This window comes from Actinopolymorpha sp. B9G3 (assembly GCF_040120725.1).
Lineage (GTDB): Bacteria > Actinomycetota > Actinomycetes > Propionibacteriales > Actinopolymorphaceae > Thermasporomyces.
The window spans coordinates 340,411-398,081 of record NZ_JBEEAB010000003.1 but is presented as its reverse complement, the minus strand read 5'-3'; the positions used below and the strand labels follow the sequence as shown (position 1 = coordinate 398,081).

48 protein-coding genes and 1 pseudogene (1 of these 49 running past the window's edge) are annotated in these 57,671 nt (G+C 69.5%); 26 read left to right on the top strand and 23 right to left on the bottom strand.

The window, feature by feature from the left end; genetic code table 11:
• Positions 1–850 carry the 3' portion of a glycoside hydrolase family 5 protein gene (locus tag ABNF93_RS07995; RefSeq protein WP_349327103.1) on the top strand. The gene continues 335 nt to the left of window position 1, outside the view, so the window shows 850 of its 1,185 coding nt (coding positions 336–1,185); its start codon lies beyond the left edge, outside the window; its stop codon occupies positions 848–850.
• Positions 851–948: 98 nt separating this feature from the next.
• Here ABNF93_RS07995 and ABNF93_RS07990 read toward each other — a convergent pair whose 3' ends face one another.
• The gene (locus tag ABNF93_RS07990) at positions 949–2,601 is read right to left on the bottom strand and encodes a GAF domain-containing sensor histidine kinase (protein ID WP_349327102.1); all 1,653 of its coding nucleotides are present in this window, start codon (positions 2,599–2,601) and stop codon (positions 949–951) included.
• Positions 2,598–3,245: a response regulator gene (locus ABNF93_RS07985; RefSeq protein WP_349327101.1), complete on the bottom strand. Its 648-nt coding sequence runs from the start codon at positions 3,243–3,245 to the stop codon at positions 2,598–2,600. The genes ABNF93_RS07990 and ABNF93_RS07985 overlap by 4 nt, the downstream gene beginning before the upstream one ends.
• 441 nt (positions 3,246–3,686) lie before the next feature.
• On the opposite strand from ABNF93_RS07985, the pseudogene ABNF93_RS34850 reads away from it, so the two are divergent.
• From ABNF93_RS34850 to ABNF93_RS07945, 9 genes and pseudogenes are all read left to right on the top strand, one after another.
• Positions 3,687–4,103, top strand: a pseudogene (locus ABNF93_RS34850) (GtrA family protein); the annotation flags it as partial.
• 25 nt (positions 4,104–4,128) lie between these two features.
• On the top strand, positions 4,129–5,433 hold the full coding sequence (locus ABNF93_RS07980; RefSeq protein ID WP_349327100.1) for a glycosyltransferase: 1,305 nt from the start codon (positions 4,129–4,131) through the stop codon (positions 5,431–5,433).
• Entirely contained in the window at positions 5,423–6,994 is a 1,572-nt protein-coding gene (locus ABNF93_RS07975; protein WP_349327099.1) for an ArnT family glycosyltransferase, read from the top strand. Before ABNF93_RS07980 ends, ABNF93_RS07975 begins: the two co-directional genes overlap by 11 nt.
• 120 nt (positions 6,995–7,114) lie before the next feature.
• Complete coding sequence (locus ABNF93_RS07970; RefSeq protein WP_349327097.1) at positions 7,115–8,455, top strand: hypothetical protein; 1,341 nt, start codon at positions 7,115–7,117, stop codon at positions 8,453–8,455.
• Positions 8,456–8,509: 54 nt separating this feature from the next.
• Positions 8,510–9,022: a hypothetical protein gene (locus tag ABNF93_RS07965; protein ID WP_349327096.1), complete on the top strand. Its 513-nt coding sequence runs from the start codon at positions 8,510–8,512 to the stop codon at positions 9,020–9,022.
• Positions 9,019–10,935, top strand: a complete 1,917-nt coding sequence (locus ABNF93_RS07960) for a PAS domain S-box protein (protein ID WP_349327094.1) — start codon at positions 9,019–9,021, stop codon at positions 10,933–10,935. The genes ABNF93_RS07965 and ABNF93_RS07960 overlap by 4 nt, the downstream gene beginning before the upstream one ends.
• Positions 10,932–11,783 carry a response regulator gene (locus ABNF93_RS07955; protein WP_349327093.1) on the top strand — a complete coding sequence of 284 codons (852 nt, stop codon included), beginning with the start codon at positions 10,932–10,934 and terminating at the stop codon, positions 11,781–11,783. Before ABNF93_RS07960 ends, ABNF93_RS07955 begins: the two co-directional genes overlap by 4 nt.
• Positions 11,780–13,186 (top strand): MFS transporter, encoded by a 1,407-nt coding sequence (locus ABNF93_RS07950; protein ID WP_349327091.1) that lies wholly within the window; start codon positions 11,780–11,782, stop codon positions 13,184–13,186. The genes ABNF93_RS07955 and ABNF93_RS07950 overlap by 4 nt, the downstream gene beginning before the upstream one ends.
• A gap of 114 nt (positions 13,187–13,300) precedes the next feature.
• Entirely contained in the window at positions 13,301–13,837 is a 537-nt protein-coding gene (locus ABNF93_RS07945) for a hypothetical protein (RefSeq protein WP_349327090.1), read from the top strand.
• A gap of 55 nt (positions 13,838–13,892) precedes the next feature.
• Here ABNF93_RS07945 and ABNF93_RS07940 read toward each other — a convergent pair whose 3' ends face one another.
• The 4 genes from ABNF93_RS07940 to ABNF93_RS07925 form a co-directional block, all read right to left on the bottom strand.
• A complete protein-coding gene (locus ABNF93_RS07940; protein WP_349327089.1) occupies positions 13,893–18,353 on the bottom strand; it encodes a glycoside hydrolase family 38 N-terminal domain-containing protein in 4,461 nt (1,486 codons plus the stop codon).
• Between the two features lie 116 nt (positions 18,354–18,469).
• Positions 18,470–18,973, bottom strand: a complete 504-nt coding sequence (locus ABNF93_RS07935; protein ID WP_349327087.1) for a DUF6912 family protein — start codon at positions 18,971–18,973, stop codon at positions 18,470–18,472.
• Between the two features lie 90 nt (positions 18,974–19,063).
• The gene (locus ABNF93_RS07930) at positions 19,064–20,218 is read right to left on the bottom strand and encodes a patatin-like phospholipase family protein (protein ID WP_349327085.1); all 1,155 of its coding nucleotides are present in this window, start codon (positions 20,216–20,218) and stop codon (positions 19,064–19,066) included.
• A 39-nt stretch (positions 20,219–20,257) separates the two neighbouring features.
• A complete protein-coding gene (locus tag ABNF93_RS07925; RefSeq protein WP_349327084.1) occupies positions 20,258–21,712 on the bottom strand; it encodes a WS/DGAT/MGAT family O-acyltransferase in 1,455 nt (484 codons plus the stop codon).
• 99 nt (positions 21,713–21,811) lie between these two features.
• On the opposite strand from ABNF93_RS07925, the gene ABNF93_RS07920 reads away from it, so the two are divergent.
• The gene (locus ABNF93_RS07920; RefSeq protein ID WP_349327082.1) at positions 21,812–22,198 is read left to right on the top strand and encodes a cupredoxin domain-containing protein; all 387 of its coding nucleotides are present in this window, start codon (positions 21,812–21,814) and stop codon (positions 22,196–22,198) included.
• A complete protein-coding gene (locus ABNF93_RS07915) occupies positions 22,195–23,628 on the top strand; it encodes a hypothetical protein (RefSeq protein ID WP_349327081.1) in 1,434 nt (477 codons plus the stop codon). Before ABNF93_RS07920 ends, ABNF93_RS07915 begins: the two co-directional genes overlap by 4 nt.
• 11 nt (positions 23,629–23,639) lie before the next feature.
• Here ABNF93_RS07915 and ABNF93_RS07910 read toward each other — a convergent pair whose 3' ends face one another.
• Both ABNF93_RS07910 and ABNF93_RS07905 read right to left on the bottom strand, forming a co-directional pair.
• Complete coding sequence (locus ABNF93_RS07910; RefSeq protein WP_349327080.1) at positions 23,640–24,944, bottom strand: CpaE/TadZ family protein; 1,305 nt, start codon at positions 24,942–24,944, stop codon at positions 23,640–23,642.
• A gap of 24 nt (positions 24,945–24,968) precedes the next feature.
• The gene (locus ABNF93_RS07905) at positions 24,969–25,577 is read right to left on the bottom strand and encodes a hypothetical protein (protein WP_349327079.1); all 609 of its coding nucleotides are present in this window, start codon (positions 25,575–25,577) and stop codon (positions 24,969–24,971) included.
• A 338-nt stretch (positions 25,578–25,915) separates the two neighbouring features.
• On the opposite strand from ABNF93_RS07905, the gene ABNF93_RS07900 reads away from it, so the two are divergent.
• Positions 25,916–26,149 carry a helix-turn-helix domain-containing protein gene (locus ABNF93_RS07900; RefSeq protein WP_349327078.1) on the top strand — a complete coding sequence of 78 codons (234 nt, stop codon included), beginning with the start codon at positions 25,916–25,918 and terminating at the stop codon, positions 26,147–26,149.
• Between the two features lie 79 nt (positions 26,150–26,228).
• Here the strand turns inward: ABNF93_RS07900 and ABNF93_RS07895 are convergent, their stop codons facing one another.
• A complete protein-coding gene (locus ABNF93_RS07895; protein ID WP_349327077.1) occupies positions 26,229–26,744 on the bottom strand; it encodes a hypothetical protein in 516 nt (171 codons plus the stop codon).
• 400 nt (positions 26,745–27,144) lie between these two features.
• On the opposite strand from ABNF93_RS07895, the gene ABNF93_RS07890 reads away from it, so the two are divergent.
• Entirely contained in the window at positions 27,145–27,984 is an 840-nt protein-coding gene (locus tag ABNF93_RS07890) for a LysM peptidoglycan-binding domain-containing protein (protein WP_349327076.1), read from the top strand.
• Between the two features lie 85 nt (positions 27,985–28,069).
• Positions 28,070–28,699 carry an Rv3235 family protein gene (locus ABNF93_RS07885; RefSeq protein ID WP_349327075.1) on the top strand — a complete coding sequence of 210 codons (630 nt, stop codon included), beginning with the start codon at positions 28,070–28,072 and terminating at the stop codon, positions 28,697–28,699.
• Positions 28,700–28,789: 90 nt separating this feature from the next.
• On the opposite strand, the gene secA is transcribed toward ABNF93_RS07885, so the two are convergent.
• Complete coding sequence (secA, locus tag ABNF93_RS07880) at positions 28,790–31,621, bottom strand: preprotein translocase subunit SecA (RefSeq protein WP_349327073.1); 2,832 nt, start codon at positions 31,619–31,621, stop codon at positions 28,790–28,792.
• Between the two features lie 280 nt (positions 31,622–31,901).
• Between secA and ABNF93_RS07875 the strand changes: the two genes are divergently transcribed.
• Positions 31,902–33,035, top strand: a complete 1,134-nt coding sequence (locus ABNF93_RS07875; protein ID WP_349327071.1) for a GNAT family N-acetyltransferase — start codon at positions 31,902–31,904, stop codon at positions 33,033–33,035.
• A gap of 267 nt (positions 33,036–33,302) precedes the next feature.
• On the opposite strand, the gene ABNF93_RS07870 is transcribed toward ABNF93_RS07875, so the two are convergent.
• The 8 genes from ABNF93_RS07870 to mtrA form a co-directional block, all read right to left on the bottom strand.
• Positions 33,303–34,004: an HAD family hydrolase gene (locus ABNF93_RS07870; protein ID WP_349327069.1), complete on the bottom strand. Its 702-nt coding sequence runs from the start codon at positions 34,002–34,004 to the stop codon at positions 33,303–33,305.
• Positions 34,005–34,062: 58 nt separating this feature from the next.
• Positions 34,063–35,268, bottom strand: coding sequence for a winged helix-turn-helix domain-containing protein (locus ABNF93_RS07865; RefSeq protein ID WP_349327068.1), 1,206 nt, complete (start codon positions 35,266–35,268; stop codon positions 34,063–34,065).
• Positions 35,269–35,371: 103 nt separating this feature from the next.
• Complete coding sequence (locus ABNF93_RS07860) at positions 35,372–35,788, bottom strand: response regulator (protein WP_349327066.1); 417 nt, start codon at positions 35,786–35,788, stop codon at positions 35,372–35,374.
• Positions 35,789–35,988: 200 nt separating this feature from the next.
• Entirely contained in the window at positions 35,989–36,909 is a 921-nt protein-coding gene (gene hpf / locus ABNF93_RS07855) for a ribosome hibernation-promoting factor, HPF/YfiA family (RefSeq protein ID WP_502877553.1), read from the bottom strand.
• 395 nt (positions 36,910–37,304) lie between these two features.
• On the bottom strand, positions 37,305–38,057 hold the full coding sequence (locus ABNF93_RS07850) for a ComF family protein (protein WP_349327064.1): 753 nt from the start codon (positions 38,055–38,057) through the stop codon (positions 37,305–37,307).
• A gap of 11 nt (positions 38,058–38,068) precedes the next feature.
• Entirely contained in the window at positions 38,069–39,859 is a 1,791-nt protein-coding gene (locus ABNF93_RS07845) for an LpqB family beta-propeller domain-containing protein (protein WP_349327063.1), read from the bottom strand.
• Positions 39,856–41,499 (bottom strand): MtrAB system histidine kinase MtrB, encoded by a 1,644-nt coding sequence (gene mtrB / locus ABNF93_RS07840; protein ID WP_349327062.1) that lies wholly within the window; start codon positions 41,497–41,499, stop codon positions 39,856–39,858. Before mtrB ends, ABNF93_RS07845 begins: the two co-directional genes overlap by 4 nt.
• A gap of 162 nt (positions 41,500–41,661) precedes the next feature.
• Positions 41,662–42,339, bottom strand: a complete 678-nt coding sequence (gene mtrA, locus ABNF93_RS07835; RefSeq protein WP_349327061.1) for an MtrAB system response regulator MtrA — start codon at positions 42,337–42,339, stop codon at positions 41,662–41,664.
• Between the two features lie 261 nt (positions 42,340–42,600).
• On the opposite strand from mtrA, the gene ABNF93_RS07830 reads away from it, so the two are divergent.
• The 5 genes from ABNF93_RS07830 (at position 42,601) to ABNF93_RS07810 (ending at position 48,241) form a co-directional block, all read left to right on the top strand.
• On the top strand, positions 42,601–43,869 hold the full coding sequence (locus tag ABNF93_RS07830) for a hypothetical protein (RefSeq protein WP_349327060.1): 1,269 nt from the start codon (positions 42,601–42,603) through the stop codon (positions 43,867–43,869).
• Positions 43,869–44,555: a DUF4129 domain-containing protein gene (locus tag ABNF93_RS07825; protein ID WP_349327059.1), complete on the top strand. Its 687-nt coding sequence runs from the start codon at positions 43,869–43,871 to the stop codon at positions 44,553–44,555. The genes ABNF93_RS07830 and ABNF93_RS07825 overlap by 1 nt, the downstream gene beginning before the upstream one ends.
• Positions 44,552–45,856: a DUF4350 domain-containing protein gene (locus ABNF93_RS07820; protein ID WP_349327057.1), complete on the top strand. Its 1,305-nt coding sequence runs from the start codon at positions 44,552–44,554 to the stop codon at positions 45,854–45,856. The genes ABNF93_RS07825 and ABNF93_RS07820 overlap by 4 nt, the downstream gene beginning before the upstream one ends.
• An 86-nt stretch (positions 45,857–45,942) precedes the next feature.
• Complete coding sequence (locus ABNF93_RS07815; protein ID WP_349327056.1) at positions 45,943–46,935, top strand: AAA family ATPase; 993 nt, start codon at positions 45,943–45,945, stop codon at positions 46,933–46,935.
• A 10-nt stretch (positions 46,936–46,945) separates the two neighbouring features.
• The gene (locus tag ABNF93_RS07810; protein ID WP_349327055.1) at positions 46,946–48,241 is read left to right on the top strand and encodes a DUF58 domain-containing protein; all 1,296 of its coding nucleotides are present in this window, start codon (positions 46,946–46,948) and stop codon (positions 48,239–48,241) included.
• 19 nt (positions 48,242–48,260) lie between these two features.
• On the opposite strand, the gene ABNF93_RS07805 is transcribed toward ABNF93_RS07810, so the two are convergent.
• Positions 48,261–49,055: an LLM class flavin-dependent oxidoreductase gene (locus ABNF93_RS07805; RefSeq protein ID WP_349327053.1), complete on the bottom strand. Its 795-nt coding sequence runs from the start codon at positions 49,053–49,055 to the stop codon at positions 48,261–48,263.
• Between the two features lie 122 nt (positions 49,056–49,177).
• On the opposite strand from ABNF93_RS07805, the gene ABNF93_RS07800 reads away from it, so the two are divergent.
• Together ABNF93_RS07800 and ABNF93_RS07795 are read left to right on the top strand one after the other, a co-directional pair.
• Positions 49,178–49,933 carry a DeoR/GlpR family DNA-binding transcription regulator gene (locus tag ABNF93_RS07800; RefSeq protein WP_349327052.1) on the top strand — a complete coding sequence of 252 codons (756 nt, stop codon included), beginning with the start codon at positions 49,178–49,180 and terminating at the stop codon, positions 49,931–49,933.
• Positions 49,926–51,149: an MFS transporter gene (locus ABNF93_RS07795; protein ID WP_349327051.1), complete on the top strand. Its 1,224-nt coding sequence runs from the start codon at positions 49,926–49,928 to the stop codon at positions 51,147–51,149. The genes ABNF93_RS07800 and ABNF93_RS07795 overlap by 8 nt, the downstream gene beginning before the upstream one ends.
• A 27-nt stretch (positions 51,150–51,176) precedes the next feature.
• Here the strand turns inward: ABNF93_RS07795 and ABNF93_RS07790 are convergent, their stop codons facing one another.
• Positions 51,177–52,178: a stage II sporulation protein M gene (locus ABNF93_RS07790; protein WP_349327049.1), complete on the bottom strand. Its 1,002-nt coding sequence runs from the start codon at positions 52,176–52,178 to the stop codon at positions 51,177–51,179.
• A gap of 109 nt (positions 52,179–52,287) precedes the next feature.
• On the opposite strand from ABNF93_RS07790, the gene ABNF93_RS07785 reads away from it, so the two are divergent.
• Positions 52,288–53,229 (top strand): RDD family protein, encoded by a 942-nt coding sequence (locus ABNF93_RS07785; protein WP_349327048.1) that lies wholly within the window; start codon positions 52,288–52,290, stop codon positions 53,227–53,229.
• Between the two features lie 101 nt (positions 53,230–53,330).
• On the opposite strand, the gene ahcY is transcribed toward ABNF93_RS07785, so the two are convergent.
• Entirely contained in the window at positions 53,331–54,767 is a 1,437-nt protein-coding gene (gene ahcY / locus ABNF93_RS07780; protein ID WP_349327046.1) for an adenosylhomocysteinase, read from the bottom strand.
• Positions 54,768–54,930: 163 nt separating this feature from the next.
• Between ahcY and ABNF93_RS07775 the strand changes: the two genes are divergently transcribed.
• Positions 54,931–55,335: a MerR family transcriptional regulator gene (locus ABNF93_RS07775; RefSeq protein ID WP_349327044.1), complete on the top strand. Its 405-nt coding sequence runs from the start codon at positions 54,931–54,933 to the stop codon at positions 55,333–55,335.
• Here ABNF93_RS07775 and lspA read toward each other — a convergent pair.
• Both lspA and ABNF93_RS07765 read right to left on the bottom strand, forming a co-directional pair.
• Entirely contained in the window at positions 55,322–55,912 is a 591-nt protein-coding gene (lspA, locus tag ABNF93_RS07770; RefSeq protein ID WP_349327042.1) for a signal peptidase II, read from the bottom strand. The two genes, ABNF93_RS07775 and lspA, sit on opposite strands and share 14 nt — an antisense overlap.
• Positions 55,902–56,837: a cation diffusion facilitator family transporter gene (locus ABNF93_RS07765; RefSeq protein WP_349327041.1), complete on the bottom strand. Its 936-nt coding sequence runs from the start codon at positions 56,835–56,837 to the stop codon at positions 55,902–55,904. Before ABNF93_RS07765 ends, lspA begins: the two co-directional genes overlap by 11 nt.
• Positions 56,838–56,959: 122 nt before the next feature.
• Between ABNF93_RS07765 and ABNF93_RS07760 the strand changes: the two genes are divergently transcribed.
• Positions 56,960–57,586 (top strand): nucleotidyltransferase family protein, encoded by a 627-nt coding sequence (locus ABNF93_RS07760; protein WP_349327039.1) that lies wholly within the window; start codon positions 56,960–56,962, stop codon positions 57,584–57,586.
• The last annotated feature ends 85 nt before the right edge of the window (positions 57,587–57,671 follow it).

Genomic DNA, 57,671 nt, shown 5'->3' with positions numbered 1-57,671 from the left:
CCGCAAGAACCCCGACCTCAAGGGGCTCCACGGCCTGGAGTTGATGGACCGCATCGTCGACGCCGCGACCGACCGTGGCCTGATGGTTCTGCTCGACCGGCACCGTCCGACGGCGCAGGCGCAGAGCGACCTGTGGTACACCGAGCAGGTCAGCGAGCAGAAGTGGATCGAGGACTGGACCATGCTGGCCCGCCACTTCGCCGACAACCCACTGGTCATCGGTGCCGACCTGCACAACGAGCCGAAGATCACCGCGACCTGGGGAAGCGGCGACGCCAAGACCGACTGGCAGCAGGCCGCCGAGCGGGCCGGAAACGCCGTGCTGGACGCCAACCCCAACTGGCTGATCGTGGTCGAGGGCATCGAGTCCTACAACAAGGACTACTACTGGTGGGGCGGCAACCTGCAGGGCGCCAAGGACCACCCGGTACGCCTGAAGGACCAGAGCAAGCTCGTCTACTCCGCGCATGACTACGGTCCGGGCGTGTGGAAGCAGAAGTGGTTCGACGCGCCGAACTTCCCCGACAACCTGCCGGCGATCTGGAAGAAGCAGTGGGCATACCTCCCGATGGAGGGCAAGGCGCCGGTTCTGGTCGGTGAGTTCGGTGGCCGGTCCGTGAGCCCGAAGACGACAGAAGGTGTCTGGCAGCGCAACCTGGTCGCCTTCATGAAGGAGAACGGGATCAGCTACACCTACTGGACCTGGAACCCGAACTCCGGTGACACAGGTGGTGTTCTGAAGGACAACTGGAAGTCCGTCCACAAGGACAAGCTGGACCTGTTGAAGACCTACCAGGCGCCGCAGGTCCAGGCGCCGGAAGATCCGGAGGACCTGGCCGACAAGAGCTAGGACCGCCGCAGCTCGGCGACGGAGCGGCTGTTCCGTTGCGAGAGGGGACCCCTCATCCAAAGGCCTGTTGGATGAGGGGTCCCCTCATGCGTGCGACGTCAGCGCCAGATGCCCGTGGGCGCGCGCGCCCGGACCTGAGTCCCCTGCCCAGGGGAACTCGTGAGATCGAGGACGCCACCGATCTCCGTGATCCGTTCCCGCATCGATCGCAGGCCCAGGTGCCCGGGGAACGACGCGTTCGGGTCGAAGCCGATCCCGTCGTCACCGATCTCCAGGGCCAGCGCCGCCGGCGTCTCGGTCAGCCGGATGGTGACCCGGTTGGCCTGCGCATGGCGGGCGATGTTCTGCATGGCTTCCTGGGCGATGCGGTACAAGGTCTGCTTGACCTTCAGGGCACCTGACGGTTCTGCGCCGAGCTCGGCGTGTGTCGCGACGCCGTGCCGCGCCTGGAGGGCGGCGAGCTGCTTGCGGAGGGCGGCTACCAGTCCCTCCTCGGCCAGCGCCTGCGGCCGGAGCTCGAAGATCAGTGCCCGCATGTCAGCCAGCCCGGCCTCGGCCAGCGCCAGGATGTAGCCGATCGGCGCCTCGACCTGGCGAGGGTCGCCGTCGAGCGTCCGCAAAGCTGTGCGCGCGCCAAGGGCGATGCCGTACAACGCCTGCGACACCGAGTCGTGCAGCTCCCTCGCGAGGCGCTGCCGCTCCTCGAGCGCGGCCTTCTCCTGCGCCGCCGCCACCAGCTGGGAACTGTCGACCGCCGTTGCCGCCTTGCCCGCCACCACCGTGAGGTAGGCGAGCTCGAGCTTGCTCGGAGGCGAACCCGCCGGACAGTGGCAGCACAGGACGCCGAGCACCAGCCCCCGGGACAACAGCGGTACGCAGACCAGCGCGGTCGCACGTGGCGGGTCGCCGGCGGCTGGGCCATTCCGCTGGCGCGGCCCACCAGGTTCGTCCGCCAGCACGCGTTCGTGCACGATCGCGGTACGCGCCGCGATCGCGGCCTGCGCCACACTCGGGCCCGCGGCACACATGCCGGCGTCCACGACGTGATCGGGGTCGAAGGAGGATGCCCGCCGCAGCGACAAGTCGTCGTCGATGACGTGCACAGCACACGCGAGCGCACCGGTCGCCGCGACGACACCGCTGGTCAAGGTGTCAAGTGTCTGTTGCAGCGACATCGTGCCCGGGGTGGTCGTGATCGCCAACCGTTCGAGGTCGGTGCGGGCACGGTCATGCTCGATCTCCATGCCGACACTCGCCGCGAACAGACCGACCGTCCGCGCGTCCTCCGGGGTGAACCGGCGGCCTGCACCGTCGGCGACCTCGATGAGACCACCCGGCCGCTCGTATCCAGGTACGGGGACGGCGAGTACGGCGGGCAATCCGACCTTGCCGTGCGTGCTGTCCGTCGCGTCCGGGACGATCACCGACTGCTGCCGTCGGACGACCTCACCTTCCACCGTGTCTGCGGTCCGGACCCACGTGCCGGCCAGGTCCCGTACCGCCTCACCATCGGTCGAGCGGATCAGCAGGACATCGCCGTCCTCCAGCGTCATGATGGTGCAGGCCGCGGCACCGAGAAGGCTGCGGACCTTACGGGCCACCAGACCCAGCACGGCGTCGCGGTCGAGGCCGCCGCGTACGGCATCGTTGACGTCGGCGACCGCGCGCAGCGGATCCCCCGGCAGGCGGGCGTCGCCACCACGCTGGGTGGGGACGCGCCGCGCCGACACGTGTCGACTGGTATCGGTCATGGCTGTGCGAGCTCGTACGTCGAGACCAGGCCACTCTGCACGGCATACAACGCCGCCTGAGTCCGGCTGGACACGTTGAGCTTCTTGAGAATGCTGCTGACGTAGGTCTTGACGGTCTGCTGGCCGATCGACAGCTCGCGGGCGACCTCCTTGTTCGAACGCCCACGGGCCAGCAGGATCAGCACCTCCACCTCCCGCCGGGTCAGCGGATCGGGTGTGCTCGGCACCCGCATCTCCCGGACCAGTCGGGCCGCGGCAGCCGGCGACAGGTGCACCTGACCGGCAGCGGCAGACCGGATGGCACGACGCAGGCCTTCGGCGTCGGTGTCCTTGAGCAGATAGCCGATCGCGCCGGCCCGCAGCGCGTCGGTCACCAGGTGGTCCTCGAGGAAGCTGGTGAGCGCCACGACCTCCACATCCGGAAGTTCCCGGCGAATCGCCGCGGTGGCACTGATGCCGTCCATGACGGGCATCAACAGATCCATCAGGATGACCGCGGGCCGTAGCTCATGTGCGAGCTCGACAGCCTCGCGGCCGTTGCGGGCCTCGCCGACGACCTCGACATCGTTGTCGAGCTTGAGAAACATCATCAAACCCTGCCGAACCACCGCGTGATCTTCGGCAATCAACAGGCGGACAGTCATGTCGGACCCCTCCCCCCGCGCTGCCGTCTCGACAAATCCCCAGCCACGGCCCAATTCGGATACAACTTCCCGTGGGGTGGTCCACTCGCTCGACAGCCTACTTCGCAGTGTCCGACACATTCGGCGAGTTCGGCAGCAGAACCAGAAACCGCAGCGGCCGCGGCACTCCGCGGGTCCGAATCGTCATATCCGCAGAGCCTCGGCCCGGACAAGTACGGCTTGTCCGCCACCGCCTGGGTGTGGAGCGGCTCCCCCGCCGGTAGGGGGGCCCGGCCCCCCCGAACGCACGCATTCATCCGTGATGAGTGAGGGAGTCTGCGCTACCCCGCCGGAACAGAGGATGGGGAGTGCAGGGAGGGAAATCGAACCGGTCCGGTCCGCCGACATCGTGGAGCTGGTCGACACGACCGCGCGGGGTGGGTCATTGGGGGGCGGCGCCTCATGTGCGCCCAGATACACAAGGTAACTCGGTTGTATCCGCACTGGTACAGCCGTCCGCTCGGACTGCTGCGGGACGGGCGCGTGTGGCGATTCTCCGTTGTGGGGGTCACCGGCGTCGCGATCAACAGCCTGGCGCTGTACGTCCTGCACGGCCGCTTCGGGGTGCCGCTGGTGCTCGCCTCGGCGTTGGCGGTCGAGTTCGCCATCGTCAACAACTACATGCTCAACGAGATATGGACATTCAGTTCTCGACGCCCGTCACTCGGCCGCTTCGCGAAGTTCAATCTCACCGCATTGGTCGCGCTCCTGGTCAACGTCGCGGTCGTGTGGGTGATGGCGAGCATGGGAGTGCTCTACCTGGTGGGGAATCTGTTCGGCATCGGTGCGGCGATGGCCATCAATCTCACCGTCAGTACGACATGGATATGGGGGCGCAAGTCCGATGGAATCGCTGGTGTTCGCCGGCCTGGTAGTGGTCTCGATCCTTCTTTCCCTCCAGGCAGGGCACATTCTCTACATGATGATCTACACCTGGGATCAGCCGGAGGCCGAGCGGCTGGCGAAGGGACCAGAAGAGCTGGTCGAACCGCACCTTTCGTTCACAGCGATCCTGCCGGCCCGCCACGAGGAGGCGGTCATCGCCCGGACGATCGATCGCGTCGTCCACTGCAATTACCCCGCAACCCTGCTGCAGGTTCTGGTCGTCTGTTCCGCCGACGACACAGGGACCATCGAGCAGGCGAGTCAGAAAATCGATGAGCTGCGTTACGACGGCATCGTGAACGCGGCCATGGTCGTCTTCGAGGACGAGCCCATCAACAAACCGCACGGGCTGAACTGCGCGCTGCGCGAGGCGACCGGCGACGTCATCACGATCTTCGACGCCGAGGACGAGATGCACCCCGACATCTTCGCCGTCGTCAACACCCTGATGGTGACCGAAGAGGTGAACGTCGTCCAGTCCGGCGTTCAGCTGATGAACTACGAGTCCAACTGGTACTCGACGTTCAACGTCCTCGAGTACTTCTTCTGGTTCAAGTCCAGGCTGCACTACCACGCGCGGCATGGATCGATACCCCTCGGCGGCAACACCGTCTTCTTCAAGCGCGCACTCCTCGAGAGCATCGGCGGCTGGGACGAGTCGAACCTCACCGAGGACGCCGAGATCGGGTTGCGGATGAGCAGCCTCGGTGAGCGGATCCGGGTGATCTACGACGACGAGTACGTCACCAAGGAGGAAACGCCGCCGACGCTGCAACAGTTCATCAAGCAACGGACCCGGTGGAACCAGGGCTTCATGCAGACGTTGAGCCAGGGCGCCTGGCGGGAGATGCCGACCTTCCACCAGCGGGCACTCGCGTTCTACACACTGTCCTTTCCGTACGTGCAGGCCTTTCTCGGCCTCTACATGCCGCTGGCGTTCCTGACGATCTTCATCGTGAACACCCCGGTTCCGGTGGCGTTGCTGACCTTCGTCCCGGTTCTCCTGCTCACGGCACACTTCATCACCGCCGTGGTGGGTCTCTATGAGTTCACCGAGGCGCACGGCCTGAAGGCGACGCCGTGGACGGTCGTGAAGATGGCTTTCACCTGGCTTCCCTATCAGCTGGTACTCGCCTACGCCTCCATCCGTGCACTTCGCCGACACCTCGCCGGACGTCGCGACTGGGAGAAGACCCAGCACATCGGCGCGCACCGCACGCCCATCGACGACGTGGTCGAGAAGGAGGTGAGCAGTGGCGCCTAAGCGGGCCTTCGACCTGCGGCGGCCGAGCACGCTCCTGCTCGTCCTGTCGCTGGTCATGGGGGCAATCTCGCACGGATACCACCTCTTCGAGTATCCGTTGCACATCACCGACGAAGGCATCTATGTCCAACAGGCCTGGTCGGTGCTGCGCCAGGGCGCGCTCTCGCCGTACACCTACTTCTACGACCACGCGCCCGCGGGTTGGTTGACGATGGCGGCGTGGGCGAACGTCCTGCCCGGACAGTTCCAGGCGTTCGGAAACGAGATCGACACGATCCGGGTCCTCATGCTCGTCGCGCACGTCGCCAGCGTGGGTTTCCTGTTCGAGATCGTCCGGCGATTCTCCGGCAGTGCTTCGGGCGCCTTCATGGCGTGCTTCCTGTTCAACGTCTCTCCGCTCGCGGTCTACTACCAGCGGCAGGTGCTGCTGGACAACCTGATGGTCTTCTGGCTGCTGCTGGCGACGTTCCTCCTGGTTCGCGCGAGCGACCGGCTGGTGCCGGCCATGGCGGCGGGTCTGGCGTTCGGGATCGCGATGATCACCAAGGAGAACGCGATCTTCTTCGCACCCGCGATCGGTTATCTCGTCTACCGGCGCGCCAGCGGGCGGCGAAACCGGCGCTTCCTCATGTCGTTCTGGTGGTTCGCCTCGGTAATCCCGGTGACGTGGTACTTCCTGTTCGCCCAACTCAAGAACGAGCTGCTGCCGACCGGTTTCAACTTCGATCTCGAAAGCCAGCCGACCGACCACGTCTCGCTCCTCTACACGATGTGGTGGCAGGTCAACCGGGTGGGCCCGAGCGGCCGGAGCCTGTTCTACGAACTGCTCGAGAACACCTGGCTTCCCCGCGATCCGGTCCTCCCCCTCGTCGGGCTGATCTCGACGTTCATCGTGCTGTGGCTGTGGTCGCGCGACCGCGATCGCCGTCCCGGATATCTGGTCAGCGCCCTGATGACGCTGGGGTACGGCTTCTACATGGCGCGCGGCAGCGTGATCCTGGACTTCTACGTGGTGCCGCTGGTCATGGCCTTCGCCATGAATGCGGGGGTGCTGTACGGCACGTTCATGCGCTCCGTACCACGTGGTTTCCGGATCGGCCTGACGAGCATCATCATCGCGTTCGCACTGGTTGTGCCAGGTGGGTACTTCGTCGTCCGGAACACCGAGGGCAACCTGAAACCACACGACCTCTACGAGCTCTCGGTGACGCCTCTCCAGCAGGCGCAGTACGAATGGGTGCGGGCGAACATCCCACCGAACTCCCGCATCATCATCGACGACGAGATGTGGACGGCGCTGCACGACCGCAAGCCCTACTACAAGTACGCACACTCGCACTTCAAGGCGGCGACCGACCCTGATGTGCGGGGCAAGGTGTTCGGCGGCAAGTGGCAGAACATCGACTACGTGGTGATGTCCAACAAGATGCGCGCGGCGATGGAACGTAACAACGCCGGCGGAGTCGAAGAATACATGCTCGACGCGATCGACAACCACGGCCGGGTGGTTTGGGAGTTGCATCGCGGCGACATCCACCTAGAGGTTTACGAGATTCAGTAGGAAACAACCGGGTGCGTCTTCACGGGCGACCAAACCTGGCAGGGAGTAAACGACATGAAAACGACGACATCGAAGAGGCCGCAGAAATCCAAAGGCCCGCAACGGTCCTGGAAGCGCGCCTTGATCGTGGTAGTCGCAGCGCTGGTCGTCATCTCTCTCGGGCGATCGCTGATCCCGCTCGGCGGTTCTGGTCCCAGCCCGCTGAACATCACTGGGGGTGGCCGCGAGGGGACGACCACGAAGGAGCCTCCGGCCCAACAGCCGACCAAGATCGTCCAGTTCAACGGCAAGAAGGTCCCGATCGGGGAAGGGCCGGTCGCGGTCCTCAATCCCGGACTTGCACGGCCCGGCGGAAAGGTCGGGGTGAACGGCTCCGGGTTCGACCCGGGTGCCCGCGTCAACGTGATGCTGTCCAGCGGTAAGGGCCGGGCGACCATCATGGCCACCAAGAAGGCGAACAAGTACGGCGTCATCGACGCCGAGTTCACCTACCCCGTCGGAGCCGGCAACTCCGGCAAGAAGCAGTCGGTCACGTTGGCCCAGGTCGGCAGCACCAAGAAGGTCGCCAAGGCCGAACTGGTGGCACAGGCCGGCGTCGGCCTGGTGGAGCTCAGCGACCAGGTGGGCAAGCCCGGCACACCGCTCACGGTCGACGCGGACGGTTTCCTGCCCAACGAGAAGATCAACGTCTTCTGGGGACGCCTCACCGGCACGCCGTCCCAGGTGCTGCGCGCCGACCCGGACGGCAAGCTGCAACACGAGTCGCTCCGGGTCGGCGTCGGCGCCGTCGGCGACAACACCGTCATCCTGATGGGTGCGAAGAGCAAGACCACGGCGATGGCGCCGTTCCAACTGCTCAGGCAGTACCCCATGGTGCTGACCAAGCCGTTCAGCGCCCGCGCGACGGAGACGATCCACGTGACCGGCAAGGGCTTCGCCCCGAATGAGCGGGTCCTCGGCTACCTCGGTCAAGCCGGTGGCATGCCGGTCATGACGGTCCGGGCCGACGAGGACGGGTCGATCGGCAACATCGCCTTCAAGGTGCCGTTCGACCTGAAGGGCCGGCAGACGCTGATCTTCACCGGTGAACAGAGCCGGGCCTCGGCGAAGGCGGGCTTCCTGGCCCAGCAGTACATGCCGGTCGTCCGGGGCAGCACGTGGGGTGGCCTGCCTGGCACCGTCATGAACTTCTACGCCAAGGGGTTCGCGCCCAACGAGGCGGTCCACGTCTACGTCGGTGACGAGCTGGTCTCCGCGTTCCGCGTGGACTCGAAGGGCAAGGCGGTCGCCGCCGGCAAGTACATGATCCCGTCCGACGTCGAGAAGTCGGTCGAGTTCCAGATGATCGGCGCCCGCAGCGGCGGCGTCGGGAAGCTTTCGGTCAAGGTCGACAAGTCCGAAGGCATGGTGCAGATCCCGAAGCAGCCGAAGTACAAGCTGCCGAAGGACCTCCGGCGGTGACCTCGCCGCACCTGCGTACGCAAGCTGACTGGCACGGCCGGAGGGAGCGCGGCGATGACCGATGTCTTCGGACCCAACACGCGGGGGGTGATCCACCTGATCTCCCACCTGGGCGAGCTCGGCAGTCGGGAGATCGACAGCGTGGTCGATCTGTGGAAGCGGCGGCCGCGTGAGGATCGGGCCGCGGCCTGGGCGGCGATCGGTGCCGCGACGACGCTCACGGAACGGCGGGCGATCCTCGACGCGGCCGGGCTCGCCCGGAGGGAGGCGATGGCCGTGGCCCGCCGGCACGGCTCGACCGACTGGGCGTTCTGGGCGGCTGTCTGGGACGCCGCGGCCGGTGTGGCCGCCAGCGACCGGGTAGACGAGCACCACTACCAGACCCTGATCGGCCCCGTCGCGAGCGGCCTGCCGTGGCTTGCGTCACGGCAACCGGACCGCATGGAGGTCTCCGGACTGCAGGCAGCCATCACGCGGTACGGCGTTCCCCAGGGCTGGGGCGGATCCGGTGAGGTCGGCGGATCGGCCGAGGTCGGCCGAGCCGAAGACAGCGGAGGGGCCCGATGACCGAACCTTCGACGCGGGTCCTGATCGCCGACGACGACCGCGCCGTCCGCGACGCCCTCGCCGACCTGATCACCGGGCAGCCCGGCCTCGAGCTTGTCGGGGAGGCGGTGAGCCATCCGGATGTCGTCCGGCTGTCGGCGAGGGACCATCCGCGGGTCGTGGTCCTCGACGCGCGGATGCCAGGGGGCGATGCGCCCGCGACGATCCGTTCCATCCAGGACCGTACGCCGACCACGTCGGTTCTCGTGCTTTCCGCGTACGAAGATCCGAGTGCTGCGGTCGAGGTACTGGCGGCCGGAGCGACCGGCTACCTGGTCAAGGGCATCGCAGACGAGGAGATCATCGAGGGGATCGCCCGCGCCGCCCGCGGCCAGGTCAGCATCTCCCTGCCGCTCGCGAAGGAGTGTCTGAACCTGCTCCGCCGCGACCTGGAGACCGAGCGCCGGGCGAGCGCTGCGACCCTGCAGAGCGCGAACGTCCTACGCCAGCTCCTCGACCGGATCCGCGCCGCGTCCGTCCTGGTCGGCGCCAACGGCGCGATCGAGATGATCAACGCGCCGGTCCAGCAGCTGTTCGGTTACCGCCGGGCGGAGCTGATCGGTGAACCGATCACCAACCTGGTGCCGCTGTCCCGGGGCGGCGAGCCCGTCGACGAGCTGATCTACCGGCTGCTGAGCCGTGAACCTCCAGGGGAGTACGGACCGGAGGCGCATTTCACCGCCACCGGGCGTCGCAAGGACGGCGGGACGTTCCCCGTCGAGGTCTCGGCGAGCCTGATGCCCCACGGACAGCGCGGCGTCGCCGTCATCCTCCGCGACCTGAGCGAGCTGAGCCTGGCGGAGGCGAGGTACCAGCAGCTGTTCGAGGCCTCGCCGGATGCCACGGTGATCGTCGACGACTCCGGCACCATCAAGCTGGTCAGCGCAGCCGCGGAACGGCTGTTCGGCTATCCACGCGAGGACCTGCTCGAACGCACCGTCGACACGTTGCTCCCCGACCATCCGGTCACGATCTACCGGAAGGAGAGCGACGAGGTGCCGGCCGAGGACGGTGGCGTGGCGGCCCCGCTGGGATTCGAGCTGGTCGGCCGGCGGCGCGATGGCACCGAGGTCCCGGTCGACGTCAGCATCGGCCGGATCCGTACCGAGGAAGGCGTCCAGGTCGTCCTGTCGATCCGCGACATGACCGAGACCGCGGGGTCGCGAGCCGTCCTCGAACACAGCGTGGAGGTGTTGCGAGCGGCCGGGCAGGACCACCGCAACGTTCTCGTCGACCTGGTGGGCGCGCAGGAACGCGAGCGGCTCCGGATCGCCGCCGGCATCCACGACGACAGCCTGCAGGTCATCACCGCGGCGGCCCTTCGGCTGCAGCAGTTGCGCCGCCGGCTCAGTGACCCGGACGACCTGCGGGTGCTCACGAAGCTGGAGGAGACGATTCGGCTCGCGGCCGACCGTCTCCGCCGGATGATCTTCGACTTCCGCCCTCCAGCGCTGGAGCACGAGGGGCTGGTCGCGGCCCTCCGCGCCTATCTCGAGCAGCTCCGCGCCGAGACCGGGGTGGCGTACGAACTGGACAACCGACTCGAGGAGGAGCCGCCGACCCAGACCCGGGTGCTGATCTACCGGATCGCCCAGGACGCCCTGATGAACGTCCGCCTGCACGCCCAGGCGTCCCATGTGCTGGCGCGGCTGAGCGGCGTGGACGACGGTTGCCTGGTCGAGATCATCGACGACGGCGTCGGCTACGACCCGTTGGAGGCCGAGACCGAGCCCGGTCATCTCGGCCTCACCCTGATGCGCGACCGGGCCGAGATCGTGGGTGGCTGGTGCCGGATCGAGAGCGCACCCGGAGCCGGTACTACGGTGGAGTTCTGGGTCCCACGCGAGTCGGGGCTCGCCGGAGGCGCCACGTGAGCACATCGCCCGAACCTGGGCCGCCACCTGCACCTGGGCCGCCACCTGCACCTGGGCCGCCGCCTGACGCCGGGCCGCCCGACGCCATCATCTCGGTCCTCATCGTCGAGGACCACGCAGTGGTGGCCGAGGGCCTGGTGGCGCTCTTGGCCGAGCATCCCGACCTGCGGGTCCTCGGCTGGGCACCTACTGTCGCCGAGGCCACCCGGCTCGCCGCCGAGTCTCCTGTCGACGTCGCGGTCGTCGACTTCTGGCTTCCGGACGGCACCGGGGTCGACGCGGCGGCGGGCATTCGTACGTCCCGCCCGGATGCGGTCGTGATCTTCGTCAGCGCAGACGACAGCGACCAGGCCATGATGGCGGCGGTCGAGGCCGGCGCGTCCGGCTACCTCATCAAGACCGCCACCGGGCAGGAGATCGTCCAGGCGGTACGCCGGGCCGCCGACGGCGAGATGCTCATCCCCGCGCCCCGGCTCGCCGAACTCCTGGCGCGCAGCCGGGAGTCAGTACGACGGGAAGCCGACCGGGCGCAGCAGCTGGGAAGTCTCACCGCCCGCGAACGCGAGATCCTCGACCTGATGTCGAAGGGCCTGACCAACCGCGAGATCGCGGCCCAGCTGAGCATCGCCTATCCGACGGTACGCAGCCACGTCCGCAGGGTGCTGGAAAAGCTCCACGCCCGGTCCAAACTGGAAGCCGTCGTCAAGGCCGCATCGGCACAGGGCAGCGACCACTCGACCGACCCCGGTGATGACGCCGGACCGGGCCAGGCAGTGCCGCCGCCGGGCCCCTCCGGCACATCTGGCACATCTGGCCCATCTGGCCCATCTGGCCCATCTGGCCCATGATCTCAGTGCAGCTGAATCGCTGGACCCTCTGGTTCGGCGGTCTCGCGTTCTTCAGCTGCTACCTCGGGCAGACGGTGCTCGGCGTCGTTCAGCCGACGATCGCGGCGGAACTACGCCTGTCGTCGGCCGAAGCCCAGTGGGTCGTCAACTCCTTCTTCTTGACCCTGGCGCTGTTCGCGCCCGCTGGGGGGCGGCTCAGTGACTACTACGGGCACCGGAACGTGCTGCTGGTCGCCCTGTCGGTGTTCGCCCTGGGCTCGTTCTCCGCCGCGGTCTCCCAGGGCTTCTTCTGGCTGGTATCCAGCATTGCCGTCGCCGGCATCGGCGCCTCGACGCTCTACCCGGCGAGTGCGGCGATGATCGCCAACCGGGTCCCCCTCCGGAGCCGCGGCGACGCTCTCGGGAAGTACTCGGCGATCGGCGTGTCGGTCTTCGTGGTCGGGCCGCTGCTGGCCGGCGCATTGACCGAGGTGGTCAGCTGGCGGGCCCTGTTCGGCGTCCAGGCCGCGGTCGGCATCGGTCTGGTGCTGATGGGTTGGCAGAAGGTCGAGGACCGACCGGTCGGGGAGCCGGAGCGCTTCGACGTCCGGGGGCTCGTCGTCGTGATGTCAGGGCTCACCGCCCTGCTGGTCGCTCTGATGCAGGCACTCACCTGGGGCTGGGACTCGGCGGCGACGCTCGCCCTCGCCGGGTGCGGCGTCGTGGTGCTCGGCGCGTTCTGCCTTCTCGAGTTGCGTACGCCGCATCCGCAGCTCGACGTCGGTCTGCTGCGGCGCCGCGTGCTGTGCGGGATCGTGCTCGCGATGTTCACCGCCCAGTTCGTCATCACCGGCTACATCATCTACGCCGCCACCTACTTCCAGCACGTCCTGGGATACGGGCCGCTGCTTGCTGCCCTCGCGATCGTTCCCTCGATGCTCGCTGCCCCGGCATTCAACGTCATCGCCGGCCGGGCGACAGACCGAATAGGGGCCCGCCTGCCGGCGATCCTCGGGTACTTCGCGACCGCGGTCGCGTTCGGATGGCTGGCGGCCTTCCTTGACGAGAGGCGCTACATCCTGTTGCTGCCAGGGCTCCTGCTCCTCAGCACGTCGTTCTCCCCGATGTTCACGTCCCTGCTCACCGGGCTCAGCAACGCGGTCGCGGCGCAGGAGCGCGGCGACGCCAACGCGCTCGTCCTCACCGTGCGGTGGATCGGGGCGGCCGCCGGGACGATGGTGCTCGGGGTCATCATCCATGCGGGCAGCGAGTCCGCGAGGGTCCCGACGGCTCCGCCGTACCAGACGGCCTTCGTCGTCCTCAGCGCAGCCGCCCTGGTCGGCGGCCTCATCTGCATCCTGCTGCTCCGTGATCCGGCACCGGAGCAGCGGCCGATACACCACCACTTCAGGCCGCACTTCTGAGCCGTTCGCCTCGAGTGCTGCACCACTGACACCCGCGGCCACGCGGTCCGAGCTGGCGTGGGCGGGCGCACTCACCCGTCACCGCGGGTGCGACCACCTGGCAGGCTGACCCGCATGCCTCCGACCGCCCTCCTGCGAACCGTCGTTCTCGTCCTCGTCGGTGTCTCGGGGGCGAGCTTCGGCGCACTCGCCCTGATTCCACCGACACCACCTCACGACCTGGCATTCGGCCTCGTGCTGTGCGCGGGCGGCGTCCTGTTGACCTGGGTGGGTCTCACGTCTCGCCGGGTGGGCCGGATCGCGTGGCTGGCAACGGTTGTGGTCGCTTTAGCTGGCTTGTTCCTGAGCCTGTTGGTTGTCCGCGAGGACGTCTGTTGCATGTACGCCTACCATCGCGGGCTGGGCTTTCCGTGGGGCTGGCTGGACAGCGGCGCCACCGTCGCGACCCGGGCCGCGGTCGAGGAGTTACAGGCGAATCCCGGACAGTTGGCCACGCAGATCGACGTTGCCAAGATGGGGCTGGACACCGCGTTCTGGTGCTACGCCGCGGTGCTCCTCTGCATTCCCGCCAGCAGGATGCTCCAACGCCGACGGCCCAGTCCGAGGCGGCGTGGCGGTGCCCACGCACGGGTTGGCGGGCGTGGACTGTGAGACGACCCGAGCGCCCGCCGGCGTCAGCAGAAGGTCAGCGGCGAACAGCCTCGCGTCAGGCGATCACGAACCGCACCGTCGGCGCATACTGGCACCGGCCGAACCACATCACCTTCGCCATCGCCCACGCATGACCCGGCTCTGCGTCAGGGGGTACGACGACCGGGAAGTCGACGATCGTCCGCGCCCGCGCCGGCAGGCTGAAACCCGTCAGGGACTGGGGAATCGCGTGCCAGGTGCCCCACGGCGAGACGAGCTGGACCTCACCGCGGATCTCGTCGCGCGTCTGGTTGGTGAGCGTCACGGCGATCGTTGCGCGGGCGCCGGGACTGACCACGACCTCACGGTCCACGACATCGACGACCAGTCCGGTCCCACGGCCGGCCGTGGGATGGGAAGCCGCTCCACTCCCGTCCATCGGCGCCGCAACCCGGTCTGTCAGAACAGCGGTCTCGTCGGTCGGCATGGCGTCCACCGCCTCACCGGTTGAGGACCCGGACGCGGCTACGGACGTCCCTGCCGACGCCGGCACGCGGGAAGCGGGTGCGGACTCCGACCTCGGTTCGGGGATGGGTACGACGGAGTCGCGCCGGCGTCCCCGCTCGGCCGCGACAACGACAGTGGCGATGTCCTCGACAGGCGTACCGGCGTAGGAGATCTGGGCGGCAACGAAGTACGTCCCCTCCTCCGCATCCTCAGCCGGCGTCACCGTCGCCGCGAATCGCAGGTGCCCACCGGCGGGGAGCTCGTACGCCTGTTCCGCCGGATCGACCGTCCATCCCGCGGGCACTCGCATCCGTACGGCACTCTCATGGGCCGCGTCGCGCAGCTGGCTCGCGAGCACGACCTCGATCTCCAGCGGACCACCGTCGGTCCAGGGCAGTGAGCGCGGCGACACGGCAACGGTCACCGGTAGGTATCCCATCGGCGCCGGACCACGGTTGTGCAGCCAGTAACGGGCGTACTCGGCATGTGGCCGTTCGGCCGACGGCCCCAGCATCTCTGCGTCGGGTGTGCCAGGTGTGTCAGGTGTGGCGGCGTCCACCGGCATGGCCACGATGGTCGCCACCTCGAAGCCGGCGAGGTCGAGGCTGAGATCGGTCGGCTCGAGTGGGCGTTCGAGCAGGTTGGCCCGCCGCGCATCGGTGAGCCCGAGGGCACCGCCGATCGTGGCGCGGCGCCCGAGCCCGGTGCTCTCGGCCAGCCGCAGGGTGATCCCACGCACGGGATCCGAACCGCCGGCGCTCCCGGTCGCGATCGGGTTGCCGGTCGGCTTCACCGCGCTCAACAGGACCTCCCGCGCCGGTTCGATACGGACGAGCGAATGCCGCCCCGGCAGCCGCTCAGCACGAGGAACCGAGTGGGGAACCGTACGCGGCGCCCCTCGGGGCAGGGCGCGGGCGTGCAGTGGTGTGCAGTACTCCTGGCCGCGCGACGGCAGCGCCAACGCGCGCCAGTCGCCGTCACCGGCCACGAGGGCGTAGCAGAACTCGTGCGTCCACCGCTGCAGCTGGAACGCCGACCCGTCCGGTGCCGCCCGGCGCGGCGGATCGACCCAGACGCCGGACGGCCAACCGGTGCAGGACCGGAGCAGCGACAGGTGCAGCGCCCCCGTCGGGTCGACGGCGAACCCAGGCAACCCGTACGTCATCAGGGCGACGGTGGCATCGGTGAGCGGTTCCAGGGGGACGTCGAGCCCGACCGCCTCGATCGCCGCGTCGTCGAGGTCGGCGACGAGGCAGTCGACCGGGCCGACGGCGAGCAGTGCGGGCAGGGCCCGGACGTCGCGCAGGTCGGCGTTCGGCCGCCACACCGCCCGCAGCGGCTGCTCGGGCGGTACCCACAACAGCACCCGTCCGGTCGCCTCGAGCTGCCGGTCGAACTCGGCGGAGTACTTCGCGTCGCACCGGGCCAGCAGCTCCCGCGCGATGGCGTTCTCGTCCGGGCCGCCGAGGACGATCCGGAAGTCAGGCAGGTTGGAGTCGACCGACAGCCATCCGTACCTCGCCCACTGCGCACCGGATGTCGTCGCGGTGACGCCGACGCGGGCGAGAGCGACGACCAGGTCGCGGGCGCTGGCGGCGGCACCGACCTGACCGACGACCACCTCGGCGACGCCGAGCGCCCGGTCGCCGAGCCGGTTGCCGTCGGGGTCGACCAGCGAGACCCGTGCGGTCGAACCCAGTCCGAACCACGTGTGGGCGGGATTGTCGAGCGTCCACGGCGCTTCGGCCGCGTCGACGTCGGGCATGCCGAAACCGCGTCCCACGACCGCCGCCGCGACCCCCGACATCGGCAACGCCCCCGGCAGGTCGACCGGGAACCTCACCCGCAGCAGCTTGTCCGCGCCGCGATGGTCGAGCACCCTTGTCCGGAAGTCGACGCGATCCACCCCGTGCCACAGGGTCACGGTCTGCTCGAAGGACAGCACGTCCAGCGTTCCGGTCGTCACGAGGCGCTCACCCAACGGCCCGATCTCCCGGCGGACCGTGGCGGGCGTGGTCGCCGACCCGACCACCGGACCGCGCGGAATGAGGTGGCGCGGTCCTTCGCCGAAGTCGGGATGGGTGGCGTACTCGTCGTAGAGCAGCAACTCGTTGCCGACCCCGCGCAGCAGCTCCCGACCGCTGTCGAGGTCGACGAGCGAGGTCAGTCCGCCGCCGCGGTCCGGGTCGGCGCGGAGTCGGTAGCGGTGGTTGGCGATGGGGTGGGTTGGTGGGCCGGTCGCGGTCCATGCCGGCGTCGCGGGAGGGCCACCGTGGATGAGCCGGTACGTACGCCAGCCGAGAGCCGGTACGCCGTCGGCGCGGAAGACCAGCGTGCCCCGGTCCCGCACGGACGGCACGTCCGCTCCGGCGTCGTCGACCAGCCTTCCCGGCGGGCACCCGACGACCTGGGCGAGTTCGGAGCGGTCGAAGCCGAGCGTGTTCACGACGACGACCGGCGTACTTTCGCGTTCTCCTGAAGGCTTTTCGGCGGGGCCGGTGTCGATCCGGGTCAGGAGCGCGTCGAGGGCGGTGTCGCGGCACGCGGTCGCCAGGTCGTACGCCTCCCGCCAGCCCGCGAGCAGGTCGATGTAGACCTGGTCCGACTCCGACCCGGTGATGGCGTCCTGGTGCGCGCCGTACGCGAGCTGCCGCCACACCTTGTCCAGCGCGGCATCGGGATAGCGGCCGAGGCCGAGCAGCGCCGCCAGAGTCGCGAGCTTCTCCGCGTCGATGACGGCGATCTCCGCCGCGCGCTGCGCCTGCTTGGTGTCGATGTACGACACGTCCTTGCCGGTGTAGATCGGGTTCATGTCCCGCGTCTGCGGACTCGGCCGCCGGCCCGTCGCGTACATCTCGGTGCGTACGGCGTCGAGGAAGTCGCGCGGCGTCCCGCAGACGAACCGCGGCCAGACGTACCTCGCGTTCCACGAGCGGTGGATCGCGGTCACCCACTTGTTCGGCGGGGCGTAGTCGGTGCCGACCGGCAGCATCAGGTGCCGGGTCGCCGCGACCGGCTTGAGGATCCGGTACATCGCGTAGACGGCGAGCTCTGCATCGGCGAGGGTGGCCGCCGAGTTCATCCACCATCCGGCGGAGTAGTGGTTCGGCATGTAGTGGGTGAGCACGCCGCGACCGCTCGGCGAGATCCACTCGAACTCCGACGGAAACTGCATCGCCGACGCGTCGGCGCGGGCCATGCCGAAGTTCTTCTGGACCGGCCCCCACTGGTGGTACGGCCCACGGGCCCAGGCGCTGCCGGTCAGGCCGGCGTCGGCGAGGTACCCCGGCAGCTGGGGGTCGTGGCCGAAGACGTCGAGCTGCCAGGCCGTCGTCGGGTCGCCGCGCAGGATGTCACGCTGGTAGCCGATGCCGTAGACGATGTTGCGGATCGTCGTCTCCGCACAGCTGAGGTTCGTACTCGGCTCGGTGTACGTACCACCGACAAGTTCGACGCGGCCCTCCGCGAGAAGCTTCCGCAGGTCGGCCCTACGTTCGGGCTGCGTGTCGAGATAGGGCTTCAGATAGTCGATCTCGGCGAGGACGAACGTGTAGTCCGGGTCGCGGAGCGCCAGGTCGATGTGGGCGTCGACGAGTGCGAACCCGTTCCGCTCCCAGGGTCGGGGCGGCGAAGCGTCACCCGGCAACCCGTCCACGGGGATCTCGGCGGAGCTGCTCGGCGAGTTCCACCAGACCGGGTCATAGTGGAAATGCGAGACCAGGTACATCGTGTAGCCGGGCCTCTCGACCGTGACCGTGGTGTCGAGGCTGGTGTCGCCGACCGTGACCGTCACCGGGACGGTGTTGCCAGGTGGCACATCCGGAAGGTCCAGCCCGACTTCGACAACCACCACGCCCACGCCAGCCGGGACCATGGCCGTGCCGGTGACGCCATCGCCCCTGACGCTCAACCGGATCGGCTCCACGAGCGTGCGGCTGAGCGTCACGCGAAGGACCTGGCGTGGCGCGTCCGGCGTACCGACGAACAGATCCGTGGACTCGGCCGCGGCGAGCTGGAACGGCACGGGCACCCCTCCGACGCTGCTGTCGCACTCGCCCGAATCGCGCTGATCGGGTCACGTTCACCCGCGAGGTCGAGGCGGTAGCAGCTCGAAGTTACTGCATTCTCACGCAGCGTCCGGGCGGTTTACGCTCTGTCCGCCTTGTCCAGCAGGTCCGGGATCTCCTGGCGCGCGAACCACATCAGCTCGTGGGCGCCCGCCTCGTCGACGATGAACGAGGCGTCCTGATCACCTGCGTCAGCTTCGACCACGGCGTCCGCCGCCGCGCGTACGGCATCCATCGCCTCGCGGTCGTCGACGTGGACAGCTTCGATCGCCTCCAGGGGCAGTGCCGCGTTGATCGTCACCGCCGCGCGCCCTTCCGCCGGATTGGCGGACACCATGCCGTCAGGCGCCTCAGCCGCCACCACCGTCCGGCGCCGTGGGGCGTCGGGATCGAACCGCAGCTGGTGTAGGGAACCGCGCGCGGCAGCGGCCATCGCCGCGTACTCCAGCTCCTCCTGGTCGCCTTCGGCGTACCACTCCCGCAGCGTCGGCGTCACCGCGTAGGCAAGCGTGGGTGGCCCGAAACCGCCCTGCGCCACCGCGTCGGCCAGCTGGGTGAGGGTCATCCCGAGGTACACGCGCATCCTGTCGTCCTTCGTGCGGTCCGGTGCCTGCTCTCCGCCGGCATCCCTCTGACGCGGGACGCTGGTCCCTCGCATCCCGCACCCAGGACGCTATCGCTCGTCGCGCCGCCGACTCGCCGCGCCGCCGGAGCGACCACCCCGGCCCTTGCCATTGCCGCTGTTGCCACCACGCTTGCCACCGTTGGACGCGCCGCCCCGCTCGCCCTCGCTGGACTTGCTGGCCGGGCCGCCACTCTTGCGGCCGCCGTTATGCCCGGAGGTACGTCCGTCCGGAGAACGCCGGACCGTGGCCTGTCCAAGCCGAGCTCGGCGCATCCCGCGCACCGTCGCACGGCTGGTACGCATCGACGTCTCCAGGACCTCCAGTCGGCGATGCTCGTCCATCGGGTTGGTGCCGAGTGCCACCAGGTCCTCTGCCGACGGCGCGATGATCGTGACCTGAGTGCCCTCCGCCCGCAGGTGCTCGACCTCGCGGTTGAGCTGGCGGGTCAGCGCCCGGCGCCAGTGCTGCAGCATCCACAGCGACGGCCCCATCGAGTTCGGTGACGCCAGCCAGGCCAGCGGGGCGACGACGTAGACCTCGTCGAGCCGATGACCCGCGATCAGGTCGGCGGAGGCGATCGAGGTGGTACCGCCGTCGACATAGACCCGGCCGTCGATCTCGACCGGTGCGAACCAGCCCGGGATGGCGCACGAGGCGGCGACCGCCTGCGCCGGCACAATCAGGCCGTCGCCCTCCGGCCGGCCCAGCGCGACCCGCCCGCCCGCGTCATAGTCCATCGCCACCGTCTGCAGACGCGGATGCTTCGGCCAGTCCGGGAGGATCTGCTCGATGAGTTCGGCAAGTGCCTGGACCGAACCCCGGCCACGGGGAACCAGGCCCGCCAGGACGACCGGAGCGCTCAGCAGCCGCCGATCGCGTACGACAGCGGCGAGGAGTCGCGCGGACCCCACGCCGGGCCACGGAGCGGGCGGGCGGCCGCCCAGCGCGTAGTCGAACTCCACCTCCGCGAGCGGGCTCCCGTCGAGCACCTCGCCGCGCTGGTGGGCACGCTGCTCGTGCGGTGAGACACCTGCCGCGAGCAGCGCGGCCACCACAGATCCCGCGGACGTACCGAGAAGAGCATCGACCTTCGTCGCGTCGAGGCCGATTTCCTCCTCGAGGGCACAAAGCGCGCCAATCATCCAGGCCGCACCCAGGACACCGCCCGCGCCGAGTACCAGTCCGCGTCGCGGGCTACTCATGGCGTCCTCCTCACCGTCGGCTCAGAGTCCTCCTGCCTCTCAGTGTGCCGTGCCTTTGCGACGCTGTGCCGGACGTTTGCCCGCCCGGGACTTCTTGGGGGCCTGTTCAGCCGCATCAACCAACTCAGCAAGGGCATCCGGGATGCACTGCGCAAGGACGTCAAGGTCGGACATGGCGACACGATCCGCGTTGAGGCCAAAGTAAACTGCCCCGTTGTACGACGTGAGTCCGATAGCGAGCGCCTGTCCCTTGGCGAGCGGAACGACCGGATAGGTCGAGACCATCGTGGCCCCGCCCACGTAGAGCGGCGTCTGTGGCCCCGGAACGTTCGTGACCACCAGGTTGAAGATCCGCCGGGACAGCGAGCTCGCGACCCGGGCGCCCAGCGCGTGCAGCGTCGGCGGGGCGAAGCCGGCCATCCCGGCAAGGGTCCGCGCGCGCACCGCCCGGCCGGTCTCCTGATGCGCCCTCATGGCGTAGGACACCTGGTGCATGCGCATGGTCGGGCTACCCTCGCCGACCGGCAGGTCGACGAGGTACTCGGCGACCCGGTTCGGCCCCTCACCGGTGAGCACGCTGACGGGAACGAGCGCGCGCACCGACATGTTGGCGGCCACTCTCACCCCTCGGGTGAAGAGCCAGGCGCGCAGTGCCCCGGCGACGGTCGCGAGGATCGCGTCGTTGACGTCCCCGCCGAGGCGTGCCCGGATACCGCGGTAGTCGTCCAGCCGGGTCTCCACCGTGGCGAATCTGCGCTGGGCACCGATCGGCACGTTCAACGGACTCCCCGGCGCGGGACTGGCCGCCGTCCGCATGGCGGCCGCCACGCTGCCGACCGCTCCGCCGACGGTCCGGGCGACCCAGCCGCCGGCCACGGGCAGGTCCGACACGGCGCGGCGGGCCGACTCGACGAGATCCCCCGGCCGGTGAACGGCGTCGACCACCGCTCCCGCGAGCAGCTCCAGCGCTGACGGCTCCATGGCGGGCACCCAGCCGTCAGCGGGACCGTCCGGCGCCCCGGGCGAGACGTCCAGCACCACCTGCCCGATGTCGACCGCGGCCACCCCGTCGATCACCGCCTGGTGGGTCTTGGACAAGAGCGCGAACCGGCCGTCCTCGAGACCCTCGACGAAGTACATCTCCCACAGCGGACGGGACCGGTCCAGTGGCCGGCTCATGATCCGTGCGACGAGCTCCCGAAGCTGCTGCGGGGTCCCTGGGCGCGGCACCGCGGACTGGCGTACGTGGTAGGTGAGGTCGAAGTCCTCGTCGTCCACCCAGACCGGATTGGCGAAGTTCCCCGGCACCGACTTGAGGCGCTGCCGGTAGCGGGGTACGTAGGCCAGCCGCTCCCGCACCACGGCGAGCAGGCGGTCGACGTCGAACCCGCCCTCCGGCGGCTCGAACAGTTCCACACTGCCCACGTGCATCGGCGTCGTCGGCTCCTCCAGATAGAGGAACGACATGTCCAACGCACTCAGCCGGTCCGGCATCCCGCGTACCTCCCTGGAGGGGCTCTTACACAGTCCGCGTACGGTGAGTCGCCCGAGGTGTCCCGAATTTCGTACCGTACCTGTCGGAGGACTCGACTTATGCCCGCCCGCGCCCGACTGATGCCTGCTCTCGTCGCCGGAGTCCTCGTCGTGTTCGGCTTGGTCGGCGGGTGTGCCGGCGGGTCTGGTGGAACCGGATCATCAGACAGTACGCCGCCGCCGGTCAAGCGGCTCAGCGTCAAGGTCGCCGACGGTGAGGTGTCGCCCAACGCCGCCCGGGTGGAGGTGGCCAACGGCACACCGATCGAGATCACGGTCACCAGCGACGTCGCGGACCGGCTGCACGTGCACGGATACGACGAGGAGGTCGCGGTCGAGCCGGACAAGCCGGGCACACTGGAGTTCGTCGCCGACGAGGCCGGCCGGTTCGAGATCGAGCTGCACGACGGCGACCGGCTCGTCTACCAGCTCATCGTCCTCCCGTGACGCCCATACTCGGCAGCACTGTCGGAGGCAGCGTCGGCGTCGGTCACGGCGTCGGTCACGGCGTCGGTCAGGGCGGCACGATCCTGGCGCACGGGATCGGCGGACGTGGCGACCTTCCCGTACCTTTCTCGCTCGCGCTGGCCGGCGCGGCGGCCGCCCTCGTCGTGTCGTTCGTCATCCTGGCCTGGTCGTGGCCGGCGCCACGCTTCGACAACCGCGAAACGGGACGGGTGTTGCCTCTCGCCCTGACGCGGGTGGTCGACGCCGGCGTCTTCCGGTTGGCGCTCCGGGTGCTCGGCCTCCTGGCGACTGCGTACGTCGGTGTCGCGGCCATCTTCGGGCCCGACCTGCTGGTCAACCCCACGTTCGGCGTTGTCTACGTCCTGCTCTGGGTCGGGCTTGTCCCGCTGTCGGTGGTGTTCGGCCCGGTGTGGAGGTACCTCAACCCCCTGCGGCCCCTCCATCTGCTGCTCGCGCGGCTGCTCCAGGTTCCGCCGGTCGAGGGCCTGATTCCCCTGCCGGCCCGGCTGGGCGCCTGGCCGGCAGCCGTCGGGCTGTTCGCGTTCGTGTGGCTCGAACTGGTCGCTCCCGACGCCACGTCCCTCGCCGTGCTCCGGATGTGGGTCACCGCGTACGTCGTCCTGTCACTGCTCCTCGCCGTCGTGTACGGGGCCCGGTGGTTCGACCGGGGCGATCCGTTCGAGGCGTACTCGACGTTGTTCGGTCATCTCTCGCCCTTCGCCCGGCGCCCCTCGGACGGACGGCTGGTGCTTCGCAATCCCCTCGCGCACCTCGCCGGGTTGGGTACCGGACCCGGATCGGTCGCGGTGGTGGCCATCCTGTTGGGTTCCACGGCGTACGACGGGTTCTCCCAGAGCACGACATGGATCGGGTTCGTTCAGGGTTCGGGGATTCCGGAGGTACTCGCGGGCACGGGCGCGCTGGCGGGGTCCATCCTCGTGGCCGCCGGATCCTTCTGGCTGGCGACGGTGCTTGCCGGGGGCCTGGCGGGAGGCGGAGCGAGCGAACGCACGTCGTCGGCGCCACGGCTGCGGTCCGAGCTGCCCGGAGCGTTCGCCGGTTCGGTCGTACCGATCGTGCTCGGCTACCTGATCGCCCACTACTTCACGCTGCTGGTCCTCGAAGGGCAGCAGACATTCATCTATCTGTCGGATCCGCTGGCGAACGGCGCAAACCTGCTTGGCCTTGCCGGACGCGACGTCGACCCGTCGCTCGCCAACAACCCTCAGTTGGTGGCAGGGGTGAAAGTCGGCGCCGTCGTCGTCGGCCACGTTCTCGGTGTGATCGCCGCCCACGACCGAGCGGTCGCGCTCTTTCCCCGACGGACGGCCCTGCTGGGACAGATCCCCCTGCTGGTCGTGATGGTCTGCTACACCCTCGCCGGGTTGACCCTTCTCTTCGCCACCTAGCTGGCGGGACCCTAGGCCTTCTTCCGCCTGCGCTGACGGGGAAGCGTGATTCCCATGAGGTCGGCCGCGAAGTTTCGCAGCGGCAACCGGGCGGGCGATTTGGGCGCCACCTCGGCCAAGGACCTGCCCTGGGCGATCGCGGTGTCGAACGAGAACCGGTCGTAGGGCACGCAGACCACCGCGTCCACACCGGCGTACCTCCGCAACGCGTCCCTGATCTGGCCCTCGGCGTCACCACCGACCGGTCCCTTGCGGACGCTGTTGACCACGACCCTGACCGCCACGCCAGGCACCGCCTCGCGGAGTTCCTCCAGCCCACGGATCAGTCGCTGCAACCCGATCGGGTCGGCCGCACCGACGGCGATGACGGTGGTGGCGCGTTCGATCGTCGTGAGCGTCGCGCCGTTACGGCGCGGCGCTGCGGTGTCGAAGGAGATCTCCTCGTCCTGCTCCAGGCAGAACCCGCAGTCGACGACGGTCGCGGCGGCCAGTTGCCGAGCCAGGTCCCAGACCTGCTCGAGCGCCGAGGCCCGGAGCTCAGGCCAACGGTCGGCCCGCTGGATCCCGGTGAGCACCCGAAGCCGGGGCAGCACCTGCCGGGCGTGCCGGGCGAGGCCGGCCAGGTCGAGTGAGCCGCTGTTGGCCGACCGGCATGCCGCCGCCAGGCCGGGCGCCTCGTCGAGCAGTCCCAGTGCCTGCGCGACCACACCGCCGTAGACATCGGCGTCGGCGAGCAACGTCGGTACGCCGAACGTCGAGAGCTCGGTCGCCAGCGTCAGCGCCACCGTCGTACGCCCCGGCGCTCCCGCCGGCCCCCACACGGCGAGCAACTGGCCGGTACCCGTGCCCGTCTCCGGAGTGACTCCGACGTCCTGCATCGGCGGCAGTGACGGCATAGCACCCCACGGGTTGGAGACCGCAAAGTCCGGCTCCGGTGCGCGGCCATGGGCGTGCGCGATCTCCACCGACTCGGCGACCGCGCCCGCAAGGACGTCGGCGGGCGCGTCAGCGGGGACCACCTTGGCGATGCCGATCCGGTGCAGACGTTCCTCGCCCTCGGTGTCGCCTGGCGACACCACACCGACGACGGCGACACCGCCCGCGATCAGCCGAGCGACTGCCTCGCGGTCGAGTCGGCGCAGGTCGGCTGAGAGCAGGACCGCTCTGGCCTGGCCCGACTGCGCAGTGGCGAGAAGGTCGGGCAGGTCGACGCACCGGCGTACGACGTCAAGACCGAGCGAGCTCCGCTCCAGCGCGGAGACCAGGTCGGACTCCCATCGCGCACCGGTGACGGCTGTCAGGACTGGGAGGGACACGATCCCACCTCGGCTCTCACGATCTCACTTCGGCTCTGGGGCTACATGTTTGACGACGACCGCCTTCGCGTTGGCCGCGTGCGCCACCAGATCCTCGAGGGACATCCCACCGCTTTCCTTGTCGCGAGCCAGCCGGATGGTCGCGCTCGACTCACCACCACTGATGCCATCGCCCTCGGGGATGTTGACCACGATGATGTCCGTCGCGCCGACGACGGCCGCCTTGGGTGGGAACGCGTCGTCCTCGGAGGCGACGAAGTAGACGTCGACCCGATCGCCCGCGCGCAAGGACTTCGGCAGCAGACTCGGCAGCACGGGGATGGGCGCATCCTCCAGCTGACGGTCAGGGTCGTCTGTCCAGGAGTCACGAGGAAGGAACTCCTCCCCGCCGACGGAACGGAGCATCCGCGCGCCCTCCGGGATCTCCTCCCGGGCCGACACGTAGCGGTCCGCGTCCTCCTGGCTCGTGAACTGCACCTTCTTCGCGACGAGTGCATCCTGGGTGAGTGGCATGGCCGGCTCGAGCCTGACGTCTTCCCTCAACGCCCAGATCTCGACCGTCTGGTCGGCAGCTGCGACGACCCTTGCTCCCAACACCATCGAGACGAGCACCAGCAGGATGCCGAGGAACAACTTGGGATCGAGCCAGCGAGGTCGCGATTGCCGAGTGGCCTTGGGGGACGGCACATCCGACAAGGTCTTCCTCCGGATTCGCAGGGTCGTGGTCGTTTCGTGGCCTAAAGGCGTCGAGACACAGTACGACACCATGCGTGACAGGTGCGCGGTCCGGCCACATCGGGCCGCCGAGCCCGCCAGGAGCCTTCACGGAACGTTCTGCTAGATATACGTTCCGCGTTCACGTCGCTGGAGACGTAGCCGCGACCCGCCCCAGGGTCCTGTGGACAACCGAACGCAACCACAAGCAAACGCGTGGCAGACTGGCTACGCACCACGTTCGGAAGGAGCTCCCCTTGCCCGTCACGCCGAGGTTCTTGCAGTTGGCCGATGTTGCGGACGTCCTCAACATCTCAGCCGCGCAAGCCTATGCCTTGGTCCGCAGCGGCGAGCTCCCCGCGATCAAGATCGGCGGCCGCGGCCAGTGGAGGGTGGAGGCCGCCGCGCTCGAGAAGTACATCGAGCGCATGTACTCCGAAACCCGTGACTTCATCTCCGCCCACCCCTACGGCAAGGCGGACGAGTTCTAGCCCCGTACGACATCCTGGGCGTGCGCGGGTTCAGCACCCAGCTGCCTCGGTGGACGAGAGCCTCCGCGCACGTAGACCCTCACGACCTGCGTACGAACGAGACGCCGGCGAACGGCACGGTCCGGATGCCCCGAATGTCCCTCGTCCGCCGGATCTCCGCCTGGCCGTGCTCGGCCATCTCGAAGAAGTCCGCACCCACCCGGTCGATCGTCCCGGTGACCGCCGTCGCGTCGCGGAGCGCCACCAACACCGCCGCCCGGTCGCGGGCGATCCCGCGGAGCGCGTAGCCCAGCGTGAGCCTCGCTGCGACCTTGCCTTCGCTGCCGGGCGCGGCGGTGAGACCGCCGAGCCCGGTCAGGCCGGTGATGGCGTCCAGCGGGATCAGGGCTTCGAGACGGTGCTCTTCGGCGACCAGGAGCCAGTCGGCGCCGACACCGGCAACCGTCCCCGCGAGCTTGCCGCCGCCCAGGGTGAAGACGGTGACGGGATGCCCGAACGTCGGTCGCAACCGGTCGACCAGCCGGAAGCGCGCGACCTCGCGCCGGGTCCGGTCGGCCAGCTCCGAGGTGAGCTCGGCGGCCTCGAGCTCCGCCATCTGAGCATCCAGATCTTCGAAAAGACTCTCCCAGCGCACCGGGCCACCGTACTGGTCCACGCCGACCCGTCAGACGGCCCCAGGCATCCAGCCACAGGCAAATGAATGCAAACGCAGCCAATCGCATGCGTCATGTGGACCTCGGTCGCTTCCCGCTGTTACGCAAGTCTTCGCGGAGCTGAAAATGGGGACTGGCTTTGAACCACCCACACTGGTTCCTGCGTCCAACCAACCATGGGACAAACGCAGTCGATCCGGCATCTTTGCTGGTCAGAGAGCATCTCTAGGACGCCGGCACCGACAGCGTCGCACGTCGTACGACCGCAGCCGGGTTGACAGCGCCGCTAACAGCAGAGTATGAAAGCAAACGCAAGCAAACGAAGGATCTGGAGGCGAAGCCATGAGGATCGTCCGTCGAGTGCTCTCCCCGGTCGGGGTGCTCCTTGCATTCGTCGGCGGCGGATGGGCGCTTCGCTGGCTGACAGCCGGTAGCTGGACCGCGGTCCAGGGCCCCAATCCGACCTTCGACGCGCTTCTCGTCCTCCTCGTCGCTGTGCTCGCGTGGGCCTGCTTCGCCTGGCTCGCGCTCGGCACTCTGCTGATGGCCCTCTCGGTGATTCCTGGAGCACTCGGAGCAGCCTGCGGGTCACTCGCGGAGCGACTCACGCCCGCCGTCTACCGTCGGGCCGCCCGGGTCGCGCTCGGCCTCTCGGTCGCCGCAGGACCGATCCTCGGGGCTCTTCCAGCCAACGCGGCAACGGTCGACCAGCCGACGCAGGCGGCCGCGGCGGCGCAACTCCTCCCCGGTCTCGACCGGCCGGGCACGTTCGGCGGTCAGGTCGAACAGCAACTCCCGAGCGGCGCCCAGCTCCCAGGCCTTGACCGGCCGGGCGGTATGGACCGGCCAGGCGGTGGCGACGTCCTCGACCAACTCCCGATGCCGGACCGGCCGGTCTCCGACCAGGGTGCCGGGCAGTCCGGGCTGCCCAATCCGGATCGCCCGATCTCCCGGGATCCGGTGACCCGCCCCGCTGTCCGTCATGTCGACGACCAGCACCAGGTCGTCGTCAAGCGCGGCGACAACCTCTGGAACATCGCCAAGGCGAGCCTTCCCGACGGTGCCAGCAGCGCCGAGATCAACCGCGAATGGCACCGGTGGTACGAAGCCAACCGCCAGGTCATCGGGGACAACCCCGACCTGATCCTGCCGGGCCAGATCCTCACACCACCGCAGCGATGACCATGCCGTACGCATCAAACCAGCACCTCGACCACCAGCAGCAGACACAGCTCAGTAGGACATCTCGAACCGGGGGAATCCACCGATGACTGCCACCCAGACCATGCCGCGGCCAAGGACCCAGCCCGACGTCCACCGGCTTCCCCGCCGGATCCCCGGGCCCGCCACCGAGCCGCCCTACGACGACGAGCGTGGCTTCGACACCGACGGCCAGCTCACCGACGGCGCACTCGCGCTGGACATCTCCGCCAGCACGATGGTTGCCGAACCGGCCGTCGAGGAGCTCAGCGTCGCCCGCCACCTCCGCGTCGTGCAGGGGCCTGGCTCGAAGCGCCCGTCAGAGGACCCGTTCTTCGCACCACAGCCGACACCACGTGGCGCGCTCCCCGACCCGAAGTCGTGGTGCGGTCGGTTCGTTCAGGCCCTGATCGAGGTGCTCACCGGCGACCGTCCGTCCGCGCAGCTGCTGCGCTGGACCAACGAACGTGTCTACGCCGACGTCGTGGCGCGAGTACGCGCACTCGGCGGGGCACCGGTCACCGTCCGCGGCGGCCGTGGTCGGGTCCTCGTCCGGTCGGTCCACATCTGCGAGCCGCGCGACGGCGTGGCTGAGGCGGCTATCCACGTCAAGCACGGCGGACGTTCGCGGGCGGTCGCGGTCCGGGTCGAAGGACTCGACGGCCGCTGGCGGTGCACCGCGCTGCGGCTCGGCTGAGGTCCCGGTCGGCGGGCCCACCTGCGAGGGGGACGTACGAAGGGCACCCTCGACTCCGGTCGAGAGGTGCCCTTCGTACGTATGAGCCCGTCAGCCGTCCATCCGGGCGCGGGCCTTGGGGTCGCCATGGCAGCGCTTGTACTTGCGCCCAGAACCGCACGGACATGCCGCGTTGCGGGGAGTCCCCGAGTAGTCGGCGTGGGCACCGGGGGCGGCACCGGAGCGGGCAGCGGACTCGTTGCGGCGTACGACCCCGCCCTCTCCGTCGACCGTGGGTGCGCTGTAGGACAGGCGCGTCGGCCGCGCCGGCGCCGCGAGCCCACGGGCGACCACGCGCTGCGTGCGGGCTGACGGATCTGCGCTGTCGGTCGGTCCGGCCGACGGCTGGGCTCCGGCCGCGACTACCGGCTCCTCCGCGGTCGGCTCGGCCACCTGCACCTCGAGGTTGAACAGATAGCTGACCGACTCCTCCTTGATGGCATCCATCATCGCCATGAAGAGGTCGTAGCCCTCCCGTTGGTACTCCACCAGCGGGTCGCGCTGGGCCATCGCCCGCAGGCCGATTCCCTCACGGAGGTAGTCCATCTCGTAGAGGTGCTCGCGCCACTTGCGGTCGAGCACGGAGAGGATGACCCGCCGTTCGACCTCACGGAGCACCTCCGGCCCCAGCTCGGCCTCCCTGCGGGCGTACGCCTGGTGGGCGTCATCGCGGAGCCGGACGAGGAGGAAGTCGCGGCTGATGTTCTGCCGTCCGCCGGCCTCGGCCTCCAGCCGGGAGATTCCGAAGCTCACCGGGAAGATCTGCTTGAGGTCGGTCCAGAGCTGGTCCAGGTCCCACTCGTCCGGGTAGCCCTCGGTGGCGGCGGCGACGTACGCCTCGAGCGTGTCGTCGATCATCGGCTCGACCTGCTCGTGGACGTCCTCGCCCTCGAGGACCCGCCGGCGCTCGTCGTAGATGATGTGGCGCTGCCGGTTGAGAACGTCGTCGTATTTCAGGACGTCCTTGCGGATCTCGAAGTTCATCGCCTCGACCTGCGCCTGCGCCGACGCGATCGCTCCGGTGACCCGCTTGTTCTCGATCGGCATGTCGTCGGGGATGTTGAGCGTGTTGAGCACCCAGTCGACCCAGTCGGACTTGAACCGCTTCATCAGGTCGTCCTGCAGAGAGAGGTAGAACCGACTCTCCCCCGGGTCACCCTGCCGGCCGGACCGGCCGCGCAGCTGGTTGTCGATCCGCCGGGACTCGTGCCGCTCGGTGCCGAGGACGTAGAGGCCGCCCAGGGCGGTCACCTCGTCGTGCTCGGCGGCTGCCGCCTTCCGGAAGCGTTCGAGAGTCGCCGGCCAGGCGGCTTCGTACTCCTCGCGGTTCTCGCTCGGGTCGAGCCCCATCGCGCGCAGCTCGGTGTCGGCCAGGAACTCGGCATTGCCGCCCAGCATGATGTCGGTCCCGCGACCGGCCATGTTGGTAGCGACGGTGACGGCGCCCCTGCGGCCCGCCTGGGCGATGATCGCCGCCTCCCGCGCGTGGTTCTTCGCGTTGAGCACCTCGTGGGGTACGCCGACGCGGACGAGCAGCGAGGACAGCAGTTCGGACTGCTCGACACTCGTCGTACCGACCAGCACCGGCTGGCCTTTGGCATGGCGCTGGGCCAAATCCTCGACGACCGCGGCGAACTTCGCCTCTGTCGTGCGGTAGATCAGGTCCGGCTGGTCGGCACGGACCATCGGGCGGTTGGTGGGGATCTGCGTGACGCCAAGCTTGTAGATCTTGTCGAACTCCGCCGCCTCCGTCATCGCCGTACCCGTCATGCCGGCGAGCTTGTCGTAGAGGCGGAAGAAGTTCTGGATCGTGATCGTGGCGAAGGTCTGGTTCTCGTCCTTGATCGGGACGCCTTCCTTCGCCTCGATCGCCTGGTGCAGGCCCTCGTTGTAGCGGCGGCCCGCAAGGATCCGACCGGTGTGCTCGTCGACGATGAGCACCTCGCCGTCGACGACGACGTAGTCCTTGTCGAGCCGGAACAGCTCCTTGGCGCGGATCGCGTTGTTGAGGAACTGGACGAGCGGGGTGTGGACCGCTTCGTAGAGGTTCTCGATGCCGAAGTAGTCCTCGACCTTGTCGATACCACTCTCCAGCACGCCGACTGTGCGCTTCTTGATGTCGACCTCGTAGTCGACCTCCGGTCGCATCGAGGCGACGACCTTCGCGAAATCCCCGTGCATCCGCGAAGACCCCTCGGCGGCCGGGCCGGAGATGATCAGCGGCGTGCGGGCCTCGTCGATGAGGATCGAGTCCACCTCGTCGACGATGGCGAAGTGATGACCCCGCTGGACGCACTCCTCCAGGGACCAGGCCATGTTGTCGCGGAGGTAGTCGAAGCCGAACTCGTTGTTGGTGCCGTAGGTGATGTCGCAGGCGTACGCCTCGCGGCGCTCCGCCGGGGTCATGTGGGAGAGGATCACGCCGACCGAGAGCCCGAGGAAACGGTGGATCCGCCCCATCCAGTCGCCTTGGTACTTCGCGAGATAGTCGTTGACCGTGATGATGTGGACGCCCTCGCCGGTCAGGGCGTTGAGGTAGGCCGCCAGTGTGGAGACCAGCGTCTTGCCCTCACCGGTCTTCATCTCGGCGATGTGGCCCCGGTGCAGCGCGCCACCGCCCATGACCTGGACGTCGAAGTGCCGCTGGCGCACGGTCCGCTTCGCGGCCTCACGCACCGTGGCATAGGCCTCCGGCTCGATGTCATCCAGCGTCTCGCCCCCGGCCAGGCGGGCCCTGAACTCAGCGGTCATCTCCCGGAGCTTGGCGTCCGACATCGCCACGAAGTCCTCTTCGATGGTGTTGACCTCTTTGGCGACCTGGTGCAGCTTCTTGAGGGTTCGGCCCTCGCCGGCGCGCAGGATCTTGTCGAGCAGGACAGGCACGGACTCTCGGCTCCTCGTCGTAGCGGTTGCGACAACGCTGGTCAGTGGCTCGGCAGGCAGAGGGTGTCAACTCCTCCTGCCCGCCTCCGGCCATCGTAGGCGACATCTGCCACACCGTGTTTGCGCCGTCCTCGACCTTTTGCGGTGCATCCGACCCGTCCGCTCGGCCCCGAGGGCGCCCTTTGCCCCGCTTCTGACTCGCCTGCCCGGACCGGCCCGAGGAGGTGAGGGGGGTACACCCGGCCGGCGGCGTACGAACCGGGACAGGCACCCTGGGGGGATGGATTCCGTACGCCTATCCGCCGGACCCGTGGTGCTGAGGCGCCACCGCGACGACGACATCGACGGAGTGCTGGACCAGTGCGACGACCCGACGTCCCAGCGCTGGACGACGGTTCCCGTCCCCTATACGCGGGAGCACGCCGAGCAGTTCGTCCGAGAGCGGATCCCCACCGGCTGGAGTCGCGGCGACTACCTCGCGCTGGCGATCGCCGACGCCTCGACCGACGAGTACCTCGGCACGATCAACTTCGTGGTGGACGGTACGGGTGCCGGCGAGATCGGCTTCGGTCTGCGGGCCTCGGCTCGGGGCAGGGGCGCGATGGCGGCGGCGGTGCGGGCCGCCTGCGGGTGGGCGTTCGCATCCGACGGTCTCGGCCTCGGCGTGATCCACTGGCAGGCACACGTCGGCAACTGGCCCTCCCGCAAGGTCGCCTGGCGGACCGGATTCCGGCTCGAGGGCGCCGTCCGCGGCTTCTGCGTCTCCCGCGGCCAACGCTACGACGGCTGGATCGGCTCGCTGCGCGCCCAGGACCCCCGCGAGCCTGCCGCGCCGTGGTACGACGTGCCGGTCCTCCGCTCCGACGCCTGCGTTCTCCGACCCTTCCGTACCTCCGACGCCGATGCCGTCGTGGAAGGCTGCGCCGACCCGGTGACCCAGCACTGGCTTGGCGGCTTGCCGACGCCGTACACCGCGGGCGAGGCCCTCGGTTACATCCAGAGCCGGGAGGAGGAGCACGCCATGGGCCGCGGGATCTACTGGGCCCTGGCCGACCCGGTCTCCGACCAGTGCATCGGTTCGTTCGGGCTGATGGGTGTCGACCACTCGACGGGGACCGCCGAGATCGGCTACTGGGTGCATCCGAAATCGCGTGGCCGTGGGGTCGCGACGGCGGCCACCCGGCTGGTGGTCCGGCATGCGGCCATCGCCACCGAGGACGGCGGGATGGGCCTGCGCCGACTGACCCTGCGGGCCGCCGCCACCAACGTCGCCTCGGCGAAGGTGGCCGAGCGGGCGGGCTTCGTCGCGTCAGGGCGGGCGCGGGCGGCCGAACGGCTTGGCGACGGAACGTATGAGGACCTGATCGCCTTCGACCTCCTCACCAGCGAGCTGCCCGCTGACGCGGGGGCGTGACCGGGCGCGCCCGGCGTGCGGGAGGCTGAAGGTTCGATGGACATGCGAAGGGCGGCTGCCTCCCACGCCGGACAGCCGCCCCGCTTCCCGGTGACCTTCGCCGCGGCCGTGTAAGCGCAGGGGTGGGCGCGAGCGACGTGGCCTCGCCGGGAGCCTGACCGAGCATGCCACCTTTGTCCCCGAGCTGAAAACCGGGTCCCCCAAATTCGTGCCGCATTTTCGTTCCGTATAACGAGGTTCTCATCTGGTGAGCGGGGCCGACGCGGCTCACGTGACTGCCATCGCCCACTCGAGCGCGACCGGGAGGTGGGCCAGCGACGTGATCTCCGCGTGCGGGGTGATGCCGCGCGGCGCCGTCTCCCCGCAGCGGTTGAGCCAGACGCCACGCCAGCCAGCACACTGGGCGCCCACTACGTCGCTGTACAGCGAGTCGCCGACCATGACAGGGGCCGTCGTGAGATCCCCCGCAGCGGCCGCGGCGATGTCATAGAGCCGCCGATCGGGCTTGCTCACGCCGTGGTCCTGGGCGAGCACGACAGCCTCGAACCTTCCGGCCAGCCCGCAGCGCTCGGGGTCGCCGTTGCCGTTGGTGAGAAGCCCGAGGCGGTACGACGACGCGGCCAGCGCGTCGAGTGTGGGAACCACGTCGGGATAGAGCTCGATGTCGTCGAACCTGTGCCGCATGAACAGCTCGTACAGGTCGCGGGCAAGGTCAGGATCTTGCGGCCCGCAGCGCCGGACGGTCCGGTCGAACGCCTCCCATCGGATCTCGTCCATCGTCCAACCCACGTGGCGATGTTCCGTCGCGACCGCATCACGGTCCGCGATCAGAGTTTCCACAGTGAGCTGATCGGTCGCCGCTCCGGGCCGCCGGGTTCGCAACTCACGCAACGCAATCGCCAGCGCATGCCGCATCACGGATGTGAAGTCCCACAGGGTCTGGTCGCCATCGAAGAAGACGAAAGGCATGCGCGTCATGGTGAGACGGCCCTGTCCGGACGATGGGACGCGGTCATCACGAACCTGGTCATGCCAGGACTGCCTTCTGCAGCGGCCGGGCGAGATCGCCACGGTCGACCACGTCGATACCCGCGAGACCGAGCCACTCCGCCATGCTGGCGAGCTCGGCCGCGAGCTCCTCCGCGGTCTCCGGCGGTGCATGCTCCTCGGCGAACGCCGACTGCACGCGCAGGACCCGCGCGGCCCGGTCCGCCTTGAGATCGACCCGCGCGACGAACCGGTCGCCGAGCAGGAACGGAAGAACGTAGTAGCCGAAGACCCGCTTGGGCGCCGGCACGTAGATCTCGATCCGGTAGTGGAGTCCGAAGAGGTTCTCCGCGCGGTCACGCTCGAACACCACCGAGTCGAACGGACCGACCAGCGCCCGGGCACGGACGCGGCGCGGGATCCTGGCCTCGGTGTGGAGGTAGGCCTGACGGTTCCAGCCGTCGATGCGTACGGGAGTCAGCTCACCGGCGTCGACGAGCTGCGTCACCGCGGTGGCCGTCTCCCGCGCGGTGAGCCGGAAGTAGTCCCGCAGGCATCGCTGGGTAGCCACGCCGTAGGCCCGGGCCGCGATCCGCACCAGCTCCCGGTGCGCCTCCTCGTCGGTCGGCGTGGGCGCGGCCGTGATCGCCGGCGGGAAGACCCGCTCGGGCAGGTCGTAGACCCGCTCGAAGGCGCCGTTGCGGCCGGCCGAGGTGACCTGGCCGGTGTAGAAGAGCCACTCGAGGGCGACCTTGACCGCACTCCAGTTCCACCCCCAGTTGTCCCGTGGCCCAGGAGGTGCGTCGTGCTCGATCTCACGGGCTGTCAACGGACCCTTGTCAGCGACCTCGGCAAGCACCCAGTCGACGAAGCCGGGCTTCTCCTCCCCCATCCGCCGCATGTTTCCCCATGCCTCTTCGGCGGCACGGGCCATCCGGAAGCGCAGCGCCGGCTGCGTCTGCACCGGAACGAACGACGCGACATGCGCCCAGTACTCGAAAAGTCGCCGCGGCGCCCTGCCGGCCGCGCGGTCGAGCAGGGTCGTGGGATAGGGCCCGAGCCGGCTGTAGAGCGGGAGGTAGTGCGCCCGGCTGAGGACGTTGACGGAGTCGATCTGCAGGAGCCCGACATGACGCAGCACGCGGTCGAGGGCCCGCACGTCGAGGCGGCCCGTCGGTCGCGGATCGGCGAATCCCTGGGCGGCGAGGGCGATGCGTCGGGCTCTGGCGGCGGTGAGCGTCTCCACGACCAGACATGGTGGCACGAACCACCGACAGCCACTCCTGTCGTCCGTCGGTCGTCAGGGTCGCGGGTGGCGGTTCAGTCCGGTCGTACCGACGACTGGCCGATCAGGCGGCGGCGCTCCTGGCGACCATCCGGATCGCACCGGCAACGTCGTCGATCGGGCTGTCCTTGTCCACCTGCCCGTCGGCGCCGAGGCGGATCAGCTGGTCGAGCGGTTGGTTCCCGCCGGTGGCGAGGACGACGATGCGGGTGGACGGTGCCAACGCCTTGATCCTGCGGCGGGTGTCGACGCTGTCCCACGGCGGCATGCAGGGGTCGAGGAGGACGACGTCCGGCCGGCTCTCGGCGACCAGTCGGATGGCGGCCAGGCCGTCACGGGCCTCACCGACGACGTCGATGTCCTGCTCCTGGTCCAGCAGCAGGCGAAGACCCCTGCTGGAGAGCTCGTGATTGTCGACGACGGCGACCCGCAGGGGGCCTGGGTCGCATGGGGTTGTACGCAATGGCGAGGTCTTGACCACCTGCGAATAATTGCACGACCGCCAGACCCAGGCAGCGGTTTTCCGCAGGTCGGGCAAGAATTCCGCACTTCGGGCGAGGACTCCCGCCGCAGGGTGCGCGGCGGTCGGCGAACATCCGCCCCGTCAGGGCGTACCGAACTCGTGATCATGAAGATTCCGACGGCCACAGGTCCGCAGAATCCTCATGATCACGAACATGATCACGGGGTGACGGGCAAGTCGGCCTCCGCACACTCCAGCCGGATCACGCCGTAGTCGTAGCCGCGCCTGCGGTAGACCACACTCGGCCGTTGGGTGGCGGCGTCGATGAACAGGTAGAAATCGTGGCCGACCAGTTCCATCTCGTACAACGCCTGATCCAGCGTCATCGGCCGCGCCTGGTGGATCTTCTCGCGGACGACGAGGGGTCCGTCACCCTGAACCTCGATGCCGGCGACCGTCTCGACCTCGGTGTCGGTCTCGACGTCGGTGTCGGTCTCGACATCGGTATCCGTCAGGACAGCTGGGCCAGCCCAGACATCGGCCTCTGGCGCGGTCGCGGCGATCGTGGAGGTCCTGGCGCCCGGACTCGACTCACCTCCGCCCGTCGCCCCGCTCTCCTCGCTGCCCGAGCCGCGCAGGCCGTTCAGCGAACGTTCGGAAGTCGATGGCGGGTCCAGGCCCGCCGTGGCCTGCGCCACGGAGATCGGGGTACGGGACCCGTGATGTACCCGGCGACGGTCGGCCGCCTTGCGCAATCGGGCGATCAGCTTGTCGAGCGCGAGATCCAGCGCGGTGAACCGGTCCGCGGCCGCCGCCTCGGCCCGCACCAGCGGGCCGCGTGAGTAGACGGTGAGCTCGACGCGTTCAGAGCTCGAGGCGGACCGGGTGTGTTCCTTCGAGACCTCGACCTCGATGCGGATCACCCGCGACGTGAAGCGCTCCAGGCGCTTGATCTTGTCCTCGACGTGCCGGCGAAAGCGGTCAGTCACCGCACAGTGACGACCTTGAACCACGACGTCCACGCGAACCTCCCCACTAGCAAACTTCTTCGAGGTTGTGGCGCTCGTACCGAGGGCCGCTATCACCTCCCCCGATCCAGCCGAGAACGGACCGTTCGAAATGGCCGTGTAAGGGTGCATACCCCACTTGGGTGCGACGTATTACGCTCGTTGCCCGAAAGCGTCGATGTGCCGCGGCGGCCGGAGTGGCACCCGCCCGGCCGACCTGGTCTTCGTCCCCACATCCGCCTGCCGAGGGTTTCGCGGTGGCTGATGCGCTTCGTACCACTACTCCCCTTCTCCCGGTCCGGAAGGTATCGGACCTTCCGTCGGGGCAGGGCTTACTTCTAAGCCGCACCGTGATCGGTCGACAAGAAGTCGCCTTACGTGGGCCGTTTCGCCTGCGGCTGGCATCGGCTTGCCAGACGCCGACGCGAAAGTCGACGCGACGTCCGGCGCAACCACGGACCCGGGCGGGTGCCATGTCGAAACGCTAACTCCCGCGCGACGATCCTGAAACCCGGGAAGCGCGTTGATCAGGACGGACGTATCGGGCCGCGGCGTTGGGTGGCTGCCACCACCGCGGCCGAGCGCACCTTCGCACCCGCCCGGCGGAGGGCGTTCGCGGCTTCGACGAGCGTGGTACCTGTGGTCACCACGTCGTCCACCAGGATCACGCACCGACCTGCCACCACTGATCGGAAGCGCTGCTTGACCTCGAACGCGCCGGCGAGGTTGGCCCGCCGCGAAGCTGCGTCGAGTCGACCCTGGTCGGCGACGGTACGCACCACCTCGAGGGCCCTGCAGACGCGCGGACCGCGACCGTAGAGACCCGACAGCCATCCCGGCCCCGTCGCCCGTCGGACGATCCGCAGGAGGGGGTCATGGCCCCTCGTACGTACCGCGGCCCGTCCGGACGGCACGGGCACGATCAGGACCGGCAACGATGTCGGCACGGGTGCGGGCAGTGCAGCAGCGGCGGAGAGCGCACCCGCCAGTGCGGCACCGAGCGGTGCGGCGAGGCTGGTCCGCCCACGTTCCTTGTGCGCGAGCAGAGCGGACCGGGCGACTCCGTCGTACGCCGACACCGCCCACACCGGCGGCAGCCCGGTCGGCGCCGGATCGGGTGCGGTCGGGAACGCCGGCCGGACGAGGAGCCGTTGACACCCAGGGCAGAGAGCGCGTCCCGGTCGGGTGCATCCCACACACCTGCTGCCGAGGAAGAGGTCGGCCGCGTCGTCACGGACCAGCCCGGCCACGAGAGCGCCCAGACCGGCGGCGCGCGTCACGCCGTCCACTCTCATCCCGGGTACGCCGGACACGTCGCGACCCCCTGGTCCGTCCACAGGTAGTTCTTGTCCTCCAGATGCAGGTGCCCGTCCTCGCCGCCGAGCAGGAGCGGCTGGTCGGGCGCTGCCGCCAGCGTGCGCGAGCCCGGGCCGGAGCTGTGCTCGACGACCTCCGATCCGTCCACGGAAACGAGTGCGGGCCGCGAAGCCGACTCCTCGTCGGAGCCGATGACAGCCACCTGGTCGAAGTCGGACCAGGCGAGGTCACTCATGGAGGTCATCGCCACCGGAACCTCACGCAGACCGCGGATCGCGATGGAGTCACCGCGTTCGATCCGTCCCATCAGCAGGCGGGTGACGCCGTTCTGCTCGACGAGCGTCGCGACCCGCGCTCCTTCGCGGGACACTTTCAGTGCCAGGACGTTGCGGCCCGTCAGGCCGGGCGCCACCACTGTGGAGACTTCGTCGTGGTCATCGACCACGACGATGGACGACCGGCCCGCACGCCGGTCGACCAGCCAGAGCCGTCCGGTCCGGTCCCAGGACGGTTCGGCGATGTCGGTTCCGCGTAGGACGGTCCGGGTGCCGGCGGCCGACCCGTGAACGCTGGCGCTCCGCCCGTCGGCCGACACGGTGGCGAGCCAGTCCGATCCGCTGCTCGCGTCTGGGTCGAGCGGCTGGCCGGAGGTCCGTTCGCCGAAGATGCCCACCGCGATCGACCTCGCGCGCACCGGCCCGTTCCCCAGCTGTCCCGCGACCGGGACCTGTCGGTCGGGCCCGAGCATGACAACCCGGCCGTCAGCCAGCGCATAGGCGCCGCGTGCCGAGCCGGCGACACCCGGGTCGTACGCCGACCAGGTGGTCGCGTCGCCCCGCGAGCCGGCGTTCTCGGCGCCGAGGGGAACGTGGTCGACGGTGACCCGGACCTGCCGTACTCCCGACACCTGGCCCAGCGTCCAGGAGAGCTGGGCGAGGAGGAACCGCCGTTGCGGGTCGTACAGCTCGAGGACCTTGCGGTCGAGGTCGACCGTCGCCACGCCGTCGTCGACGGTGACGGCCGGTGCGGCCAGCCTCGTGTCGTCGGGCAGTGCCGACCGGACGGCGGGTCGCAGCCACGGGGACGGCCCACCCAGCAGGGCGTTGACGAGAAGCGTCTCGAGGTGACCTCGCAGGGGGACATAGACCGGGTCAGGGACGAGGATCTCGAAGTCGGGGTCGAAGAAGAACAGGTTGTACCGCTCGTACTCCCGGTCGAAGTTGAAGATCGACATGACGAACGCGTCGGGAGGCTGGCTGATCCGCCACTCGCCGTCGACCTTCGTCATCTTCAGGTCGAGCTCGATCTTCTCGCCCGGCCTCGCCTGCGTCCACGCGCCGTTGGCGCTGACCTCGGCCAGCTTCGGTACGTCGAGGGCGATCTTGCCCGGGGCGGCTTCGGAGATGGGGACGGCCGCGCTGTCGTAGACGAGAACGCCCCTCGGCTGCCACCGCTCGCTGACGGCGGGAGCGAGGTATTCGCGGGCGACCGGCTGCCCGGACTGGTAGCTCGCCATCGAGTCCAGGAATCCGCGAGCCACCTGTTGGGCGCTGTCGCCGGGCTCGGGACCGGTCACGAGGACGGGCAGGGAGGTCTCGCCGGGCTCGCTGGTCCCCATCGACTCGTACTTCACCGGGCCACTGGACGGGATGCGCGCACATGCGCCGAGGGCGACGACGAGGACAAGGCCGGCAAGGACCGCGGCCGGCACGGTGGCGGCGTACCGCCTTGTCGTGTGCTTCGGACTCGTGGAGGGTGAGGTCATCGGGCGCTCCCGGCGATACCCGGGGCGGGAACCTTGGTGGGTTCGATCGGCGCCGCATGCGCGTCATCGGGGACAAGCGGGATCGGTGACTTCTGCGGTGGCTCCAACGCCTTGCGCGACACCGTCAGCCGGAAGTTCGCCCCCTTGCCGGGCTCGCCCCACGCCTGCAACCAGCCGCCGTGCAGCAGGACGTCCTCCAATGCGATCGCGAGACCGAGCCCGGTCCCGCCGGTGGTGCGGGCTCTCGCCGGATCGGCCCGCCAGAACCGGTCGAACACCATGGCCGACTCCCCCGGCTTCAGTCCGATGCCGTGGTCGCGGACCGACACCGCGCACGTGGAGTCCCCGTTCGCCACCTGGACCACGATGTCGCGTCCGTCGCCGTACTCCACCGCGTTGTTGACGAGGTTGCGGAGTACGCGTTCGATCCGGCGCGAGTCGATCTCGGCGACCACCGGCGTGTCCGGGAGCCGGACGTCGATGCGGCTGCCCTTGCGGGCGGCGATCGGCTTGGCACCCTCGACGACCCGCCGGGTCAGGTCGCGCAGGTCGGCGTCTTCGAGTTCGAGGGCAGCGGCCCGGGCGTCGAAGCGGCTGATCTCGAGCAGGTCGCCCAGCAGCGCCTCGAACCGGTCGAGCTCGGCCTGCAGCAGTTCGGCGGAGCGGGCCACACCCGGCTGGAACGCGTCCCGGGCCTCGTGGAGCACGTCGGCTGCCATCCTGACCGTCGTGATCGGAGTACGCAGCTCGTGGGAGACGTCGGAGACGAACCGACGCTGGACGCGGGACAGCTCCTCGAGCTGGCGGATCTGGCGTTGCAGGTTGGTCGCCATCTGGTTGAACGACGTCGCCAGCCTGGCCAGGTCGTCCTCACCGCGCACCGCCATGCGTTGGTCGAGCAGGCCGGCGGCCAGCCGTTCGGCCACCTGGCGGGCGAGCCGGACGGGTGTGACCACCTGCCGGGTGACGAACCACGCCACACAACCGAGCAGGACGACGATGAGGATGCCGACCGCCACGAGCGAACGGCTGAGCAGGACGAGCGTCGCTTCCTGCTGCTGCAGGTCGAACAGGTAGTAGATGTTGAGCGTGGCACCGCTGCGCGGCTCGTGAATGGCGGATCCGACGGCGAGCCCGGGTGTGTTGTCGCCACTGGCCCGGCGGATGACGGTGTAGCGATAGGCGACCTGGCCGGCCTCCACGCCCTCCCGCAGGTCGTCGGGGACGCTCGTGGTGAGGACGGTCGCCCGGGTCGATCGCGCCACCGTCTGGGAGCCGCCGACCGCGGGCAGGACGTCGAGCACCACGTCGTAGAGCCCGCCGGATGCACCTCGCAGGGCGATGTCCTGAGCCAGCTGGGTCGTGAGCTCACTCGGGTCGCCGGCCGGCTCGGCATCGTCGATGACGGACTGGGCGGTGCGGAATCCGGCTGACGCCTCACCCACCGACGCCGCGACCTTGGCCTCGAGCACGCCGTCCGCGACCTGCCGCAGCAGGATCCAGCCGACGAACAGGGTCACGACAGCGGACAGCACGAGAGTCCCGGTCACCACCCGCAGATGCAGTGAACGGCGCCAGAGATCGGCGGACCGGCGGGTCGCACGGACCGCCGGCCCCATGGCCGTACTCAGGATCTGCATGGAATCCGCACCAGCACTTCAGGGGGACGGGCGAAGGGACGGATGCGGCCGGCGCCGCGATGATCGACGTGAGCTGTCTGCCCAGACTCTACGATGTCACGCAAGGTAGGCAGTTATGCCCGCGGAGTGAATGTTGGTCCCGCGTAGCTGTCGCTTCCCTGGCTACGAAGGACCGGCCTTGTAACCGACCCCGCGCACGGTGACGACGATGTCCGGATGCTCGGGGTCCTTCTCGATCTTGCTTCGCAGCCGCTGGACGTGGACGTTGACCAGCCGGGTGTCGGCGGCATGCCGGTAGCCCCAGACCTGTTCGAGAAGTTCCTCCCGGCCGAAGACCTGCCACGGCTTGCGCGCCAGGCAGACGAGAAGGTCGAACTCGAGCGGCGTGAGCGCGAGCGCGACCCCCTCGCGCTTGACCGAGTGGCCGGGCACGTCGATCACCAGATCGCCGATCGTCAGCGTCTCCGGTGTGGCCTGGTCGACCCGCCGCAGCCGGGCCCGAATCCGGGCGACCAACTCCTTGGGCTTGAACGGCTTCATGATGTAGTCGTCCGCACCCGACTCGAGGCCCAGCACCACATCGATCGTGTCGGTCTTCGCCGTGAGCATCACGATGGGGACGTCCGACTCGGCCCGGATCTCCCGGCAGACCTCGATGCCGTCCTTGCCAGGCAACATCAGGTCAAGCAGCACGACATCGGGCTTGGTCTCGCGGACCTTGCCCAAGGCGGCTTCCCCGGACTCGCAGAAAACCGGGTCGAGCCCCTCGCCACGGAGGACGATTCCCAGCATCTCGGCGAGGGCCATGTCGTCGTCGACGACCAGAATGCGACCTTTCATGAACCCATCGTCCCACCGAGCGTGGCACGATGGCTCGGCACGACCCGCAGATGCCGAGGCTGGTTCCGGCGCCCGGGCGGTGGACAAGCCCCGGCAAGCCGCGAGGACCCGCCCCGTACAGTGCACGTTCTGAGCAGTTATGGGCACGTCTGGGACGTGTCCTGACCACTCTCGGGACGGGTATCGAGCACGTCCGGGACGTGTGCTGAGCACGTTCGTCCACGATGGGATCCGTTCCCCACCACACGTGAGGTGCGCGAGATGACAGCAGCAGGGACTCCACCCGGCCCGCCGGCGGGTGGCAGTGAATGGGGCCCGCACAACAGTCCTCCGCAGGGTTCCCCCCAGGCTCCTCCGCCGGGTGCGCCGCCCGGTCCACCGCCGGCGCCCAGCGCGCCCCACGGATTCCCTCCCGGCCCGCCACCGGCCGGTCCACCCGCCCAGCCCGGCTGGGGCGCACCGGCCGGCCCTCCGGCGGGCTGGGGACCACCGCCGCCGTGGGGCTCTGGCTCCACTCCCTGGGGAAAGCCACAGGCACCCAAACCGGGCGTCGTACCCCTCCGCCCGTTGGGATTCGGTGAGCTGCTCGACGGAGCGTTCACCACCGTCCAGCGCTATCCGAAGATCATGCTCGGGATGTCCACCGCGATCATGGCGGTGGTCGGCGTCGCCAGCGTCGCGGCGTTCTTCCTCGGCTTCGGCGACCTGATGGCGATGGGCGACGACGAACTCCTCGACGTGAGCGACAGCGTCTGGATCCAGGTCGGTGCCAGCATGTTCGGCCTGATGCTGGCGACGTGGATCGCCAGCATGGTGCTCACCGGCATGATCACCGCCACCGTGGCCCGCGGCGTCCTGGGCCGACCCATCACCGTCGGCGAAGCGTGGACGACGGCTCGGACCCACCTGCTCCGGCTGCTCGGGCTGACGCTCGTCCTCGGTTTCGGCTGGACCATCGCGATCGGCGTGCTGGTCGGCATCGTCGTCGCCGCCACCTTCATCCATGTGGCACTCGCCGTCCTGCTGGGCATCGTCGTGACGCTCGGCGGCATCTTCGCCATGGTCGTCGTCGGCACCCGGCTGGCGGTGGCCGCGGCCGCACTCGTGCTCGAGTCCCGCCCTGCCCACCCCGGCATGCCGGACGGCCACCAGGAGAAGCTGGGCGTCTTCGCGTCGATCGTTCGTTCGTGGAACCTCATCAAGGGCCGTACGTTCAGGACGTTCGGAGTGCTGTTCGTCGCGAACCTGGTCGTCAGCGTCATCGCGTCGATCCTGCAGACGGCGTTGATGTTCGCGGGGAGCGGCGCCGCCGTCGGGTTCGGCGAAGAGAGCACGACCGGCATCATCGTGGCCGGTCTGCTGTTCGGCATCGGCTACCTCGCCTCGATGGTGCTCCAGGTCGCGTTCCTGTCCGCGGTCACCGTCCTCGTGTACGTCGATGCGAGGATGCGGAGCGAAGGCCTCGACATCGAGCTGGCCCAGGCGGCGGCGACACCGACCGGAGCGGCCTCGCCCTGGGCGACCGCGTGATGCCGCAGGTTCTGGGCGGGATCGTGGAAAGGTCCGCCGCCGCGCCGGATCCGCCGATCGACATCGGGCGGGACGACGCGGCCCGAGCGGCCCGGGAGGAGCTCGGCAAGAGCATCTACCACCGCGACGAGCCGGGCGTGGTCTCCCGGGTTCTCGGCTGGCTGTTCGAGCACGCCGCCCAACTCCTCGGCTACCTCGCCGAGATGTCGCCCGGCGGCTCCTGGGGACTCCTCGCGCTGGCGGCGCTCCTCGTGCTCGCGGTGATCATCATCCGGTGGCGGATCGGCGCCGTCGCGCGGTCGGCGAGCGTGTCCGCGAACACCGTCTTCGCCGGGCGCGTACGCTCCGCCGCCGAGCACCGCGCGGCGGCCGACGCCGCTGCCGGAAGGGGCGACTACGCCGCGGCCTGCCGTGAACGCTTCCGGGCGCTGGTCCGCGAGCTCGAGGAACGCACGATCCTCGATCCGCGCCCCGGCCGCACCGCCGACGAGGTCGCACGCGAGGTCTCCGTGCTCGCCCCTGAGGCCGCGGGTGCACTGGGTGCCGCGGCCCAGGTCTTCGACGAGGTGTCCTACGGCGACCGGAGGGCCGCGGCCGAGGACGATGCGGCGATCCGGCAAGCCGACGACCTCGCCCGCCGGATCCGGGGGCGCGGCGCCCTCGCCGGCAGGGCAGGAGTGCGATGAGTCCGACGGTCTACGGCAGCGCGAGCTCGGCGGGCGACGGCAGCGCGAGCTCGACGGGCGACCGCACGCCGAGCCCGTCGACCGAGCACACCGCGAGCGCACCCGCTGACCCGGCTCGGAGTCGGTCTATCGATCCGACCCGCGGTGACGTCTGGCGGCGACTGCGCGGGCCACTCGCCATCGCGGCGGTCCTCGTCATCGTCGGTGGCCTGATCGCCGTCCTGCAGGGGCGCTCCACCGGTGGTCCGCTCGATCCGGAGTCCGCGCGCAGGTCGGGTGCGCGCGCACTCGCCGTCCTGCTCGCGGACCAGGGCGTCGAGGTGCGACGGGTGCGTACCCTCGACGCCGCACTGGCGTCCGCCGCCGGCGACACGACCGTCCTGGTGACCCAGTCGGACCTGCTTGTTCCGTCCCAGCTGCGGCGGCTGGCCCGCGCCGAGACACGCCACTTCGTCCTCGCCGAACCCGGCGAGGAGGTTCTCTCGGCGCTGGCCCCGAAGGCCCTGACCGCCGGGTCCGCCATTCCGCGTACGCGTGAGCCCGGCTGCGACCTCCCGGCGGCGCGTCGTGCCGGCAGCGTCCGGGTCGACGGACCGATGTACCGCGCCCCGGAGGCGGAGGGCGCCACGACCTGCTACGGCGACGTCACCAGAGGTGCCATCGTCCGGCTCACCGGCGTACGTCCTCGCGGTGAACGCACGGTCGACATTGTGGGGACGTCGGTGTCGTTCACCAACGGCCAGCTGGGCGAGGAGGGCAACGCCGCCCTCGCGCTCAACCTGCTCGGCCGGCACCGCACGCTGGTGTGGTACATCCCCTCGCTCAGCGACGTACCCCTCGCGGACCGACCCGAGGCGGGTGCGCCACCGGACGTACTCCGGATGCTGCCCACCGAGCTGCAGTTCGGCGTCGCGCAGGTCGCGGTGGGCGTCGCGCTGCTGATGGTGGCGTACGCCCGAAGGCTCGGCCCTGTCGTCGCCGAGCCACTCCCGGTCGTCGTCCGCGCATCCGAGGCGGTGGAGGGTCGCGCCCGCCTCTACCATCGTGCGCGGGCCCGGGACGTCGCCGCCGCCGCACTGAGGGGTGCGTCGCGGAACCGACTGGCGGCCCGGCTGGGGTTGTCGCCAGGAACCGCGCCCGACGTGGTGGCCGCCGCCGTCGCCGCCCGTACCGGTCAGCCGCCCACCCAGGTCGCTTCGCTCCTGGCCGGGCCCGGCGGTCCGGAACCCCACGACGATCCCAGCCTTGTCCGACTCGCCGACGCCCTCGACACCCTGGAGCAGGAGGTACGCCGATCGTGACCGACCAGGCGGCTGCGCCCAGCCAACCGGCTGTGACCGGTGAAAGAACAGTGACCCGTGAAGAAGCGGTGACCCATGAAGAAGCGGTGACCCGTGAAGGAGACGCGACCAGCCGCTCCACACCCACCGCGGAGTCCGCGCGGAACGCCCTCGTCGCCCTGCGCGCCGAGGTCGGCAAGGCCGTCGTGGGACAGGACTCCGCGGTCACCGGCCTGCTCATCGCGTTGCTCTGTCGCGGACACGTCCTGCTCGAAGGCGTACCCGGTGTCGCCAAGACACTCATGGTGCGCGCCCTCGCGGCGGCGCTGCGACTGGACACGAAACGGGTGCAGTTCACGCCCGACCTGATGCCCGGGGACGTGATCGGTTCGCTGGTCTACGACACGCGTTCGGCGGAGTTCGAGTTCCGCAAGGGACCGGTGTTCACTCACCTGCTGCTCGCCGACGAGATCAACCGGACGCCCCCCAAGACGCAGGCGGCCCTGCTGGAGGCGATGGAGGAGCGGCAGGTCTCGGTGGACGGCACGGCCCACCCCCTGCCCGACCCGTTCGTGGTGGCCGCGACGCAGAACCCGATCGAGTACGAAGGGACCTATCCCCTGCCGGAGGCGCAGCTCGACCGGTTCCTGCTCAAGCTGTCGCTGACTCTGCCATCCCGTACCGAAGAGGTCGAGGTCCTCGGCCGCCACGCGGCCGGCTTCGACCCGCGCGACCTCGACGCGGCAGGAGTCCGACCCGTCGCCGGCCCGGCCGAGCTTGCCGCCGCTCGCCAGGCCGTGGCACAGGTCCAGATCCATCCCGAGGTCCTCGGCTACGTCGTCGACATCTGCCGGGCGAGCCGCGAGTCCCCGTCGCTGCGCCTCGGCGTTTCACCCCGTGGCGCGACGGCGCTGATGCGAGCCGCGCGTGCCTGGGCGTGGCTCTCCGGACGCACCTACGTCACGCCGGACGACGTCAAGGCCCTCGCCCTTCCGGCGCTGCGGCATCGCGTGGAGCTGCGGCCGGAAGCCGAGCTCGAGGGTGTCTCCGCCGATGCGGTCCTGAACGGCATCCTGGCCAGCGTCCCCGTGCCCAGGTAGGGCTTCCGCGATGGCACTCACGGCCCGAACCGCGCTGCTTGCCGTGGCGGGCGCGCCGGTGGTGGCGTTCGTCGAACCCTCGCGACTCGGCATCGTCGCGGTCACGGCAGCCGTCCTGGCGCTGGCGCTCGTCGACCTGGCGCTGGCCGGTTCCGTACGCCGTTTGACGTTCGTCCGTGAGGGTGCGACGTCGGTGCGGTTGGGCGACGAAGTAGCGGTGTCGCTCCTGGTCTCCCATCCGGGCGGGCGACGGGTACGCGGTGTCCTCCGGGACGCGTGGCCGCCGTCGGCCGGTGCGGTGACCCAGCGGCACGCGCTTGACCTGCCGGCCGGGGAACGGCGCCGCGTGACCACCCGGCTGCGGCCGACCCGGCGAGGCGACCGTCATGCGTACCGCGTCACGGTACGCGCCTTCGGGCCGCTCGGCCTGGCGGCCCGGCAGGGCTCTCACGCGGTGCCGTGGAGCGTCCGCGCGCTGCCGGCGTTCGAGTCGCGCAAGCACCTGCCGTCGCGGCTGGCCCGGCTGCGTGAGCTGGACGGGCGGGCGAGCGTGCTCGTGCGCGGGCAGGGCACGGAGTTCGACTCGCTGCGTGACTATGTAGTCGGCGACGACGTCCGCTCGATCGACTGGCGGGCCACGGCACGGCGGCAGGGAGTCGTCGTGCGCACGTGGCGGCCCGAACGCGACCGGCACGTCCTCGTCGTCCTCGACACCGGGCGGACGTCGGCCGGGCGGGTCGGCGACGCTCCCCGGCTCGACCATGCGATGGACGCCGCGCTGCTGCTCGCGGCCCTGGCGACGAAGGCGGGTGACCGGGTTGACCTGCTGGCGTACGACCGGCGGGTCCGGGTCGACGTCACGCGCGCCGGTCCGCAGGATGTGCTGCCGAGGTTCAGCGCGGCAATGGCGACCGTCGACAGTGAGCTCATCGAGACCGACCACCGCGGACTCGCGACCGCCATCGCTCTCCGCGCCACCCAGCGGTCCTTCGTTGTCCTGCTGACCGGACTGGACGCCGCTGTCATCGACGAAGGTCTGCTCCCGGTGCTTGGGCCATTGACGCGCCGCCACCTCGTCAGCGTCGCGGCCGTGTCCGATCCGCAGGTCGAAGCGATGCGCAAGCGCCGCGGCGACGCCGAAGCGGTCTACGCGGCGGCAGCGGCCGAGCAGGCACGTGCCGAACGCCGACAGGTGACGGCTCGGCTCGAACGCCTCGGGCTGGTGGTCGTCGATGAGCCGCCCGACCAGATCGCGCCCGCGTTGGCGGACACGTATCTCGCCTTGAAGAAGGCCGGGCGCCTCTAGGTCATTGGCCGTCCGGGCCTCAGCGTCCGGGTGGACCTTCGGCGATCCGGCGGCGCGTCGTGTCGAACGACTCTGCCGGGGACGACGGACCGTCGATCGCCCACGTCGCGCCGGCCTTCTCGAGCGCGGCCACGTCGGAGTCCGGCCCGAGCGCGGTCACGATGTCGTAGCCGGGGCGTGAGTCCAGTTCGGCGGCCAGCCCGGCCACCATCTCCGGGGTGAGCGCACCCAACTCGGCGTGGATGGGGAAGATGCCGTCCCATCGGCGGGCCCGCCGCACCCCCGCGCGTGGCGGCAGCATCGCCGCCACCCAGATCGGCGGCCGCGGCCGTTGGACGGTGCCCGGCACGAGCTGTGCATGCACGTGGAAGTGCGCCCCGTCGTGGTCGACGCGTTCGCCGCGCAGCAGGAGGTCGATGACCTCCAGCCCCTCGTCGAGCATCGCGGCATGGACCTTCCGGTCCGACGGCTCACCGAACGCCGTGAACTCCTCTGCCACGGGGACACCGAGCCCGACGCCCAGGATCGCCCGGCCACCGCTCAGATGGTCGAGCGTCGTGACCTCCTTGGCCAGCTTCCACGGGCGTCGTCGCGGCACCGGCGTCACCAACGGGCCGATCGTGACCCGCGTGGTGCGGGCGGCGATCGCCCCGAGAAGAACCCACGGATCATGCACGGGTGGACCGGAGGCGGCGTCGAACTGCAGGTGGTCCCACACGAAGAAGCCGTCCCAGCCGGACTCCTCCGCCGTGACGGCGAGGTCGACGAGCCCTGCGGGGTCGCCGAAGTTAGGCATGCTCACTCCGAAGCGCATGGGCGGATGTCTACCAGTCCGTGCCGACACTCGCGTTCGTACGAAGGCCAGTCGCTGTCCAGATGCTGCCGAGACTTCACCGGGGGATTGCGATCAAACGCAGTTGATGTTCGTATGAACGCATGGAGAGTTCGGATCGGCAGGGTGTGATCCTCGCTGAACTGCGCGCCTGCGACCGGGTCACCGTCCCCGAGATCGCGCAGCTTGTGGGCTGCTCCGAGATGACGGTGCGCCGTGACCTCGACGCCCTGGCCCGCGACGGTCTGGTCCGCCGGGTCCGGGGCGCCGCCGTCAGCGCGCTGACCGGCGAGGAGACGCCCTTCCCGGTACGCAGCCGGGCCGGGGTCGAGCCCAAGCGCCGGATCGGCCGCGCGGCCGCGAACCTCCTCCGCGACGGCGAGACCGTCGTCATCGACGGCGGCACGACCGCGCTCGAGGTGGCGCAGGCATGCAGGGACCGCCGGCTCACCGTCGTCCCCCTCTCGATGCACACCGCGAACGCGCTGACCGGTGTGGCGGGGATCCGGCTCGTGCTGCCCGGAGGCGACCTGCGACCGACGGAGCTCGCGTTCGTCGGGCCACTCACCGAGCACGCGATGGACCTGCTCCGCTTCGACGCCGTGGTACTCGGCTGCTGCGGCATCACCGCCCGCGACGGTCTCACCGGCCACGACCTCGCCGAGTCGACGGTCAAACGGGCGGCGATCCGCGCCGCCAAGCGGGTCATCGTGGTCGCCGACGCCAGCAAGTGGGGCGCGACCGCGTTCAGCCGGATCTGCGCACCAGACCAGATTGACGTCATCGTGACCGACCCTGAAGCCCCGGCGGAACAGGTCGCCGCCTTTCGTACCGCCGGAACGGAGATCGTCAGTGCCTGACGCACCCAAGGCGAGCCCAGACACCCCACAGCGGACCCCTGGCGCGGCGACGCCCGGCCGGCGCGTCCAGGCCCGGACGGCAACATCGATCGTGTTCGCGCTGCATGCCGTGGTGTTCGGGTCCTGGACGCCGCACATCCCGCTGGTCAAGGACCGGATCGGCCTCAACGACGGCACCCTCGGACTGGCCCTGCTCGGCGGGCCGATCGGCTCGGTACTCGCGATGCTGGCGATCGGAACGTTCATCGCCCGGGCGGGCAGCCGGCGATCGATGATCGTGACGATGATCGGCTACGGTGCCGTCGCACCGCTGGTCGGGCTCGCGGACTCCTGGCTCGGCCTGTTCCTCGCGCTCGGCCTGCTCGGGGCGATGCAGAGCGGGCTCGACATCTCCATGAACGCCCAGGCGGTCGCGATCGAGAAGGCGTACGGACGGCCCGTCATGTCGAGCTTCCATGCCTGGTGGAGCTTTGGCGCGTTCGCCGGCACCGGACTCGGCATCCTGGGCGTGAGCATCGGGCTCGGCCTGGCCACCCAGCTCGCCCTCATCGGAGCGGCGGTGGCCATTGCCGCGCCGCTGCTGGCCCGGCCACTGATCCGCGACGACCGGGCGGCCGACGACCACCGCATCGTCCTGCCCTGGGGCAACCGTTGGCTCCTGCTGCTCGGCGCCATCATGTTCGCGGCACTGCTGTGCGAGGGTGCCGCCGGCGACTGGGCGGCTGTCTACCTGCGGGACGCGCTCGACGCACCCGCAGCTGTGGCGGGACTCGGCTACGCGGCGTTCGCGCTCGCGATGCTGTTCGGGCGGGCGATGGGTGACCGGTGGGTTGCCGCGTACGGCGGCGGCCCGGTCGTCGCGGTCCTCGCCGCCGCCGGGGCGCTCGCGCTGGCTGCCGCTCTGCTCATCGGCCATCCCGTCGCCGCACTCGCCGGGCTCGCCGTCTACGGTCTCGGGATCGCCTGCGTCGTGCCCGTCTGCTTCAGCGCCGCTGCCGCGAGCTCCGGCAGCCACGCGGGACACTCGATCGCGGCCGTCGCGACCGCCGGGTGGGCGGGATTCCTCGTCGGACCGCCCGCGATCGGCACTCTCGCCCACGTCACGTCACTGCCGCTCGCACTCGGCCTGCTACCGATCCTCTGTGCCGCGGTCATGGTCGGTGCCCTGCGGATGCGTCGCCATGCGCCCGCTCCGGAACCGTCGACGGCGGTCTGATCCCGGACCCGCACCTTGCGGTGAGGCTCAGGCCGCCATGGGAAGGACATCCTCCCGGTCTGCGGCGGAGACGTCGCCGCTCTCGCCGGACCGGACCGCGCGCCCACCGAGCACCACGACGTACGCGATGAACGCCAGCTCAGCGGCGACACCGATCCCCACCCGGGCCCAGGTCGGCAGCCCGGACGGCGTGACGAACGCCTCGATCACCCCGGACACCAGCAGGACGACCGCCAGCCCCAGCGCCATGCCGACGGTCGCGCGGCCGGTCTCCGCCAGGGCGACGAGGCGGGTACGCGGACCTGGGTGGACGACCGTCCATCCGAGGCGCATCCCGGCCCCTGCCGCCACGAGGACCGCGGTGATCTCCAGCAGACCGTGCGGAGTGATCAGGCCGAAGAAGACATCCCCCCGGTCATTGGCCCACATGAGCCCGCCGGCGATGCCCACGTTGGAGGCGTTCTGCCACAGGATGTTGATCACGGGGACGCCTAGGAACACACCGAGGGCAAGGCAACCTGCCGCGATCCAGGCGTTGTTGGTCCAGACGCCGAACGCGAACTCAGCGGCCGGTGCGGAGCTGTAGTAGTCGGCGAAGTCGTGCTCGACCAGCTGCCTGACCGCCTCCGGCGGCGCCAGCGCGGCCTGGACGTCGGGATGTCCCGCCACCCACCAGCCGATCCCCCAGCTCACCGCGAAGAACACCACAGCGGTCGGCACCCACCAGGGGGCACTGCGGTAGACGGCCGCCGGAAACACCACGAGGAAGAATCGCGCCACCTCCCGCCACGCCGGCGTGTGCGCCCCTGTCACGGCGCTACGGGCGCGGGCGACCAACGTGGACAGCCGACCCACCAGCACGGCATCCGGCGCACTGGAGCGTACGACGGACAGATGGGTCGCCACCCGCTGGTACAGCATCACCAGCTCGTCGGCCTCGGCGCCACTCAGCCGGCCACGGCGCGCCACCAGTGTCTCGAGGCGTTCCCAGGCGGGCTGGTTGGCGGCGACGTACGCGTCCAGATCCACGCTGGCACACTAATGGAGCCCCAGTTCACGCGCAGGACACGCCCGACCCGACCCCGCCCAGGGCGACCACCGGACAGGCGTAGGCAGGAAGACGACGGAGAGGACCGCGGTGAGCGAACTCGTAACTGGCGAGGCGGTCGTCCTCGAGCTTGCCATCGCCCGGCCGGCGACCCGCGCGATCGCACTGGGCATTGACCTGCTCCTGGAGACGATCGCGTTCCTGGTGCTGCTGGTCCCGATCGCCTTCGTCGTCGGTGACGACGCCAGTGAGTCGCTGATCGCAGGCCTCGCCGTCGCGTGCTCGGTCATGACGTTCGTGGGCTACAACACGGCGATGGAGACCCTGACCCGGGGCAAGACGGTGGGCAAGTACGCACTCGGGCTGCGGGTCGTCCGTGACGACGGCGGACCTGTGCACTTCCGGCAGGCCTTCGTCCGGGCCCTGTGCGGGGTGTTCGTCGACTTCCTGGTGACTTCTGGTTGTGTCGGCTTCCTCACCGCGATGCTGAACGCCCGCGGGAAGCGGGTCGGCGACATGCTGGCCGGCACCGTCGTGCTCAGGGAACGCGGCCCGCGGGCGCCGAACCCGCTGCCGCCCGTTCCGGCAGAGCTCGCAGCCTGGGCGGCCCGGGCGGAGCTGTCGCGGGTGCCGGACCAGCTGGCGCTGTCGGCACGGAACTACCTGGGCCGCTACTACGACCTCGCGCCGCCGGCCAGGGATGCACTCGGCGCCCGGCTTGCTTCAGCGGTCGCGGAGTACGTCTCGCCGTCGCCGCCTCCAGGCGTACCCGCCTGGGCCTACCTTGCCGCCATCCTCGGCGAACGTCGCAACCGCGCCTTCGCCCGCCAACAACCGCACCAGACTTCCCAGCCGCACGAGACCCAGCCGCACCAGACTTCCCAGGAGCTCTGGCCGCAGCTCACCGGCGAGTCCAGCCAAGCTCCGGGTCCGCAGGGCAGGGGACCGTCCGCCGGGCACCCCGGGTCGGGTGACCACACCGGCATCCCAGCGAACGACCCTGCCGAGCGAGGTTTCGCACCGCCCAGCTGAGCTCGCTACCAAAGAAGGACCTGCTGGAGGTCCGTCGGCATAGCGACCGACCAACCTCCAACAGGTCACTGTCTACTGGGTCATCTCCCAGCCGGACGGGCTCAGTAGCGGTAGTGGTCCGGCTTGTAGGGACCCGCGACGTCGACGCCGATGTAGGCCGCCTGCTCCTTGGTGAGCTCGGTGAGCTTCACACCGAGCGCGTCGAGGTGCAGCCGCGCGACCTTCTCGTCGAGATGCTTCGGGAGTACGTACACACCGATCGGGTAGTCGTCGGTCTTCGTGAACAGCTCGATCTGCGCGATCACCTGGTTGGTGAAGCTGTTCGACATCACGAAGCTCGGGTGCCCGGTCGCGTTGCCGAGGTTCAGCAGTCGTCCCTCGGAGAGCACCAGGATCGAGTGGCCATCAGCGAACTTCCACTCGTGCACCTGCGGCTTGATCTCGATCTTCTCGATGCCCGGGATCTTCGCCAGGCCAGCCATGTCGATCTCGTTGTCGAAGTGGCCGATGTTGCCGACGATCGCCTGGTGCTTCATCCGGCTCATGTGCTCAGCCGTGATGATGTTGAAGTTGCCCGTGGTGGTGATGAAGATGTCGGCGGTCTCGACGACGTCCTCGAGCGTGGTGACCTGGTAGCCGTCCATCGCCGCCTGCAGCGCGCAGATCGGGTCGATCTCGGTGACGATCACCCGGGCGCCCTGTCCACGCAGGGACTCCGCGGCTCCCTTGCCGACGTCGCCGTACCCGCAGATGACCGCGACCTTGCCGCCCATGAGCACGTCGGTGCCGCGGTTGATGCCGTCGATCAGCGAGTGGCGGATGCCGTACTTGTTGTCGAACTTGCTCTTCGTCACCGAGTCGTTGACGTTGATCGCGGGGAACGCGAGCGTTCCGGCCTTCGCCATCTCGTACAGCCGGTGGACGCCGGTCGTGGTCTCCTCGGTGACGCCCTTGATGCGGGCCGCGACGGCAGTCCACTTCCCGGAGCTCTTCGCGATGGAGTCCTTCAGCAGCTGGAGAACGATCGCGAACTCCTCCGACTCCGCGGTCGAGGGGTCGGGCACCGCGCCGTTCTTCTCGTACTCCGCACCCTTGTGCACAAGGAGAGTCGCGTCACCGCCGTCGTCGAGGATCATGTTGGGACCCTCGCCTCCCGGCCAGTCGAGCGCCTGCTCGGTGCACCACCAGTACTCCTCGAGCGTCTCGCCCTTCCAGGCGAAGACGGGTACGCCGGCCGGTGCGTCGACCGTGCCGTGAGGCCCGACGACGACCGCCGCCGCGGCGTGGTCCTGGGTGGAGAAGATGTTGCAGCTCACCCAGCGCACCTCGGCACCAAGCGCGACGAGCGTCTCGATGAGAACCGCGGTCTGGACCGTCATGTGCAACGAGCCCATGATCTTCGCGCCCGCGAGCGGCTGACTCGGGCCGAACTCGGCGCGGAGCGCCATCAGGCCGGGCATCTCGTGCTCAGCCAGCCGGATCTCGTTGCGGCCGAACTCGGCGAGGCCGAGGTCCTTCACCTTGAAATCGAACGTCATGGGCTTTTTGCCCTCCATATGAATCTGTGTCCTTCATGCCGGGTGTGTGGCCGCTTCGGTGGTGTTGTGCCGCGGCCAGGTCCGTCAGCGACTCTATGGCCGACACTGCCCGTGCGACAGCGAAGACACGACTTCTTGACGCAATGATGTCAGAATTACGCTCATGCGAATCACGGATGCGGCCAAGGCGCTCGGCATGTCCCCCCGGATGCTCCGCTACCGCGAACAGCTGGGCCTCGTCCCTCCCGGTCGTACGCCTGAACGAAACACCCGACGTGACGGCAGCCCGACCGTCCGGCACCGGAAGTACGCCGAGGAGGACCTCGCCACGATCAGGTTCGCCGTCCAGCTCGAGGAGGCCTACGACATCAGCCCGGTCGCGCTCGCGTTCGCGCTGCGGGCGATGGCCGAGCCCGCGACCGGTGCCGCCGTCCGCGAGCTCGGTGAACGTCTCGGCCGGGTCCCCACGCCCGCGGAACGTGCCGTCGACATCGACCGCGAACGCGCGCTGCGCTGGCTCGGCAGAAGCGGCGTACTCCCCCCGCCGCGGCGGATCAGGGGTCGATAGCGGTGGGATCGGACCGCCTCCACCCGCTCCGCACCACCGTCCCGTCGTAGGACCGGCCGAGGAGGGTCAACAGCACGACGAGTGCGGCGCCACAGCTGATCGCCGCGTCGGCGACGTTGAAGATCGGGAAGAACCCGGCGTCGGGCCGCAGCAGCGAGACGAAGTCGACCACGTGTCCACGCAGCGGTCCGGGCGCACGGAAGAGCCGGTCGACGAGGTTGCCCGACGCGCCGGCGAGGGCCAGCCCGAGCGCGACCGCCCAGAGCGCCGACCGCACCTTCGGTGCGATCCACCCGAGGGCCACGACGACAGCGACGGCGAAGAGCGCGAACACGACCGTAAGGCCCGACGCCATGGAGAACGCCGCACCGGGGTTACGGATCACCTGGAGGTAGGCGAGCCCACCCAGGACGCGAACCGGTTCCCGGCCCTCGAGGTGCAAGACGGCAAGGACCTTCGTCACGATGTCGAGGCCGAGAACGCCGCCGGCTACCAGAGAGAAGACGCCGAGCCGCCGCCGCGCCGTCAGATTCGCCGGCTCTCCTTCGACCGGTGCCGGCGTCGCGTCACCGGCCATCGGCCGTCGACGCGGCTCGGTCGAGGTCGGGTTCGAGATAGATCACCGTGCTGATCGGGACCTCGGCCCGGATGCGTTCCTCCACGGCATCGATGGCGGCCGCGACCTGATGGGCCGAGTCGCTCGCGGCAACCGCGATCTTCGCCGCCACCAGCAGCTGCTCGGGGCCGAGGTGCAGGGTCTTCATGTGGATGATGCGGTCGACGAGCGGTTCGGCCGCGATGGCGCGTTCGATCGCCTGCTCCTGCTCGCTCGTCGCGGACTCCCCGATCAGCAGGCTCTTCATCTCGGCGGCGAGGACGACGGCGACGCACACCAGCAGCAGACCGATCGCGACCGAGCCGATTCCGTCCCACACGCCGTTGTGGGTGATCAGGGTGAGGCTCACGCCGATCAGCGCGAGGACAAGGCCGAGAAGTGCCGCGAGGTCCTCGAGCAGGATGACCGGAAGCTCCGGGCTCCGCGCCCTCCGGACGAACGCGACCCAGGACGCACCGTTGCGGACCTTGTTGGCCTCCACGATGGCCGTACGGAACGAGAAGGACTCCAGGACGATGGCCACCACGAGGACGGTGACGGGTACCCACTGCCATCTCTCGAACGCGTGCGGCTCCTGGATCTTGTGCCAGCCTTCGTACAACGCGAACAGCCCACCCACACTGAAGAGCACGATCGCGACGATGAACGCATAGATGTAGCGTTCGCGGCCGTAGCCGAACGGGTGCAGCGGCGTCGCGTCCCGCTCGGAGCGCTTCTTGCCGACGAGCAGCAGCACCTGGTTGGACGCGTCGGCGACGGAGTGGATCGACTCCGCCAGCATCGAGGACGACCGCGTGAGCAGGAACGCCAGGAACTTCGTCACCGCGATCCCGAGGTTGGCCAGCAAGGCCGCGACGATGGCCTTGGTGCCCCCTTCTGCGCTCATATGCCCTTCCCTCTCGGTCGCGCCGTCAGGCGGATGTGCAGCGGATGTGCAAGCGGACATGCCGGGCCGTCAGCGCCCTCCCGCATCCGTCGGACGTCGGACGGCGCCCCTATCCTGCCGTGGTGGACCTCCTCGACCTGCACCCGGCCCGACTTTCACTCGAGGACCAGATCCGGCTCCTCCGTGAGACGCTCGGATCCAATCCGGTCCTGGTCGACGTGCTTCACCGGGCAGCCGAACTCGCCCTGCCAGGGTGGTATCTCACCGCTGGATGCCTCGTCCAGACCGTCTGGAACGCCATGACCGGACGCGCACCGACGGCGGGCATCAAGGACTACGACCTGTTCTACTTCGACGACAGCGACCTGTCGTGGGCTGCCGAGGACGCGGTGATTCGGAGCGGCGCTGACGCCTTCGCAGGTATCGACGCCCAGGTGGAGATCCGCAACGAGGCGCGGGTGCACCTGTGGTACGCGCAGCGGTTCGGGATTCCCTGTCCCACGTACGCCTCGACCGAGGAGGCGATCGACTCGTTCCCGGTGAGCACCTGCTGTGTGGGCGTACGTCTCGACCCGGACACCGAAAGGTGGCGGACATATGCGCCGCATGGCTTGTCCGATGTTTTCGGGCTGGTGCTCCGTCCGAACATGAGCGGGGTCGCGCCGCGGGAGGTCTACCTGTCGAAGACTGCTCGGTGGCTGCGCGAATGGCCCGAGCTGCGCGTGATCCCGTGGCCGGATTCGCGGTAGCCAGGAAACCCGTCGCCCCTGACACTTCGAATGCCTTTCAGTCACCCGACGTGCAATTCACGTTGCTTTCCGCAATAGCTGTGCA

Excerpts from the sequence above, each read along its gene's own strand:
- ABNF93_RS07990 (WP_349327102.1), bottom strand. The coding sequence starts at position 2,601 with ATGACCGATACCAGTCGACACGTGTCGGCGCGGCGCGTCCCCACCCAG.
- ABNF93_RS07985 (WP_349327101.1), bottom strand. The coding sequence starts at position 3,245 with ATGACTGTCCGCCTGTTGATTGCCGAAGATCACGCGGTGGTTCGGCAG.
- ABNF93_RS07980 (WP_349327100.1), top strand. The coding sequence starts at position 4,129 with ATGGAATCGCTGGTGTTCGCCGGCCTGGTAGTGGTCTCGATCCTTCTT.
- ABNF93_RS07965 (WP_349327096.1), top strand. The coding sequence starts at position 8,510 with ATGACCGATGTCTTCGGACCCAACACGCGGGGGGTGATCCACCTGATC.
- ABNF93_RS07960 (WP_349327094.1), top strand. The coding sequence starts at position 9,019 with ATGACCGAACCTTCGACGCGGGTCCTGATCGCCGACGACGACCGCGCC.
- ABNF93_RS07950 (WP_349327091.1), top strand. The coding sequence starts at position 11,780 with ATGATCTCAGTGCAGCTGAATCGCTGGACCCTCTGGTTCGGCGGTCTC.
- ABNF93_RS07945 (WP_349327090.1), top strand. The coding sequence starts at position 13,301 with ATGCCTCCGACCGCCCTCCTGCGAACCGTCGTTCTCGTCCTCGTCGGT.
- ABNF93_RS07935 (WP_349327087.1), bottom strand. The coding sequence starts at position 18,973 with ATGCGCGTGTACCTCGGGATGACCCTCACCCAGCTGGCCGACGCGGTG.
- ABNF93_RS07930 (WP_349327085.1), bottom strand. The coding sequence starts at position 20,218 with ATGAGTAGCCCGCGACGCGGACTGGTACTCGGCGCGGGCGGTGTCCTG.
- ABNF93_RS07925 (WP_349327084.1), bottom strand. The coding sequence starts at position 21,712 with ATGCCGGACCGGCTGAGTGCGTTGGACATGTCGTTCCTCTATCTGGAG.
- ABNF93_RS07920 (WP_349327082.1), top strand. The coding sequence starts at position 21,812 with ATGCCCGCCCGCGCCCGACTGATGCCTGCTCTCGTCGCCGGAGTCCTC.
- ABNF93_RS07895 (WP_349327077.1), bottom strand. The coding sequence starts at position 26,744 with ATGGCGGAGCTCGAGGCCGCCGAGCTCACCTCGGAGCTGGCCGACCGG.
- ABNF93_RS07890 (WP_349327076.1), top strand. The coding sequence starts at position 27,145 with ATGAGGATCGTCCGTCGAGTGCTCTCCCCGGTCGGGGTGCTCCTTGCA.
- ABNF93_RS07885 (WP_349327075.1), top strand. The coding sequence starts at position 28,070 with ATGACTGCCACCCAGACCATGCCGCGGCCAAGGACCCAGCCCGACGTC.
- ABNF93_RS07875 (WP_349327071.1), top strand. The coding sequence starts at position 31,902 with ATGGATTCCGTACGCCTATCCGCCGGACCCGTGGTGCTGAGGCGCCAC.
- ABNF93_RS07870 (WP_349327069.1), bottom strand. The coding sequence starts at position 34,004 with ATGCCTTTCGTCTTCTTCGATGGCGACCAGACCCTGTGGGACTTCACA.
- hpf (WP_502877553.1), bottom strand. The coding sequence starts at position 36,909 with ATGCACCCTTACACGGCCATTTCGAACGGTCCGTTCTCGGCTGGATCG.
- ABNF93_RS07845 (WP_349327063.1), bottom strand. The coding sequence starts at position 39,859 with ATGACCTCACCCTCCACGAGTCCGAAGCACACGACAAGGCGGTACGCC.
- mtrB (WP_349327062.1), bottom strand. The coding sequence starts at position 41,499 with ATGCAGATCCTGAGTACGGCCATGGGGCCGGCGGTCCGTGCGACCCGC.
- mtrA (WP_349327061.1), bottom strand. The coding sequence starts at position 42,339 with ATGAAAGGTCGCATTCTGGTCGTCGACGACGACATGGCCCTCGCCGAG.
- ABNF93_RS07830 (WP_349327060.1), top strand. The coding sequence starts at position 42,601 with ATGACAGCAGCAGGGACTCCACCCGGCCCGCCGGCGGGTGGCAGTGAA.
- ABNF93_RS07825 (WP_349327059.1), top strand. The coding sequence starts at position 43,869 with ATGCCGCAGGTTCTGGGCGGGATCGTGGAAAGGTCCGCCGCCGCGCCG.
- ABNF93_RS07820 (WP_349327057.1), top strand. The coding sequence starts at position 44,552 with ATGAGTCCGACGGTCTACGGCAGCGCGAGCTCGGCGGGCGACGGCAGC.
- ABNF93_RS07810 (WP_349327055.1), top strand. The coding sequence starts at position 46,946 with ATGGCACTCACGGCCCGAACCGCGCTGCTTGCCGTGGCGGGCGCGCCG.
- ABNF93_RS07805 (WP_349327053.1), bottom strand. The coding sequence starts at position 49,055 with ATGCGCTTCGGAGTGAGCATGCCTAACTTCGGCGACCCCGCAGGGCTC.
- ABNF93_RS07800 (WP_349327052.1), top strand. The coding sequence starts at position 49,178 with ATGGAGAGTTCGGATCGGCAGGGTGTGATCCTCGCTGAACTGCGCGCC.
- ahcY (WP_349327046.1), bottom strand. The coding sequence starts at position 54,767 with ATGACGTTCGATTTCAAGGTGAAGGACCTCGGCCTCGCCGAGTTCGGC.
- ABNF93_RS07775 (WP_349327044.1), top strand. The coding sequence starts at position 54,931 with ATGCGAATCACGGATGCGGCCAAGGCGCTCGGCATGTCCCCCCGGATG.
- lspA (WP_349327042.1), bottom strand. The coding sequence starts at position 55,912 with ATGGCCGGTGACGCGACGCCGGCACCGGTCGAAGGAGAGCCGGCGAAT.
- ABNF93_RS07765 (WP_349327041.1), bottom strand. The coding sequence starts at position 56,837 with ATGAGCGCAGAAGGGGGCACCAAGGCCATCGTCGCGGCCTTGCTGGCC.